A 55,873-nucleotide genomic window follows, 5' to 3' on the forward strand; every position below is an offset into this window, starting at 1 on the left:
ATCGTCAGAGCGAATTATATTTGTCGGTGCCGGAACATCGGGTTCGCTGGCAAAATATGGCGCACGCTTCTTTTCTAATATCGGGAAATTCAGTAACCATATTGATGACCCTTATTTCCCGGTCACCAATGATATGGCGAAAAATGCGCTGGCGATTGTGCTTTCCGTCTCGGGCGAGACCGAGGAGATCCTGCGCTTCGCCAGCCAGTTCAGCCTGCATCACTGCAAGGTGCTCTCGATAACCAGCCACGAGCACTCGCGTCTCGCAAAACTGGCGGACTTTAATCTCTCCTGGCATGTTCCTCAGACGCGTATTGCAGGCGTCTACGACATCACCACGCAAATTCCCGTCATTTATATTCTGGAGTCTCTCGGACGTAAACTGGCGAAGAAACTCACAGAATAAAACACCCTGTTTTTTTGGTGTAACAAATCACATTTACTGTAAATTGTTATATCGTGACATTCAATTTCGCTTTGCTAGACTCGATGCCAATAAGCCATTTATTGAGAAGAGCAGCGATGAAAAAATTAACCTTACCAAAAGATTTTTTATGGGGCGGCGCGGTTGCCGCTCACCAGGTTGAAGGCGGCTGGAACAAAGGCGGAAAAGGGCCAAGCATTTGTGACGTATTGACCGGCGGTGCGCACGGCGTCCCGCGCGAAATCACCCAGGAAGTCGTGCCGGGTAAATACTACCCAAACCACGAGGCCATCGACTTCCACGGCCACTATAAAGAAGACATCAAGCTGTTTTCCGAGATGGGTTTCAAGTGCTTCCGCACCTCTATCGCCTGGACGCGCATCTTCCCGAAAGGTGACGAAACGCAGCCAAACGAAGAGGGGCTGAAGTTCTACGACGATATGTTCGACGAGCTGCTGAAATACAACATCGAACCGGTGATCACCCTCTCCCACTTCGAAATGCCGCTGCACCTGGTGCAGGAGTACGGTAGCTGGACCAACCGTAAAGTGGTCGATTTCTTTGTGCGCTTCGCGGAAGTGGTCTTTGAGCGCTACAAAAACAAGGTCAAATACTGGATGACCTTCAACGAAATCAATAACCAGCGTAACTGGCGCGCGCCGCTGTTCGGTTACTGCTGCTCGGGCGTGGTCTATACCGAACATGACAATCCGGAAGAGACCATGTACCAGGTCCTGCACCACCAGTTTGTGGCCAGCGCCCTGGCGGTGAAAGCCGCGCGCCGCATCAACCCTGAGATGAAAGTCGGCTGCATGCTGGCCATGGTGGCGCTCTATCCGTTCTCCTGCAAACCGGAAGACGCGATGTTCGCCCAGGAATCCATGCGCGAGCGCTATGTCTTTACCGACGTCCAGCTGCGTGGTTACTACCCGTCCTACGTGCTGAACGAGTGGGAGCGCCGCGGCTTCTCCATCAAAATGGAGGCAGGCGATGAGCAGATCCTGCGTGAAGGTACCTGCGACTACTTAGGTTTCAGCTACTACATGACCAACGCGGTGAAAGCGGAAGGCGGGACCGGCGATGCGATTTCCGGCTTCGAAGGCAGCGTGCCGAATCCGCACGTGAAGGCGTCCGACTGGGGCTGGCAGATCGATCCGGTAGGCCTGCGCTATTCCCTGTGCGAACTGTACGAACGTTATCAGAAACCGCTGTTTATCGTGGAAAACGGGTTCGGCGCCTACGATAAGGTGGAAGAGGACGGCAGCATCAACGACGACTATCGCATCGACTACCTGCGTGCCCACGTGGAAGAGATGATCAAAGCCGTGACGCACGACGGCGTGGATCTGATGGGCTATACGCCATGGGGCTGCATCGACTGCGTGTCGTTCACCACCGGTCAGTACAGCAAGCGCTACGGCTTTATCTACGTGAACAAGCACGACGACGGTACGGGCGACATGTCGCGTTCACGCAAGAAAAGCTTCGAGTGGTATAAGGGCGTGATTGCCAGCAACGGCGAGAAACTTTAATGCCGTAACGCCGGGCGGCGCTACGCTTGCACCGGCCTACGATTGAACCCCTCTCCCTTTGGGAGAGGGTTAGGGTGAGGGGCTTATTTCCCGCCAGCCAACTCAATAAAACTGCCCGTTACGTACGACGCCTTCTCGCTCAGCAGCCAGACAATCGCCTGCGCCACCTCTTCCGGCTGGCCGCCGCGCTGCATCGGCAGCAACGATTTCACGCGATCCACTCGCCCCGGCTCTCCGCCGGACGCATGAATATCGGTATAAATTAGACCCGGACGTACGCAGTTGACGCGAATACCCTGCGCCGCCACCTCCAGCGATAGCCCGGTTGTCAGCGAATCCACCGCCCCCTTGGACGCGGCATAATCCACATATTCACCCGGCGCGCCCAGACGCGACGCGGCGGAAGAGACGTTCACTATCGCCCCGCCCTTGCCGCCATGCCTGAAGGACATGCGTTTTACCGCTTCCCGGCAGCAGAGAAAGTAGCCCGTGACGTTGGTCGCCAGGACGCGGTTAATGCGCTCAGCGGAGAGGTTCTCGATAGTGGATTGCTCAAACAGAATGCCCGCATTATTGACCAGCGCACGAAGCGGCTCGCCTTCACGATCGAGGCTGTCAAACATCGCCAGCACCTGGGCTTCATCACTGATATCCGCGCGGACGGCAAACGCTTTACCGCCCGCTTCAACGATCTGGTTGATCACGTCCGTCGCGGCTTTAATGTTGTGGTGATAGTTCACCGCCACGGTGTAGCCTTCGCGCGCCAGCTGCAGCGCGGTGGCTTTTCCAATGCCCCGGCTGGCGCCGGTGACCAGTGCTATTGCCATTTTCTTCTCCCAATAAAAAAGCCGGGTGGCGGCTTCGCCTTACCCGGCCTTTATGACTACACCAATAATATTACTGGTATTCGCTCATCGGCACGCAGGAGCAGAACAGATTACGGTCGCCGTAGACGTCATCAAGACGCTTCACGGTCGGCCAGTATTTGTTTGCCACGCCTGCCGGGAAGACGGCCAGCTCGCGGGAATAACCGTGGTTCCACTCGGAGACCATCTCATGCTGGGTATGCGGAGCGTTGACCAGCGGGTTATCTTCCAGCGTCCATTCGCCGTCCTGCACGCGGTCGATCTCCATGCGGATCGCCAGCATCGCGTCGATAAAGCGGTCCAGCTCGGCCTTGCTTTCAGACTCGGTCGGCTCAACCATCAGCGTACCCGCAACCGGGAACGACATGGTTGGCGCGTGGAAGCCGTAGTCAATCAGGCGCTTGGCGATATCCAGCTCGCTAATGCCGGTCTGCTCTTTCAGCGGACGAATATCGAGGATACACTCGTGCGCCACGCGACCGTCGCGGCCGGTATAGAGCACCGGGAAGGCGGACTTCAGGCGAGTCGCAATATAGTTGGCGTTGAGGATCGCCACCTGGCTCGCCTGCTTCAGCCCTTCCGCGCCCATCATGCGGATGTACATCCAGCTGATTGGCAGGATAGAGGCGCTACCGAACGGTGCCGCAGAGACCGCGCCCTGACGGGTCAGCATGCCTTCAATCTGCACAACGCTGTGGCCTGGGACAAACGGCGCCAGGTGCGCTTTCACGCCGATAGGACCCATGCCCGGGCCGCCACCGCCGTGCGGGATGCAGAAGGTTTTGTGCAGGTTCAGGTGCGACACGTCCGCGCCGATAAAGCCCGGAGAGGTAATGCCCACCTGAGCGTTCATGTTCGCGCCGTCGAGGTAAACCTGACCGCCGTACTGGTGCACCACTTCGCACACTTCACGGATAGTCTCTTCGTACACGCCGTGGGTAGACGGGTAGGTCACCATGATGCAGGAGAGCTTGTCGCCCGCCTGCTCGGCTTTCGCGCGCAGGTCGGCCAGATCGATGTTTCCGTTCTTATCGCAAGCAACCACCACCACTTCCATGCCCGCCATCTGGGCAGAGGCCGGGTTGGTACCGTGGGCGGAGCTTGGGATCAGGCAGATATCGCGGTGACCTTCGTTGCGGCTTTCGTGATAGTGGCGGATCGCCAGCAGGCCCGCGTACTCGCCCTGCGCGCCGGAGTTCGGCTGCATGCAGAGCGCGTCATAACCGGTCAATTTCACCAGCCAGTCGGAAAGCTGGTTGATCATCATGTGATAACCTTCTGCCTGCTCTGGCGGGCAGAACGGGTGCAGCTCGGAAAATTCAGGCCAGGTGATCGGGATCATCTCTGCCGCGGCGTTCAGCTTCATGGTGCACGAGCCCAGCGGGATCATCGCCTGGTTCAGCGCCAGATCCTTGCGCTCCAGAGAGTGCATATAGCGCATCATCTCGGTTTCGCTGTGGTAGCGGTTAAACACCGGATGCGTCAGGATCGCATCGTTACGCAGCATGCTTTCCTGAATGGAGCGGCTGTCGAGCGCGACCTCTTTGTCGAGCGCGACCTCTTTGTCGAGCGCATCAATGTCCAGACCGTGCGCGTCACCCAGCAACACGCTGAACAGGTTCAGGATATCGTCGCGGGTGGTGCTTTCATCCAGCGTAATGCCGACGGCGTTGTGGATGTCGCTGCGCAGGTTGATCTCTGCTGCATTCGCGCGCGCCAGCACGGCCGCTTTGTCCGCCACTTCCACACACAGGGTGTCGAAGTAGTGAGCGTGGCGCAGCTTAAGGCCTTTCTGCTGCAGACCGCAGGCCAGAATATCAGCCAGACGGTGAATGCGGCTGGCAATGCGTTTCAGACCAGCCGGGCCGTGGAACACGGCGTACAGGCTGGCGATGTTTGCCAGCAGCACCTGCGAGGTACAGATGTTGGAGTTCGCTTTCTCGCGGCGGATGTGCTGCTCGCGAGTCTGCATCGCCATGCGCAGCGCGGTGTTACCGGCAGCATCTTTTGAGACGCCGATAATACGGCCTGGCATAGAGCGTTTGAATTCATCTTTCGCACCGAAGAACGCCGCGTGCGGGCCGCCGTAGCCCATCGGCACGCCAAAGCGTTGTGCAGAACCGAATACGATATCCGCGCCCTGTTTGCCCGGCGCCGTCAGCAGCACCAGCGCCATAAAATCGGCGGCAACGCTGACAACCACTTTGCGGGTTTTCAGCTCGGCAATCAGCGCGCCGTAGTCGTGTACTTCGCCCGTTGTCCCCACCTGCTGCAGCAGCACGCCGAAGACGTCCTGGTGATCCAGCACTTTGTCAGCGTCGTCTACGATCACGTCAAAGCCGAAGGTCTCTGCGCGGGTACGCACCACGTCCAGCGTCTGGGGATGCACGTCCGCCGCCACGAAGAAGCGGTTGGCATTTTTCAGCTTGCTCACGCGTTTTGCCATCGCCATTGCTTCGGCGGCGGCGGTCGCTTCATCCAGCAGCGAGGCGGAGGCGATATCCATACCGGTCAGATCCAGCGTCACCTGCTGGAAGTTCAGCAGCGCTTCCAGACGGCCCTGAGAGACTTCCGGCTGATACGGGGTGTAAGCGGTGTACCAGCCCGGGTTTTCCAGCATGTTGCGCAGGATAACCGGCGGTAACTGCACGTTGGTGTAGCCCATGCCAATGTAAGACTTATAGCGCTTGTTTAGGCCTGCGATAGCCTTCAGCTCCGCCAGCGCGGCGAATTCCGTGGTGGCTTCCCCCACCTGAGGCGGCGTGGCAAGCTGGATGTCTTTTGGCACAATCTGGCCGATCAGTGCGTTTAATGAATCCGCGCCAACTGTCTTCAGCATCTCCTGCTGTTGCTGAGCATCCGGCCCAATGTGACGTTCAATGAAGGCGCCACGGTTTTCAAGCTGGCTTAAAGTCTGTGTCATGAGCGATGGTTCCTGAAACGTGCAGTGAATTTAAGTTCCCTCTCCCTCTGGGAGAGGGTTAGGGTGAGGGGAAGATGGGCACCCTCGCCCCTGCCCTCTCCCGAGAGGAGAGGGGGATAAACGATTACTCGTCTTCTAACAGTGCTTCGTACGCGGTCGCATCCAGCAGCGCGGCAACCTGAGATTCGTCGCTGGCTTTGATCTTGAAGATCCAGCCGCCTTCATAAGGCTCGCTGTTCACCAGCTCTGGCGAATCGCTCAGCGCGTCGTTGACGGCAACGATTTCGCCGCTTACTGGAGCGTAGATATCAGAAGCCGCTTTTACGGACTCCGCCACGGCGCAGTCGTCACCCGCGCTAACGGTCGTGCCCACGTCAGGCAGGTCAACAAACACCATGTCGCCCAGCAGCTCTTGCGCGTGCTCGGTGATCCCTACGGTGTAAGTGCCGTCCGCCTCTTTGCGCAGCCACTCGTGTTCTTTGCTGTATTTCAGTTCTGCTGGCACATTGCTCATTGAAGTTCTCCTGATAAAAATGATTAGGCGACCGGCTTACCGGCGCGAACAAAAATCGGTTTGGTCACGTTGACCGGCATTTCGCGGTTGCGGATTTGCACCACCGCCGTTTCGCCAATGCCCGCCGGCACGCGTGCCAGTGCAATACTGTAGCCCAGCGTCGGGGAGAAGGTACCGCTGGTGATCACGCCTTCGCGAGGATTGCCGTCGGCATCGGTAAAGCGCACCGGCAGTTCACCGCGCAGCACGCCCTTCTCGGTCATCACCAGACCCACCAGCTGTTCAGTGCCCTTCTCGCGCTGCATCTCCAGCGCTTCACGGCCAATAAAGTCACGGTCAGCCGGTTCCCATGCGATGGTCCAGCCCATGTTGGCGGCCAGCGGAGAGACGCCTTCATCCATCTCCTGACCGTAGAGGTTCATCCCCGCTTCCAGACGCAGCGTATCGCGCGCGCCCAGACCCGCAGGCTTCACGCCCGCTTCCACCAGCGCACGCCAGAAATCAGCGGCCTTCTCGTTCGGCATCGCAATTTCGTAGCCCGCTTCACCGGTGTAGCCGGTGGTGGCGATAAACAGATCGCCCGCCTGCACGCCGAAGAACGGCTTCATGCCTTCGGTTGCTTTGCGCTGCTCGTCGTTAAACAGAGACGCGGCTTTCGCCTGCGCGTTCGGCCCCTGCACGGCGATCAGCGACAGATCGTCACGGACGGTGATGTCGATGGCATAAGGTTCGGCGTGTTGGGTGATCCAGGAGAGGTCTTTTTCGCGGGTGGCGGAGTTGACAACGAGGCGGAAGAAATCTTCAGTGAAGTAATAGACGATAAGGTCATCAATCACGCCGCCCGAGGCGTTCAGCATGCCGGTATAGAGCGCTTTACCCGGCGTCTTCAGTTTGGCGACGTCGTTTGCCAGCAGATAACGCAAAAACTCCCGGGTGCGGCTACCGCGCAGATCGACAATCGTCATGTGGGACACGTCGAACATACCGGCATCGGTGCGCACCGCGTGGTGCTCATCAATCTGCGAGCCGTAGTGCAGCGGCATCATCCAGCCATGGAAGTCCACCATGCGGGCGCCGCATAACACGTGTTGTTCGTACAAAGGAGTCTGTTGAGCCATCTTGTCCTCGTTGAAAAATTCATCGTGAAACCCGGTATCGGCCCCGTCACCTGGCGCCGACGCAAACATTCTCTTTTACCCGAACTTACCACCGAAACCGGCGGTTAACCATAAGGTAAAACGGGTCATCACATTAGCTTATGACCAAAAAACGCTAAAAAGCCTACAGAGTTATTCACTGGAAAAATGCGATTAACCCCGCACAAAATTAACAATGATCTAACAGGATTTAGCACATGGTGATATTTCATGCGGAAAAACGGGCCGAATTTCCGTAACATAAAATCCCGTAGATTAGATTTTCTAATGCGAAAAATGACGTGAAATTAGAATATTTCAAACGAGGGAATTTCCCCGGCGCAGAGGCCGGGAAAATAAAGTGTGACAGGGATCGAGATTAGCGTAACCAGTCGGGAAGATCGTTAAGACCCATCGCCTGGCGAAGAAGTTGAGGTTTGACGCCAGGAAGCGTATCGGCCAGTTTAAGACCAATATCGCGCAGCAGTTTTTTCGCCGGATTTGCGCCGGCAAACAGCTCGCGGAAGCCCTGCATGCCCGCCAACATCATCGCCGCACTGTGCTTGCGGCTGCGCTCGTAGCGACGCAGGTAAAGATGCTGACCGATATCTTTGCCTTCGCGATGCAGGCGACGCAGTTCCTCAACCAGCTCAGCCGCGTCCATAAAGCCAAGGTTAACGCCCTGCCCGGCCAGCGGATGAATGGTATGCGCCGCATCCCCCACCAGCGCCAGACGGTGCGCCGCAAACTGACGCGCGTAGCGGCCGGTTAACGGGAACACCTGCCGCTCGCTTTCAAGGGCGCACAAGCCAAGGCGGTTATCAAACGCCATGCACAGCGCCTGGTTAAAGGCGTCCGGCGTCGCCTCCTGCATCAGCTGGGCTTTTTCAGGCACCAGGGACCAGACAATCGAGCACAGGTGCGGATCGCTCAGCGGCAGGAACGCCAGAATGCCGTCGTTGTGGAAAATCTGCCGCGCCACGCCGCCGTGCGGCTCCTCTGTTCGGATCGTTGCCACCAGAGCATGATGACGATAGTCCCAGAAGGTCAGCGGGATATCGGCTTTATTACGCAGCCAGGAGTTCGCACCGTCAGCACCGACCACCAGACGCGCAGTCAGCATGTCGCCACTCTGTAAGGTGATAAACGCCTCGTTTTCACCCCACGCCACCTGCTGGACCTGCGCAGGCGCAATCAGCGTCACGTCACTGCACTGCTGTGCTTTCTGCCACAGCGCGTGGTGGATCACCGCGTTTTCGATGATATGACCCAGATGGCTGTAGCCCATGCTTTCATCATCAAAAGCAATATGGCCAAAGCTGTCTTTATCCCACACTTCCATGCCGTGATAGCAGCTGGCGCGCTGCGCCACAATATCTGCCCAGACGCCAAGGTGCGTCAGCAATTTCTCGCTGGCGGCATTGATCGCCGAGACGCGGAGTTCCGGCGGGGCATCTGGCGCAACGGGCTGAGGCTGCTTTTGCTCCAGCACCGCCACGCGCAGGCCGCTGCCCTGTAAACCGCAGGCCAGCGCCAGTCCGACCATACCGCCGCCAACGATGGCGACATCAACATTTTGCACGGTGATAACTCCTTAACGCGCGACCCAACCAAGAGTCCGCTGCGCCAGCACGTCACGTGCCGGAATGAATAATTCCATCGCCATCAGCCCGAGGTTGCGACCCGCAACCAGCGGCGCCCAGCGATTGGCAAAGAGATGGACTAAGCCGTCGGTAACGCCGATTGTCGCCTCTTTATCGGCCTGACGTCGCTTCTGGTAATGGCTTAGCACCGGGTATGCGCCACAGTCTTTTTGTTCGCCCCACGCCTGAGAAAGGGTTTCCGCCAGGCTCATGACATCACGCAGGCCAAGGTTGAACCCCTGCCCCGCGATGGGGTGCAGCGTCTGAGCGGCATTACCGACAAGCGCCAGACGATGGGAGATGGACTGAGAGGCAGTAGTCAGCGAAAGCGGGTAAACCGCCCGCTGTCCAGCATGGGTAATACGCCCCAGTCGCCAGCCAAAGGCTTTCTGCAGCTCGGTACAAAAACGTTCGTCTGACCAGGCTTTAACCTCTTCGGCCTTATCCTGCGGATGACACCAGACAAGCGAACAGCGTCCGTCCGACATCGGCAGCATCGCCAGCGGGCCATGCTGCGTAAAGCGTTCAAACGCCCTGCCGTGGTGTTCAGCTGCGGTCGCGACATTCGCAATGACCGCAACCTGCCCGTAAGGCTGCTGACGCCACTCCACGCCGCACTGGGCGCCGAGCGATGAGCGCGAGCCGTCCGCGGCGACCAGAAGCTGGCCTTCAAGCACGGTGCCGTTTTCCAGCGTTACGCTGACCGACTCCTCACTGCGGCTCACGCTGGCCACGCGCGCCGGGCAATGCAGCGTGACGCCCGGCGCATCCTGGAGCAGACGAAACAGACGCAATCCGACGTCGTGCAGCTCGACAACCTGACCCAGCGCGTCAATGCGGTAATCCTGCGCGTCCAGCGTGACAAAGCCAGCATGGCCGCGATCGCTTACGTGAACGGTTTTAATTGCCGTCGCGCAATCAGCGATGGCCTGCCAGATGCCAATGCGGGACAGCTGCTGGCAGGTGCCCTGCGCCAGGGCAATCGCGCGCGAATCAAAACCGGGATGATTCTTCGCCTGCGGTGCGATAGCTTCAACCAGGTGCACCGGAAGCTGCCCCTTCGTCAAATGCGAAATGGCCAGCGCCAGCGTGGCCCCGGTCATGCCGCCGCCAACGATAATCACGCTCATGCGCGTGCCGCTGCCATCAGCGCCTCGATATCGTCAGCGTTTTTCACGACGCTCGCGGTCAGGTTTTCGTTACCGGTTTCGGTAATGACGATGTCATCTTCGATGCGAATGCCAATCCCGCGGTACTCTTCAGGCACGTCGGCATCCGGCGCGATATACAGGCCTGGCTCCACGGTTAACACCATGCCCGGCTCCAGCACGCGCGAACGGTCGGTGCCGTACGCGCCAACGTCATGCACATCCAGCCCTAGCCAGTGGCTCAGGCCGTGCATGAAATATGGTCGATGCGCATTTTCAGCGATCAGGGTGTCGACCTCCCCTTTCAGGATCCCGAGCCTGACCAGACCGGTAATCATGATGCGCACCACTTCGCCGGTCACTTCCTGCATGGAGGTACCGGGACGATACAGCCTGAGCGCCGTCTCAAGCGATTCCAGGACAATGTCATAAATGGCGCGCTGTGCCGGTGAGAATTTACCGTTCACCGGGAAAGTACGGGTGATGTCTCCCGCGTAGCCCTGGTATTCGCAACCGGCGTCAATCAGGACCAGATCGCCGTCGCGCAGCGCGCTTTCGTTTTCGGTGTAGTGCAGAATGCAGCCGTTTTCTCCGCCGCCAACAATGGTGTTGTAGGAGGGATAACGCGCGCCGTGGCGGTTAAATTCGTGATGAATTTCGCCTTCCAGCTGGTATTCGAACATCCCGGGACGGCACTTTTCCATGGCGCGGGTGTGTGCCAGGGCGCTGATTTCGCCCGCACGACGCATCAAATTCAGTTCTTCTTCTGACTTGAACAGGCGCATCTCATGCACCACCGGACGCCAGTCCGTCAGCGTGGCCGGCGCGGACAGGTTCTGCCGCGAGCCTTTGCGCAGCTTATCGAGCGCGGTGAAAACAATCTCATCGGCGTACGCATATTCGCCCTGCGCGTGATAGAGCACGTCGAGGCCGTTAAGCAGCTGATAGAGCTGCTGGTTGATTTCGCTAAACGCCAGCGCGCGGTCAACGCCCAGCTTCGCCGGTGCGGCCTCCTGGCCCAGGCGGCGGCCAAACCAGATTTCGGCCGTTAGATCGCGCACGCGGTTGAAAATCACGCTGTGGTTGTGGGTGTCATTGCTCTTAATCAGCACCAGCACCGCTTCCGGCTCGTTAAAGCCGGTGAAGTACCAGAAATCGCTGCTCTGGCGATAGGGGTATTCGCTGTCGGCGCTGCGCGTGACTTCGGGCGCAGCAAAAATCAGCGCGGCGCTGCCCGGCTGCATTGTTGCCAGAAGCGCCTGACGGCGGCGCGAATACTCTTGACTCGAGATAACCATGACACCCTCCTGTGCGTTATTTTTCTTAATGTAAGGTTGGCTTGCGGACTTCCGGCGCGGTCGGCTGAGAGCGCGTGAAGTTATCGTGGCACAGCAGTGCCGCCACGCGCACGTACTCGATAATCTCTTCAAGAGACATTTCCAGCTCTTCCTGGTCTTCGTCTTCATCGTAGCCGAGCTGGGCGATGTTACGCAGGTCGTCGATCGCCTCACCCGCTTCGCCGGTCACTTTATCCAGTTTAGGCTGCGTCACGCCCAGCCCCAGCAGATAGTGGTTTACCCAGCCGGCCAGCGCATCGGCGCGATCGAACACGCTGACGTCGTCGCCTTCAGGCAGATAAAGCTGAAAAAGGAAGCCATCGTCTTCCAGCGAATCGCTGGTTGCGGCGTGCATTTTACGCAGCGCTTCCGCCAGCTCGTGACCAAACGCCAGCCCTTCATTCGTGAGGTCGTGGATCAGCGGCTGCCATGAGCTGTCGCTGTTTCCGCCGCACAGCATGCCACTGATCAGACCGTGCATTTCGGCAGGGGTTAAACCGATTCCCTGCTGGTTCAGTAACTGGTTTAAATCCTTGTAACCAGGCATTTCGTTCTGTATAGACATGAGCATTCGTCATCAAAGGGGGGAAGTTTCATGATATGCTACCACTTTGGACCCTGGTGATACCAGAAAAGGGCTTGTATCTTCACATCAGGGTAGCTATAGTGTCGCCCCTTCGCAGCCCCCGGGGCAGTAAGCGAAGGCAGCGCAGTCAATCAGCAGGAAGGTGGCATGTCTGCACAACCCGTCGATCTCCAGATTTTTGGCCGTTCACTGCGAGTGAATTGTCCGCCTGAACAAAGGGATGCTTTGAATCAGGCAGCGGACGATTTGAATCAGCGGTTGCAAGATCTAAAAGAACGCACTAGAGTCACAAATACTGAGCAGCTGGTTTTCATCGCCGCGTTGAACATCAGCTATGAACTGGCTCAGGAAAAAGCAAAGACCCGCGACTACGCGGCAAGCATGGAGCAGCGCATTAAAATGCTCCAGCAGACCATAGAACAGGCATTGCTTGATCAAGGTCGCAATCCCGAAAGACCGGGACCAAAGTTTGAATAACACTTCTCAGTTGACTATGGTAGAGTAACTGTGAAGACAAAATTTCTCTGAGATGTTCGCAAGCGGGCCAGTCCCCTGAGCCGATATTTCATACCACAAGAATGTGGCGCTCCATGGTTGGTGAGCATGCTCGGTCCGTCCGAGAAGCCTTAAAACTATGACGACACATTCACCTTGAACCAAGGGTTCAAGGGTTCAAGGGTTACAGCCTGCGGCGGCATCTCGGAGATTCCCTCTCTTTTCTTCTACCGACTACCATGACCCAATTCCCTGAAGTTTCTGCTTCACGCCAGGACATCCGTCAGTTAATTCGTCAGCGCCGCCGTGCGTTAACCGCCGATCAGCAAGCGCATTTTGCCCAGCAGGCCGCCGCCCGTATGATGGCGTATCCCCCTGTAGTGATGGCGCACACCGTTGCGCTGTTTCTGTCATTTGATGGAGAGCTGGATACCCAACCGCTGATAGAGCAGCTCTGGCGCGCCGGGAAGAAGGTCTATCTGCCGGTGCTGCACCCGTTCAGCGAAGGTAATTTGCTGTTTCTGCACTATCACCCCCACAGCGAGCTGGTGGTGAATCGCCTGAAAATCACCGAGCCGAAACTCGACGTGCGCGACGTGCTCCCGCTGTCACAGCTGGATGTGCTGATTACGCCGCTGGTGGCGTTTGATGAACAGGGCCAGCGTTTAGGGATGGGCGGCGGTTTTTACGACCGGACGCTGCAAAACTGGCAGCAGTACGGGTTGCAGCCGGTGGGTTATGCGCATGATTGTCAGGGCGTAGAGGCGTTGCCGGTGGAGAAATGGGATGTGCCGTTGCCGGCGGTAGTGACGCCATCGAAGTTGTGGGAGTGGTGAAACAGGCGTGCGGCCTGATGCCCTCACCCCAGCCCTTTCCCACAGGGAGAGGGTGAAAACATAAAAAACGGTAACTATCGTTACCGTTTTGCATTTATCTCGCACCATCAGTACAGCAGACGCGCGCGAATCGTCCCTTGAATCGCCTTCATGCTCTGCAGCGCTTTCTCAGCAACATCGTCATCCGCTTCGATATCAATGACCACGTAGCCCATCTGCGAGTTCGTTTGCAGATACTGTGCGGCAATGTTGACGCCCTGCTCGGCAAAGATCTGGTTGATCGCGGTCAGCACGCCCGGACGGTTTTCGTGGATGTGCAGCAGACGACGACCACCGTGCAGCGGCAGAGACACTTCCGGGAAGTTCACGGCAGAGAGCGTAGAACCGTTGTCGGAATATTTGCTCAGCTTACCCGCCACTTCCAGACCGATATTCTCCTGCGCTTCCTGGGTAGAGCCGCCGATGTGCGGCGTCAGGATCACGTTGTCGAACTCGCACAGCGGAGAGGTAAACGGATCGCTGTTGGTCGCAGGCTCCGTCGGGAAGACGTCGATGGCCGCGCCCGCCAGATGCTTACGCTTCAGCGCATCCGCCAGGGCCGGGATATCGACAACCGTGCCGCGCGCGGCGTTGATCAGCAGTGAGCCCGGCTTCATCAGCGCCAGCTCTTCCGCGCCCATCATGTTTTTGGTGGACGCATTTTCCGGCACGTGCAGGCTCACCACGTCGCTCATGTTCAGCAGGTCAGAAAGGTGTTGAACCTGGGTAGCGTTACCCAGCGGCAGCTTGCTTTCGATATCGTAGAAAAACACGTGCATACCCAGGGATTCCGCCAGAATACCGAGCTGCGTACCGATGTGGCCGTAACCGATAATCCCCAGTTTTTTACCACGCGCTTCGAAAGAACCGGACGCCAGCTTGTTCCACACGCCGCGGTGCGCCTTGGCGTTCGCTTCAGGAATGCCGCGCAGCAGCAGAAGCAGTTCGCCAATCACCAGCTCCGCCACGGAACGGGTGTTGGAGAACGGGGCGTTGAAGACGGGAATACCGCGTTTGGCGGCAGCATTCAGGTCAACCTGGTTGGTACCGATACAGAAGCAGCCGATAGCCACCAGCTTTTCCGCCGCGGCAATAACCTCTTCAGTCAGGTGAGTACGGGATCGCAGGCCAATGAAGTGGGCATCACGGATGGACGCTTTCAGCTCTTCGGTATCGAGCGCGCCTTTGTGAAATTCGATGTTGGTGTAACCTGCCGCACGAAGGCTATCGATTGCTTTTTGATGCACGCCCTCGACAAGCAGGAATTTAATCTTGTCTTTCTCCAGTGATACCTTTGCCATTTACCCGACCCTGTTTTTGTCTGAACTGATGTTGTGCTGGATATGAATCCGCTGTAGCCAACATATCAAAAAAAACTATTGCAGCAATATGAACGTTTGCGTCGGCACTCTGAAGAAAAGTCATACAGAGCAAAATGTCAGAGGAAAATGCTATGGAAATTTACAAACGCGGCAGGATCGGCAAATGAGGCGTAAAAACGTGACACAAGTCACCGAATTTAGCTTTTCAAAAATTTTTTAGCGGGGGGAGGACTCCCCCCGTCAGATCATTTTACGATGGTTTTCACGCCGTCAGCGGTGCCGATCAGCGCCACATCCGCGCCACGGTTGGCGAATAGCCCTACGGTCACTACGCCTGGGATAGCGTTGATGGCATTTTCCAGCGCAATCGCGTCAAGAATTTCCAGACCGTGAACGTCGAGGATCACGTTACCGTTGTCGGTGACGACGCCCTGACGGTATTCCGGACGACCGCCCAGCTTCACCAGCTGACGTGCAACCGCGCTACGCGCCATTGGGATCACTTCGACCGGCAGTGGGAAATTACCCAGAATGTCGACCTGCTTGGAAGCGTCCGCGATGCAGATAAACTTGTCCGCAACGGAGGCGATGATCTTCTCGCGCGTCAGCGCCGCGCCGCCGCCTTTGATCATCTGCATGTGGCCGTTGATTTCATCCGCGCCATCAACGTAAATCCCCAGACGATCCACTTCGTTGAGATCGAAAACGGTAATGCCGAGGCTTTTCAGCTTTTCCGTGGAAGCATCAGAGCTGGAAACCGCGCCCTCGATTTGCCCCTTCATCGTGCCCAGCGCATCGATAAAGTGTGCCGCGGTTGATCCCGTACCGACACCGACAATGGTACCCGGCTGCACGTACTGGAGAGCGGCCCATCCTACTGCTTTTTTCAGTTCATCCTGCGTCATGATCGTTTTGCCTGTGGTGTGAAAACTCAGGGCGCATTATAGAACACGTCGAATGGAATTCGTCTGCCACGAAGGGAAAATTGTGTCATAGTGCAGAATAAGCAAAATTAAGGAGCCAGCCAGAGCAATGAAACGTCCGGACTACAGAACACTACAGGCACTTGATGCAGTTATTCGTGAACGCGGTTTTGAGCGCGCGGCGCAAAAGCTTTGCATCACCCAGTCCGCCGTATCACAGCGTATCAAACAGCTTGAAAACATGTTCGGCCAGCCGCTGCTGGTGCGTACCGTGCCGCCACGTCCAACCGAGCAAGGGCAAAAGCTTCTCGCCCTGCTGCGCCAGGTTGAACTGCTGGAAGACGAGTGGCTGGGTGACGAACAAACGGGCTCTACGCCGCTGCTGCTCTCTCTGGCGGTCAACGCCGACAGCCTGGCAACCTGGCTGCTGCCGGCCCTTGCGCCGGTATTAGCGGACTCCCCTATCCGCCTGAATCTCCAGGTGGAAGATGAAACCCGTACCCAGGAACGCCTGCGTCGCGGTGAAGTGGTTGGGGCGGTCAGTATCCAGCCTCAGGCGCTGCCAAGCTGTCTTGTCGATCAGCTGGGCGCGCTGGACTACCTGTTTGTGGGTTCAAAAGCCTTTGCCGAGCGCTACTTCCCGAACGGCGTCACCCGCGCCGCGCTGCTGAAAGCCCCTGCCGTGGCGTTCGACCATCTGGACGATATGCATCAGGCGTTCCTGCAGCAAAACTTCGATCTGCCGCCGGGCAGCGTGCCGTGCCATATCGTCAACTCGTCTGAAGCCTTTGTGCAGCTTGCGCGTCAGGGCACCACCTGCTGCATGATCCCGCATCTGCAGATTGAGAAAGAGTTGAAAAGCGGTGAGCTGATTGACCTGACGCCGGGGCTGTATCAGCGCCGGATGCTCTACTGGCACCGGTTTGCGCCTGAAAGCCGCATGATGCGCAACGTCACCGACGCGCTGCTGGCGTACGGGCACAAGGTGTTGAGACAGGATTAATCGCTTGAATTCCCTCTCCCTGCGGGAGAGGGTTAGGGTGAGGGCAAATTACTGCGCCTTAGCCGCCTCAGTTTGCTGAGTTTGGGTTGGCTCCAGCTGGAACACCACATCCACCTGATCGTCAAACTGAATGGTTGGCTGCTCGTATGTTTCCTGAGCAGACACCGGAGCTGCATCAGCCTTCATCATGCGTACCATCGGGCTTGGCTGGTAGTTAGAGACGTGGTAACGCACGCTGTAAACCGGGCCGAGCTTGCTCTTAAAGCCAGAAGCCAGCTGTTCCGCCTGGTGAATGGCATCATCAATCGCCGCTTTACGCGCTTCGTCTTTGTATTTCTCCGGTTGCGCAACGCCCAGCGACACGGAACGAATTTCGTTCAGACCCGCCTTCAGCGCGCCATCCAGTAGCGAGTTAAGCTTATCCAGCTGACGCACGGTCACTTCGACGGTACGCACGGCACGGTAGCCTTTCAGGATGCTTTTACCATTCTGGTAGTCGTAATCGGGTTGAGTACGCAGGTTCGCGGAGTTGATATCTTTTTTACCGACACCGTTCTGCTCGAGGAAAGAGAGGTATTGCGCAACACGATCGTCAGCCTGCTTCTTGGCAGATGCCGCATCTTTCGCAGATACATTGACTTCAATTGCCAGCGTTGCGACATCGGGTACCGCGTCCACGCTTGCGGTGCCTGAAGTGACGATGTGCGGGCCATCCGGCAGTTCACTTGCCTGCACCGACACCGCACCAAAACTTACTAATGCCGCCAGGGCCATCACCTTAAACTTCACTGTTATTCCTCCATGTTGCGAAGAGTGCCCATTAACAGGGCGCATGCCAGCAAGCTTAGCGGGTCTTGTTCAGTTGTCCATAAGACAAGGATTAGTTGAACAATTCCTGTACGTGGTGAATCCCCTCTTTTGCCAGCTGAAAAGCAATAAACCACATCACCAGCCCCACCAGCGTATTAATGATGCGCTGGGCTTTGGCCGTACGCAGACGAGGAGCCAGCCATGCAGCCAGAATGGCGAGACCAAAGAACCAGAGGAAAGAGGCGCTAACCGTACCCAGCGCAAACCAGCGTTTCGGCTCAACGTCCAGCTGCCCGCCCAGGCTGCCCAGCACCACGAAGGTGTCCAGATAAACATGCGGATTAAGCCAGGTGACCGCCAGCATGGTGACGATAATCTTCCAGCGGCCCTGCTTCATGACTTCCGCACTCGCCAGTTCGAGGTTGCTGCTCATCGCGGTTTTCAGTGCACCAAAACCGTACCAGAGCAGAAACGCCACGCCGCCCCAGGTGACCAGCGCCAGCAGCCAGGGAGACTGCATGAGCAATGCGCTGCCGCCAAAAATCCCGGCACAGATCAGCAGTAAATCGCTTACCGCGCACAGCAGGGCAATCATCAGATGATACTGGCGGCGAATGCCCTGGTTCATCACAAACGCATTTTGCGGGCCAAGGGGAAGGATCATGGCCGCACCTAAGGCAAGCCCTTGAAAGTAATAAGATAACATGACGAAATTCTCACAGTATTGTCCAGGAAGGAGACTATACTGCGCGAATCACATTAGAGGAAATTGATAATATTAATTGGGGATTAGCAGCACTTATAAAAATAAAGCCCGGTGGCGCTAACGCTTACCGGGCCTGCAAGAAGTTATTCGGCTTCTTTGACTTTTTTGACGTTTACGTCCATCTGCGGGTACGGGAAGCTGATGCCGTTGGCGTCGAAGTCGCGCTTAATGCGTTCCAGAACGTCCCAGTACACGTTTTGCAGATCGCTGCTTTTGCTCCAGATACGCACCACGAAGTTAATGGAGGAAGCGCCCAGCTCGTTCAGGCGAACCGTCTGCTCTTTATCTTTCAGAATGCGATCGTCTGAGGCGATGATGTTGCTAATCAGCGACTTCACCTGATCGATGTCGGAGTCGTACGCCACGCTGATAATCAGCTCGTTACGACGCACCGGTTCACGGGAGAAGTTAATGATGTTGCCCGCGATGATTTTCCCGTTAGGCACGACCACAATGCGACCATCGACGGTACGCATGGTCGTTGAGAAAATCTGCACCTGCAGCACGGTTCCGGCAATGCCGCCAAGGTCAACATATTCGCCGGAGCGAAACGGACGGAAGGTGACCAGCAGAACGCCAGCCGCCAGGTTTGACAGCGAGCCCTGCAGCGCCAGACCAATGGCCAGACCGGCGGCACCGAGAACGGCAATGACGGAAGCGGTCTGCACGCCCACACGGCCCAGCGCCGCAATCAGCGTAAAGGCGATAATGCCGTAGCGCACCAGCGCGGAGAGGAAGTCAGCCACCGTGGCGTCAATATTACGTGCCAGCATTACGCGGTTAACCGTGTTCGATACAATGCGCGCCACGATCATCCCGACGATGATGATGGCAATCGCCGCGACGATGTTCACGGCATAGCTCAGCAGCAGCGCCTGGTTGCGCACCAGCCAGTTACCGGCGTTATTGATGCTGTCTACAACATCGAGTTGTTCCATTTATTCTTCCTTTTGTTAAACCAAAACACAAAATCCATCCCCCATGGAGACAGGCAGGTCCGTAAAGGGTAAACAAAAAGCGCCGGGTTTGCCAAACAGATCACAAAAACTGGCCTGGCAGGGTATTGAAAAAGCATAAAAAAAGGCCCGCATTTGCGGGCCTTCTGATGCTGTTAGCAGCTCAAATTACAGAACGTCTACCGCGTTCAGTTCTTTGAATGCCTGCTCCAGACGAGTAATCATTGAAGTCTGGGCAGCGCGCAGCCATACGCGTGGATCGTAGTATTTCTTGTTCGGCTGGTCTTCGCCTTTCGGGTTGCCCAGCTGACCCTGCAGGTAAGCTTCGTTGGTTTTGTAGTACTGCAGGATACCGTCCCATGTTGCCCACTGGGTGTCGGTATCGATGTTCATTTTCACTACGCCGTAGCTTACGGAGTCTTTGATTTCCTGAGCAGAAGAACCGGAACCGCCGTGGAAGACGAAGTTCAGGCTGTTGTGCGGCAGGTTGTGTTTCTTAGAAACGTATTCCTGAGAATCACGCAGGATAGTCGGGGTCAGAACCACGTTACCTGGTTTGTAAACGCCGTGTACGTTACCGAAGGACGCTGCGATGGTGAAGCGTGGGCTGATTTTGCTCAGCTCGGTGTAAGCGTAATCAACGTCTTCTGGCTGGGTGTACAGTGCAGAAGCGTCCATGTGGCTGTTGTCCACACCGTCTTCTTCACCACCGGTGCAACCCAGTTCGATTTCCAGAGTCATGTCCATTTTGGCCATGCGCGCCAGGTATTTGGAGCAGATTTCGATGTTTTCGTGCAGTGACTCTTCAGACAGGTCGATCATGTGAGAAGAGAACAGTGGCTTACCGGTAGCCGCGAAGTGTTTTTCACCCGCGTCCAGCAGACCGTCGATCCACGGCAGCAGTTTCTTCGCGCAGTGGTCAGTGTGCAGGATAACTGGAACACCGTAGTGCTCAGCCATCTGGTGTACGTGGTGCGCACCAGAGATAGCGCCCAGGATTGCAGCACCCTGAGGAATGTCAGTTTTCACGCCTTTACCTGCGATGAACGCAGCGCCGCCGTTAGAGAACTGAACGATAACTGGCGCTTTAACTTTAGCAGCAGTTTCCAGTACGGCGTTGATGGAGTCGGTACCCACGCAGTTAACTGCTGGCAGAGCGAAGTTGTTTTCTTTAGCTACCTGGAACACTTTCTGTACGTCATCACCAGTGATAACGCCAGGTTTTACGAAATCAAAAATTTTAGACATGTTGCTTAGTCCTGTATCTTCGGCCGTTAGAAAAGGTGCGAGCTCTTAAAAGCGCGCTGAAAATTGGGCAGGTTTCCCTGCCCTTGAATGGCTTACTTCTTAGCGCGCTCTTCGAGCATTGCTACTGCTGGCAGTACTTTGCCTTCCACGAATTCGAGGAATGCGCCGCCACCAGTGGAGATGTAGGAGATCTTGTCAGCGATACCGAACAGGTCGATTGCCGCCAGGGTGTCACCACCGCCTGCGATAGAGAACGCTTCGCTGTCTGCGATAGCGTTAGCAACGATTTCAGTACCTTTGCGGAAGTTCGGGAATTCGAACACGCCAACAGGACCGTTCCACAGGATAGTTTTTGCGTTTTTGAGGATTTCAGCCAGTTTCTGTGCAGAAACGTCGCCCAGGTCCAGAATCTGCTCTTCATCTTTGATGTCGTTAACAGATTTCAGGGTCGCGGTTGCGGTTTCGGAGAACTCGGTCGCTACGCGAACGTCAGTTGGAACCGGGATATCGCAGGTGCTCAGCAGGCGTTTGGCTTCGTCAACCAGGTCTGCTTCGTACAGGGATTTACCCACGTTGTGGCCCTGAGCGGCAACGAAGGTGTTCGCGATACCACCGCCAACGATCAGCTGGTCAGCGATTTTAGACAGGGAATCCAGAACGGTCAGTTTGGTAGAAACTTTAGAACCACCAACGATAGCCACCATTGGACGAGCAGGTTCTTTCAGTGCTTTACCCAGCGCTTCCAGTTCGTCAGCCAGCAGAGGACCGGCACACGCTACGTCTGCGAATTTACCGATACCGTGGGTTGACGCCTGAGCACGGTGAGCCGTACCGAATGCATCCATCACGAATACGTCGCACAGTGCAGCGTATTTTTTGGACAGAGTTTCGTCGTCTTTCTTTTCGCCTTTGTTGAAGCGAACGTTTTCCAGAACAACCAGTTCACCGGCTGCAACTTCAACGCCGTCCAGGTAATCTTTCACCAGGCGAACCGGGTTGGACAGTTTGTCTTTCAGGTAATTAACCACTGGCAGCAGAGAGAACTCTTCGTTGTACTCGCCTTCAGTTGGACGACCCAGGTGGGAGGTGACCATCACTTTCGCGCCCTGCTTCAGAGCCAGTTCGATGGTTGGCAGAGATGCACGGATACGCGCGTCGCTGGTCACTTTGCCATCTTTAACCGGTACGTTCAGATCGGCACGGATGAAAACGCGTTTACCAGCCAGATCCAGATCGGTCATCTTAATTACAGACATGGTGAATCCTCTCGTTGATTCTTAAAGTTTTGCAGACGCACAATGCGTCTTACCTGAAACCTTGAGCGGCCATTGCTAACGTGGTGTCGAGCATTCGGTTAGCAAAGCCCCATTCGTTATCACACCAGACCAGCGTCTTGATAAGGTGTGCGCCACTGACTCTCGTTTGCGTGCCATCGACGATGGCGCTGTGCGGGTCGTGGTTAAAATCTACTGAGACCAACGGTAATTCCGTATAGTCAACTATACCATGAAATGCCCCCTGTGCCGCTTTTTGCAGCAACAGGTTGACTTCACAGGCTTTTACCGGTTTTTTCACCGTCACGCTAAGATCGATTGCGGTGACGTTAATCGTCGGGACACGCACGGCAATCGCTTCAAACCGGTCATTAAACTGCGGAAAAATTCGGGTGATCCCTGCCGCCAGTTTCGTGTCCACCGGAATAATTGACTGGCTCGCTGCGCGAGTGCGTCGTAAATCCGGATGGTAGGCGTCGATAACCTGCTGATCGTGCATGGCGGAGTGAATCGTGGTCACGGTGCCGGATTCAATGCCATACGCATCGTCTAACAGTTTGATGACCGGAATAATGCAGTTAGTGGTACAGGAGGCGTTGGAAACAATGCGGTGTTCTGCCTGCAGCTCATGCTGGTTGACGCCAAACACGACGGTCGCGTCGAGGTCGTTACTGCCGGGATGAGAAAACAGGACTTTTTTCGCGCCTGCTGCCAGATGCGCTTCGCCATGTTCGCGGTTGCCGTACACGCCGGTACAGTCAAGCACCACATCCACACCCAGTTCACGCCAGGGTAGCCCGGAGATGCTGTTCTCATGCAGCACACGAATAGCGTCGTCACCAACAAAAAGTCGATCTCTTTCCTGGCGTACGTCCCAGGCAAAGCGTCCGTGGCTGGTGTCATATTTCAACAAATGCGCCATGCCCGTAGCATCCGCCAGTTCATTGATTGCCACCACGGTTATTTCCGCCCGACGTCCTGATTCATATAAAGCACGAACCACGTTACGTCCGATGCGACCGAAGCCATTAATCGCTACGCGTACGGTCATAGATCTCCTGCAAAGCAATCCCTGAGTTTGAGGTGGCTGAAAGAGTAATCCAGCTACGCCCGAAGGGGAATCCTTGCTGTCACAAACTGCGATTGATTGGTCAATTGTCGAACATTTAATCGACTGAAACGCTTCAGCAAGAATAAGCGAATCGGGGAATAAAAGGAATGTCTGTCCAGATGAATAAGCGCGCTATATGACTTGCGTCACATTTTAGGTGGAATAATGGCGGCAAGGTAAAAGCAAAACGGTAACCGAGAGGTTACCGTTTTTTAGTGTTTGCACCCTCTCCCGTGGGAGAGGGCTCGGGTGAGGGCATCAGCCCGCACCGTACAAACGATTACAGCAGTTCTTTCGCTTTCGCGACAACGTTCTCAACGGTGAAGCCGAACTCTTCGAACAGCTGTTCTGCAGGAGCAGATTCACCGAAGGTGGTCATACCGACGATAGCGCCGTTCAGGCCCACGTATTTGAACCAGTAGTCAGCGATACCCGCTTCCACTGCTACACGAGCGTGAACCGCTTTAGGCAGGACGGATTCACGGTAAGCAGCATCCTGCTTGTCGAACGCATCGGTAGACGGCATGGAGACCACGCGCGCCTTCACGCCTTCGGCAGTCAGTTTTTCCCACGCTGCAACCGCCAGTTCAACTTCCGAACCGGTGGCGATGAAGATCAGCTCTGGCTGGCCCGCGCAATCTTTCAGCACGTAACCACCGCGAGCGATGTTCGCCAGCTGCTCAGGCGTACGTTCCTGCTGTGCCAGGTTCTGACGGGAGAGGATCAGCGCGGTTGGACCGTCCTGACGCTCAACGCCGTATTTCCACGCCACCGCGGATTCCACCTGGTCACATGGACGCCATGTGCTCATGTTCGGGGTCACGCGCAGGGAAGCCACCTGCTCTACCGGCTGGTGAGTTGGACCATCTTCGCCCAGACCGATGGAGTCGTGGGTGTAGACCATCACCTGACGCTGTTTCATCAGCGCGGCCATACGCACGGCGTTACGTGCATATTCGACAAACATCAGGAAGGTAGAGGTGTACGGCAGGAAACCACCGTGCAGGGAGATACCGTTGGCAATCGCGGTCATACCGAATTCACGTACACCGTAATGGATGTAGTTACCGGCAGTATCTTCGTTGATTGGCTTAGAACCAGACCACAGGGTCAGGTTAGATGGCGCCAGGTCAGCGGAGCCGCCCAGGAATTCTGGAAGCCATGGGCCGAACGCTTCAATCGCATTCTGAGACGCTTTACGGCTCGCGATTTTAGACGGGTTCGCCTGCAGCTTAGCGATGAATTCGTTCGCTTTCGCGTCGAAGTCAGACGGCATATCACCTTTCATACGACGGGTGAATTCAGCCGCTTCCTGCGGGAACGCTTTCGCATAGGCAGCGAATTTCTCGTTCCAGGCCGCTTCTTTCGCCTGGCCTACTTCTTTTGCATCCCACTGAGCGTAGATCTCAGACGGGATTTCGAATGCAGGGTGTTTCCAGCCCAGCGCTTCGCGGGTCAGTGCGATTTCCGCGTCGCCCAGCGGCGCACCGTGGGAGTCGTGAGTACCCGCTTTGTTCGGCGAACCGAAGCCAATGATGGTTTTGCACATCAGCAGGGACGGTTTGTCCGTCACAGCGCGCGCTTCTTCCACTGCACGTTTAATCGAGTCAGCATCGTGACCATCAACGCCACGCACTACGTGCCAGCCGTAGGCTTCGAAACGTGCTGCGGTGTCGTCGGTGAACCAGCCTTCAACGTGACCGTCGATGGAGATACCGTTGTCGTCATAGAACGCAACCAGTTTGCCCAGCTTCAGGGTACCTGCCAGGGAGCACACTTCGTGAGAAATGCCTTCCATCATGCAGCCGTCGCCCATGAACGCGTAGGTGAAGTGGTCCACGATGTCGTGACCAGGACGGTTGAACTGCGCCGCCAGCGTCTTCTCGGCAATCGCCATACCCACAGCGTTAGCAATACCCTGCCCCAGCGGGCCGGTGGTGGTTTCTACGCCAGCGGTGTAACCCACTTCCGGGTGACCTGGAGTTTTAGAGTGCAGCTGACGGAAGTTTTTCAGCTCTTCGATAGGCAGATCGTAGCCGGTGAGGTGCAGCAGGCTATAGATCAGCATAGAGCCGTGGCCGTTGGACAGCACGAAGCGGTCGCGGTCAGCCCATGACGGGTTCTGCGGGTTGTGGTTCAGGAAATCACGCCACAGGACTTCGGCGATATCAGCCATACCCATAGGAGCCCCTGGGTGGCCGGATTTGGCTTTCTGTACTGCGTCCATGCTCAGCGCACGAATAGCATTAGCAAGCTCTTTACGTGAGGACATTTTAACTCCAGATCGGACTGTTAAAGGCCATGCCCTTGACGACAGCGCGTTTTGGGCTACGCCGGAAAAAAGTGCCAACAATGTAACCCAAGCCGCAAGTCATGTACATGGAGCATTCTTTTGCTTGTTAAGAAATCTCTGGATCATGCTCGCATGTTGCGCAATCTGCTCGCCCGGCCCTGTAGATATTCCTTATACTTAGCCCGACACCGGCTTCGCTGACGGTGCCCTTTTCGGATTTTATTCAGTTTAACGAGTACGGAAGCAACCTCATGAAAATGCGTGCAATAGTGCTGGCCCTGGGTACAACGCTCCTGCTGAGCGGCTGTCAGAATATGGATTCTAACGGTCTGATGACGTCAGGCGCAGAGGCCTTTCAGGCCTATTCCCTGAGCGATGCGCAGGTGAAAGCGCTGAGCGACCAGGCCTGTAAAGATATGGACGGAAAAGCCACGCTTGCGCCGGCTAACAGTACCTACACGCAGCGTCTGAATAAGATTGCTTCCGCGCTGGGCGACAACATCAACGGCCAGCCGGTGAACTACAAGGTGTACATGGCGAAAGACGTGAACGCCTTCGCGATGGCGAACGGCTGTATCCGTGTCTACAGCGGGCTGATGGACATGATGACCGACAACGAAGTGGAAGCGGTGATCGGCCACGAAATGGGCCACGTTGCCCTGGGCCACGTGAAGAAAGGGATGCAGGTTGCGTTAGGCACCAATGCCATCCGCGCAGCGGCGGCCTCTGCGGGCGGTATCGTTGGCAGCCTGTCGCAGTCACAGCTTGGGGACGTGGGTGAAAAACTGGTTAACTCTCAGTTCTCACAGCGTCAGGAGTCCGAGGCGGATGACTACTCCTACGATCTGTTGCGCAAACGCGGCATTAATCCATCAGGCTTAGCTACCAGCTTCGAAAAACTGGCCAAGCTGGAAGCCGGACGCCAAAGCTCCATGTTTGACGATCACCCGGCCTCAGAAGAACGCGCACAGCATATTCGCGACCGTATGGCCGCAGACGGAATTAAATAATTTCAGAAGGAGGCAATTTTGCCTCCTTTTTATTTCGCATGAATTGTTAACTTAACAGCACGTATCGGTAACCCCCTGAAAGCCCCGCCAAATCTGCCTTATCACCTTGAAATGTCTGGTCACATAATTATTGCAAAGGTCACTTTTTCCGGTAATTATCACCCCCGCAGTTATTCAAATTACTATATCCAGACAGAGACGTTCCCTCCGTGAAAAAAGAATTATCATTAATTGCTTTAAGCTTATTTGCCGCATTACCTGCCGCTGCTAGCCAGCAATCCGACAGCCAGGGTTTTATTGACGACAGCCATCTGGATCTGTTTTTACGCAATGCGTATATCAGCCGCGACTACCATCAGGGCCAGCAGGACAAAGCCGAGTGGGGTCAGGGGATCATCGCCACGTTTGCATCCGGCTATACCGAAGGGCTGGTGGGCTTTGGCGTGGACGGTATTGCTCAATACGGCGTGCGCCTGGACGGCGGCCGTGGCAAAAGCGGCGCAGGCGGCATCGACTTCTTTAAACAGGAAGATGATGGCCGGGCAAAATCCGATCTGGCAAAGTTTGGCGCAACCGCCAAAATGCGCATCTCGAATACCGTACTGAGCTACGGAAATCAGCACCCTGAGCTGCCCATCGTGAATGCCGACAGCTCCCGCCTGCTGTTTGAAAGCTACACCGGCACCATGCTGACCTCAAAAGAGATCGACGGTCTGGAAATCAACGCCGGTTACTTCACCGACGAGCAGCGTAAAAGCGATGACCGCCACGACAGCGGACTGAAGAGCCTCTCCTTCGGCGGTGCGAGCTATCAGTTTAACGACCAGTTCAGCGGCGCGCTGTACGCCTCTCATAATGAAGAGGTGATGAACAAGCAGTACCTGGGCATGAACTTCAAACAGCCGTTCAGCTCCGGGCAGCAGCTGGTGCTCGACTTTAACGGCTATAACTCCCGTCTGGATCAGGGTTACGCGGACAGCCTCGACACGGGCCGCAGCAACACCATCTGGAGCCTGGCGGCGAGCTACATCTGGGACATTCACACGTTCAAAGTGGCGTACCAGCAGAGCAGCGGCAGCACCGGCTACAACTACGGCGGCTATCGCGACAAGGGCGGCGTGGGTGACGGCGGAAACACCATCTGGCTGGCGAACTCCTACTGGTCTGATTTTAACGGCGAAGACGAACGTTCCTGGCAGGCATCCTACGGTCTGGACTTTGGCGGCCTTGGCTTACCGGGCCTGAGCTGGACCACTGCCTACGTGCGTGGGGATAATATTAAAACCTCTGAAACCAGCAACGGCAAAGAACACGAGTGGTTTAACCAGATCCAGTACCAGGTGCAGGATGGTCCGGCGAAGGATCTGAAGCTTAAACTGCGCTACTCCGTACTGCGCGTCTCCGGCAACGCCAGCGAGTACAACGTGGGCGGGGACGAAATCCGCGCTTACGTGGAATACCCGTTTAACGTGTTCTGAAGGCAATAAAAAACCTCTCAATAGAGAGGTTTTTTTTCACGCAAGGTGAGGCTCACTCGCCTTTTTTGGCTGCCTGAATGTAGAGCATTTCCAGTGCCAGGGTCGCTGCGGCCAGCGCGGTGATCTCGGACTGGTCATACGCAGGCGCCACTTCCACCACGTCCATCCCGACAATGTTCAGATCCTTCAGGCCGCGCACCAGCTTGATGGCACGATCTGAGGTCAAACCGCCGATGACCGGCGTACCGGTGCCCGGTGCAAATGCCGGATCCAGGCAGTCGATGTCGAAGGTCAGATACACGGGCATATCACCCACGATCTGCTTCACCTGCGCGATGATGTCGTCCACGCCGCGATCGTTAACCTGGCCCGCATCCAGCACGGTGAAACCGTTGTCTTTGTCGAACTCGGTGCGAATACCGATCTGCACGGAGTGGTTCGGGTCGATCAGACCTTCGTTCGGCGCGGTGAAGAACATGGTGCCATGGTCAAACTCGCAGCCGTTCGCGTAGGTGTCGGTATGTGCATCGAAGTGCACCAGCGCCATTTTACCGAAGTGCTTCGCATGGGCGCGCAGCAGCGGCAGGGTCACGAAGTGGTCGCCGCCGAAGGAGAGCATGCGCTTACCGGCAGCCAGCAGCTTCTCGGCGTGCGCCTGCAGCTTTTCGCTCATCTCACGCGCGTCGCCGAAGGCGTACACCAGGTCACCGCAGTCCACCACGTTCAGGCGCTCGCGCATGTCGAAGTTCCACGGGAAGCGGTTATGCTCCCAGGCAAGATTAGTGGAAACCTGACGGATCGCTGCAGGGCCGTGACGACCACCCGCGCGGCCAGATGTTGCCATATCGAACGGCACGCCGGTGATCACCCAGTCAGCGTCGCTGTCGTACGGCTGGAAGTTCATCGGAAGGCGTAAAAAACCAAACGCGTTAGATACCAGAGAGTTATCGTACTGATGACCTAAAGTGCTCATGTCCTGACCTCTTTTAAAGTCGATACATTAAAAACAGATGAAAAAAAATCCCCTCCGCGTCGTTAAACCCGACGAGGAAGGGATTGATTCGTAAATCGCTTATTGGGGCGAATTATCGCCGGTAATGCATACGGGTTCAAGTGAGTATAGGGCATTGTGCGGTCTGATGCCCTCACCCCGCCCTCTCCCTGTGGGAGAGGGCGTTTTCCTACTCGTCTTCCAGGTAGGTGTACCCGTACAGGCCCGCTTCAAACTCTTCCAGGAACTGCTGCTGGAGCGCATCGTCCAGACCGGTGTTTTTCACCTGGTCGCGGAACTGAGTGAGCAGTTTTTTCGGATCCAGCTGAACGTATTCCAGCATGTCCGCCACGGTGTCCCCTTCATCGGACAGCTCAATTTCCACATTGCCGTCAGGGAACACGAACACGTCCACCGCTTCGGTATCACCGAACAGGTTGTGCATGTTGCCGAGGATCTCCTGATACGCGCCGACCATAAAGAAGCCCAGCATCGGCGGGTTCTCCGGGTCGTATTCCGGCATTGGCATCGTCGTTGCGATACCGTCGCCGTCGACGTAGTGGTCGATGGCACCGTCGGAATCACAGGTGATATCCAGCAGCACCGCACGACGTTCCGGCGCGTGGTTCAGCCCTTCCAGCGGCAGAACCGGGAACAGCTGGTCGATACCCCAGGCATCCGGCATCGACTGGAACAGCGAGAAGTTGACGTAAATCTTATCCGCCATACGCTCCTGCAGCTCGTCGATAATCGGACGGTGCGCGCGGTTGCTCGGGTCGAGCTGTTTCTGCACTTCATGGCACATGTTCAGGTAGAGCTGCTCCGCCCACGCGCGCTCCTGCAGGCTGAAGGTGCCTGAAGAATAACCCACGTGAATATCATGCAGATCCATCTGGCTGTCGTGCAGCCATTCGCGCAGGGAACGACGCGTGCCCGGCTCGTGCATTTCCTGCCAGGTTTCCCACATGCTTTGCAGGGAACGCGGAGCATCGTCTGCCGGAGGCGTCGCTTCGCTGATTTCGCTACGCTCAACGCCGATGATGTTAGAGACCAGCACCGTATGGTGCGCGGTCACCGCGCGACCGGATTCGGTGATCACCGTCGGGTGCGGCAGGCCGTTCTCTTCACAGGCATCACCGATCGCCCAGATGATGTTGTTCGCGTATTCGTTCAGGCCGTAGTTCACCGAGCAGTCAGACTGCGAGCGGGTCCCTTCGTAGTCCACGCCGAGGCCACCGCCCACGTCGAAGCACTGAATATTCACGCCAAGCTTGTGCAGCTCCACGTAGAAACGCGCGGATTCACGCACGCCGGTGGCGATGTCGCGAATATTGGCCATCTGCGAGCCGAGGTGGAAGTGCAGCAGCTGAATGCTGTCCAGACGACCGCGCTCGCGCAGGATTTCCACCAGCTGCAGCACCTGGTTTGCCGCCAGGCCGAACTTGGATTTCTCGCCGCCTGAGGACTGCCATTTACCGGAACCTTGTGACGCCAGACGCGCACGCACGCCAAGGCGCGGCACCACGTTCAGACGTTCGGCCTCTTCCAGCACGATGGCGATTTCGGTCATCTTTTCGATAACCAGATAGACCTTGTGGCCCATCTTCTCGCCAATCAGCGCCAGACGAATGTATTCTCGGTCTTTATAGCCGTTACAGACGATCACTGAACGGGTCATGCCCGCATGCGCCAGAACCGCCATCAGCTCCGCTTTGGAGCCAGCTTCCAGGCCCAGCGGCTCGCCGGAGTGGATCAGGGATTCAATCACGCGGCGGTGCTGGTTCACCTTGATCGGGTAAACCAGGAAATAGTCGCCTTTATAGCCGTAGGACTCACGCGCGCGCTTGAACGCGGCGTTAATAGAACGCAGGCGATGTTGCAGGATCTGCGGGAAGCAGAACAGTGCAGGCAAACGCTGGCCCTGAGCCTCACGGGCTTTCACCAGTTTCGCGAGATCCACGCGCGCTTCAGGGACGTCCGGATCCGGGCAGACGCTGATGTGGCCCAGTTCGTTGACGTCGTAGTAGTTATTGCCCCACCAGGCAATATTGTAAGTGCGCAGCATCTTGCTGGCTTCCTCGGAGCTCATCGCAACCTCCTGCATAGAACGTAGTACACCCTGTTCGCCCGCTGACGAAGGCGAAAAAGAAGACATGTCGTCAGACATAGCGAACCTCAACTCTTTGTAATAAGTGTAAAACAGTTGACTACTATCGCAGCGTTATACGGCGATAACAACCCATAAACGGCTCCGTTTCCCAGCAGAGTATGCTGAAAACCAGACCGTGCGACCGGTTTCTTATTCATATCATTGTAAAACACGTATCCGAACTCTGTATGACAAGGTTCGGCGAAACCACGAGAAAACTCTTGTATTAACAAGAGCGCCCTTGTTCAGTTTTCACAAAGCGTGACCGGCCCTGGAATCCTGAGAAGCGCCGAGATGGGTATAACATCGGCAGGTTTGCAGACTAGAAATGCGGGTTGCGGGAATCAAATACGCGCCAGAACGGCTGCGCTGAATGTGCGGAAAACGATGGTTCATTATCTCGTATCACCTCCACGGCCGCCTCTGCTGAAACGGACCACAAGCCAAAGCTAAAAGTTCACTGCTTAACCCGGCTGGAAGTGGCGACACGATGAGTTCATCGAGCGCTTATTTTATATGAGCCGCGCGCCGCGTTTTATACCGAGAACAGGGGTAAAAAGCAAAAGATAAATGTGCGTGTTGCCGGGGCCGTCAGGAATTATTGCCAGCAGCAATTTCAACTGAGTGAGAGGTTAGTCAAAAAAAACTGGAAATCGGGCGAAGAAGTGACCTAAAATAGCCGTCCAGATGTTAATCCATCTATACTGATTAACACTCATACTGCCAGTGTCAAAAACCTGCAGGCCTTGGTAGAATTATCTCCTTTGGCTATTCCGCACAGCAGCTTGAGCTAACCAAATTCCTCTTAGGTGAAATAAAACATGGCAAAACACCTGTTTACGTCCGAGTCCGTATCAGAAGGACATCCTGATAAAATTGCTGACCAAATCTCCGATGCGGTGCTGGATGCGATCCTGGCGCAGGATCCTAAAGCGCGCGTAGCGTGCGAAACCTATGTCAAAACCGGCATGGTTCTGGTTGGCGGTGAGATCACCACCAGCGCATGGGTTGATATCGAAGAGATCACCCGTAACACGGTGCGTGAGATCGGCTATGTGCATTCTGATATGGGCTTTGATGCCAACTCCTGCGCGGTTCTGAGCGCGATTGGCAAACAGTCTCCAGACATCAACCAGGGCGTTGACCGTGCCGATCCGCTGGAACAGGGCGCGGGCGACCAGGGCCTGATGTTCGGCTATGCAACCAACGAAACCGACGTGCTGATGCCAGCACCGGTCACCTACGCACACCGTCTGGTGCAGCGTCAGGCTGAAGTGCGTAAAAACGGCACCCTGCCGTGGCTGCGCCCGGATGCGAAAAGCCAGGTCACCTTCCAGTATGACGACGGCAAAATCGTTGGGATTGACGCGGTAGTGCTTTCTACCCAGCATTCCGAAGATATCGATCAGAAATCCCTGCAGGAAGCAGTGATGGAAGAGATCATCAAGCCGGTTCTGCCGACCGAATGGCTGAGCTCTGCGACCAAATTCTTCATCAACCCAACCGGACGCTTCGTTATCGGCGGCCCAATGGGTGACTGCGGTCTGACCGGTCGTAAAATCATCGTTGATACCTACGGCGGCATGGCGCGTCACGGTGGCGGTGCGTTCTCTGGTAAAGATCCGTCTAAAGTTGACCGTTCTGCGGCGTACGCGGCGCGTTATGTGGCGAAAAACATCGTTGCAGCCGGCCTGGCTGACCGCTGTGAGATCCAGGTTTCCTACGCGATCGGCGTAGCTGAGCCAACCTCCATCATGGTTGAAACCTTCGGTACCGAGAAAGTGCCTTCAGAACAGCTGACGCTGCTGGTGCGCGAGTTCTTCGACCTGCGTCCATACGGCCTGATTCAGATGCTGGATCTGCTGCACCCGATCTACAAAGAAACCGCGGCATACGGTCACTTTGGTCGTGAACATTTCCCATGGGAAAAAACCGATAAAGCCGCCCTGCTGCGTGAAGCTGCCGGTCTGAAGTAATCGACTGACAGCTGCGTGATAAAAGGCCAGCCTTCGGGCTGGCCTTTTTTTGTTGGTGGCGCCGCAAAGGTGCACATATGGTACCGATTACACCGCACCGGACGAGTCTCGCTTTCAGAATATTCTCTTTGCATGATCACCTTTCTTCTGCTGTTACATCGCCTTTCAGTTAAGTCTGAAATGTGTTCTTTCGCGATGCATATCACCTCGTTTACCTCTATATTTTCAAAGCTTTAATTATTTTTACGGTTGCGCGTTAGTGTAACCGATTACACCAATGTGATTAATCTCACATATTTTTACGGGTCACTCACCTACCCTTTACATCAATAAAACTGATAACCCAACTGGAGGGCATAATGCCTGACAATAAAAAACAGGGGCGTACGTCCAACAAGGCGATGACATTCTTCGTCTGTTTCCTCGCCGCCCTGGCAGGATTACTTTTTGGCCTGGATATCGGCGTGATTGCCGGTGCATTACCTTTCATCACTGACGAGTTCCAGATCAGCGCTCACACCCAGGAGTGGGTGGTCAGCTCCATGATGTTTGGCGCCGCCGTCGGTGCCGTCGGCAGCGGCTGGCTCTCCTTCAAGCTCGGGCGTAAAAAGAGCCTGATGATCGGCGCGATCCTGTTCGTTGCCGGTTCACTCTTCTCTGCCGCTGCGCCTAACGTTGAGGTCCTGCTGGTTTCCCGCGTGCTGCTCGGCCTGGCCGTGGGCGTGGCGTCCTATACCGCCCCGCTTTACCTGTCTGAAATCGCGCCGGAGAAAATCCGCGGCAGTATGATTTCGATGTACCAGCTCATGATCACCATCGGTATTTTGGGCGCGTACCTTTCCGATACCGCGTTTAGCTACAGCGGCGCATGGCGCTGGATGCTCGGCGTGATCATCATCCCGGCCATTCTGCTGCTGATTGGCGTCTTTTTCCTGCCGGACAGCCCGCGCTGGTTCGCCGCGAAACGCCGATTCCACGATGCCGAACGCGTGCTGATGCGCCTGCGCGACACCAGCGCAGAAGCGAAAAACGAGCTGGAAGAGATCCGCGAAAGCCTGAAGGTCAAACAGTCCGGCTGGGCGCTGTTTAAAGAGAACAGCAACTTCCGCCGCGCGGTGTTCCTCGGCGTGCTGCTTCAGGTGATGCAGCAGTTCACCGGGATGAACGTCATCATGTATTACGCGCCAAAAATCTTTGAGCTGGCGGGCTATACCAACACCACCGAACAAATGTGGGGGACCGTCATCGTGGGTCTGACCAACGTGCTGGCGACCTTTATCGCCATCGGTCTGGTGGACCGCTGGGGACGTAAGCCAACCCTGACGCTGGGCTTCCTGGTGATGGCTGCCGGTATGGGTGTCCTCGGTACCATGATGCATGTGGGCATTCACTCACCAACTGCTCAATACTTTGCCGTCGGCATGCTGCTGATGTTTATCGTCGGGTTTGCGATGAGCGCCGGCCCGCTGATTTGGGTGCTGTGCTCTGAGATCCAGCCGCTGAAAGGGCGTGATTTTGGTATCACCTGCTCTACCGCAACCAACTGGATTGCCAACATGATCGTCGGCGCAACGTTCCTGACCATGCTCAATACCCTGGGCAACGCGAACACTTTCTGGGTCTACGCTGGTCTGAACATCTTCTTTATTGTGCTGACTATCTGGCTGGTTCCAGAAACCAAACACGTTTCTCTGGAACATATTGAACGTAACCTGATGAAAGGTCGTCCGCTGCGCGAAATCGGCGCCCACGACTGATCCTCATGCGGGAGGCGCCTCTTGCGCCTCCCCGCTTCGCGCTTTATGCTCTGCCCCTATGAAAGCACCCCGTCTCCCCATTGCCGTTCAGCAAGCCGTTATGCGCAGCCTGCGGGAAAAACTCGCCCAGGCGAACCTGAAGCTCGGCCGTAATTACCCTGAACCTAAGATCGTATATCAGCAGCGCGGAACCGCAGCGGGCACCGCCTGGCTCGAGCCCTATGAGATCCGCCTTAACCCGGTGCTGATGATGGAAAACCAGCAGGCGTTTATCGAGGAAGTGGTACCGCACGAGCTGGCGCATCTGCTGGTGTGGAAACACTTCGGACGCGTCGCGCCCCACGGCAAGGAGTGGAAGTGGATGATGGAAGCGGTGCTCGGCGTTCCGGCACGCCGTACCCATCAGTTCGAGCTGGAATCGGTGCGCCGCAATACCTTCCCCTACCGCTGCCAGTGTCAGCAGCACCAGCTTACCGTCCGCCGCCATAATCGCGTGGTGCGCGGCGAGGCGACCTACCGCTGCGTCAAATGCGGCGAGCCGCTGGTTGCGGAATAATCATCTGAACTTTCAGGAACTTTCCTGATCTGACTGATTGCATACGGGAACAACATTCGTTACGTTGCGGGCTCGTTTTGACACGGAGTGTAAGATGTCCCGTAATTTTTCTCTCGCGGTCGCCTTTCTGACGACGGCGCTCTCAGGCCATGCTCTGGCCGACGGTATCAACAGTTTTTCCCAGGCCAAGGCAGCAGGCGTGAAGGTGAACGCCGATGTGCCGGGCGATTTCTACTGCGGCTGTAAAATTAACTGGCAGGGTAAAAAAGGGGTCGTTGACCTTGAGTCCTGCGGCTATAAGGTGCGTAAAAACGAAAACCGCGCCAGCCGCATTGAATGGGAACATGTCGTTCCGGCCTGGCAGTTTGGCCACCAGCGCCAGTGCTGGCAGGATGGCGGACGTAAAAACTGCGCCAAAGATCCGGTTTATCGCCAGATAGAAAGCGATATGCATAACCTGCAGCCTGCCGTTGGTGAAGTGAACGGCGACCGGGGTAATTTCATGTACAGCCAGTGGAACGGTGGTGAAGGCCAGTACGGCCAGTGCGGTATGAAGGTTGATTTTAAAGAGAAAGTCGCCGAGCCCCCTGCGCGCGCGCGCGGCAGCATTGCCCGCACCTACTTCTATATGCGCGACCGTTACGACCTCAACCTCTCCCGCCAGCAGACGCAACTGTTCAACGCCTGGGACAAGCAGTACCCGGTGACGGAGTGGGAATGCCAGCGCGACGAACGTATCGCCAGAGTCCAGGGGAATCACAACCCTTACGTCCAGCGGGCTTGCCAGGCGCAAAAGAGCTAACCTACACTACGGCAATTCGCTTATATCGCATGACACATGGAATTTCTGACTATGCGCATTCCCCGCATTTACCATCCTGAACTGATTACCGCAGGCCGCGAAATCGCCCTGTCTGATGACGCCGCCAACCACGTTGGCCGCGTGCTGCGCATGGGCGCAGGTCAGGCAATACAGCTGTTCGACGGCTCGAACCAGGTTTTCGACGCGGAAATCACGCGGTCCGATAAAAAAAGCGTACACGTTAACGTCCTGCGTGGCGAAGTGGATGACCGGGAATCACCGCTGCACATCCATCTGGGCCAGGTGATGTCGCGCGGCGAGAAAATGGAGTTCACCATACAGAAATCCATTGAACTGGGTGTAAGCCTCATTACGCCACTTTTTTCTGAACGCTGTGGCGTTAAACTGGATGCGGAACGTCTGAACAAAAAGATCCAGCAGTGGCAGAAAATTGCCATTGCGGCTTGCGAACAGAGTGGCCGCAACCGTATTCCGGAGATCCGCCCGGCGATGGATCTGGAGGACTGGTGTGCAGAAGAGGAGAGCGGGCTGAAGCTCAATCTTCATCCGCGCGCCAGCGCCAGCATCAATACGCTGCCTCTGCCCGTTGAGCGCGTACGCCTGCTGATTGGCCCCGAAGGCGGCCTGTCGGCGGATGAAATTGCGATGACGGCACGTTACCAGTTTACTGATATTCTGTTGGGACCTCGCGTTCTGCGCACTGAGACAACGGCACTCACGGCCATTACCGCGCTACAGGTACGGTTTGGCGATCTGGGTTGAAGCATTAACGGAGAAGAACATGATCAAGCTCGGCATCGTGATGGACCCCATCGCAAACATTAACATCAAGAAAGATTCCAGCTTCGCCATGCTGCTGGAAGCGCAGCGTCGCGGCTATGAACTCCACTATATGGAGATGAACGATCTTTACCTGATCAACGGTGAAGCCCGCGCGCGCACCCGCATCGTTAACGTCGAGCAGAACTACGACAAATGGTACGAGTTCGGCACCGAGCAGGATATTGCCCTGGCCGATCTCAACGTCATCCTGATGCGTAAAGATCCGCCGTTCGACACCGAATATATCTACAGCACCTACATCCTTGAGCGTGCAGAAGAGAAAGGCACGCTGATCGTCAACAAGCCGCAGAGCCTGCGCGACTGCAACGAGAAGCTCTACACCGCCTGGTTCTCTGACCTGACGCCGGAAACCCTGGTGACCCGCAGCAAAGCGCAGCTCAAAGAATTCTGGCAGAAGCACGGCGATATCATCATGAAGCCGCTGGACGGCATGGGCGGCGCGTCGATTTTCCGCGTGAAAGAGAGCGACCCGAACATTGGCGTGATTGCCGAAACGCTGACCGAACTGGGTACGCGCTACTGCATGGCGCAAAACTATATTCCGGCGATCAAAGACGGCGATAAGCGCGTTCTGGTTGTGGATGGCGAACCGGTTCCTTACTGCCTGGCGCGTATCCCGCAGGGTGGCGAAACTCGTGGGAACCTGGCAGCCGGTGGCCGCGGTGAGCCGCGCCCGCTGACCGAAAGCGACTGGGAAATTGCCCGCCGCGTTGGCCCGACGCTGAAAGCCAAAGGCCTGATCTTCGTTGGCCTGGATATCATCGGCGATCGTCTGACCGAAGTGAACGTCACCAGCCCGACCTGCATTCGTGAAATTGAAGCGGAATTCCCGATTTCGATCACCGGAATGCTGATGGACGCTATCGAAAAACGTTTACAGAAATAACCTAACAATACTATTAGTGACAGCGCCTGTGTTTGTCCCCATACTGGGCGCTGTCGCTTTTTAAACCAGGAAACAGTACCTCTGACAATGAATTTACAGCATCACTTTCTTATTGCCATGCCTGCTCTCCAGGACCCGATTTTTCGCCGCGCCGTGGTTTATATTTGTGAATACAATGAAGACGGCGCGATGGGTATTATCATCAATAAACCACTGGAAAATCTTCAGGTTGAAGGAATTCTGGACAAGCTGAAAATACCGGCTGAAGCGCGACTGCCGGAAATCCGGCTTGATAAACCGGTGATGCTGGGTGGACCTCTTGCAGAAGATCGCGGCTTTATCCTGCATACGCCGCCGGTATTCTCTTCCAGTATTCGAATTTCGGATAACACCGTCATCACGACCTCGCGCGACGTGCTTGAAACGCTGGGCACCGCTGAGCAGCCTTCTGAAGTGCTGGTGGCGTTGGGCTATTCGTCGTGGGAGAAAGGCCAGCTTGAGCAAGAGATCCTCGATAACGCCTGGCTTACGGCGCCTGCGGACATGAATATCCTGTTTAAAACTCCGATCGCCGATCGCTGGCGTGACGCGGCGAAGCTGATTGGCATTGATATCCTGACCATGCCCGGCGTAGCGGGGCACGCCTGATGAGCGGAACGCTTCTGGCCTTCGATTTTGGTACTAAAAGCATTGGCGTCGCCGTGGGTCAGCGCATCACCGGTACCGCGCGTCCGCTTACGGCCCTGAAGGCCAACGACGGCACGCCAGACTGGAATCTTATCGAGCGTCTGCTCAAAGAGTGGCAGCCGGATGACGTGATTGTTGGGCTCCCGCTGAACATGGACGGCACAGAACAGCCGCTTACCGCCCGGGCGCGTAAGTTCGCCAATAAAATCCATGGCCGCTTTGGCGTCTCCGTGAAGCTTCACGACGAGCGTCTCAGCACCGTCGAAGCGCGTGCGGGCCTGTTTGAGCTCGGCGGCTTCCGGGCGCTCAACAAAGGCAGCGTGGACTCCGCTTCAGCAGTAATCATCCTCGAAAGCTATTTCGAACAGGGCTTTTAAACCCAGGGGCCTACAGCCGCCCCTGCGCCCGTCTCTCCGCCAGGCTCTGGTCAAAGTTCTGCATTCCTGCCTGCTGACCGGTTTGAATGATGCCGGGCAGTTGCCACGTTTTCCCTTCACGAATCAGATTCGCCGCCGCCGCTGTGTTCACCAGCAGTTCATACAACGCGACGCGCCCGCCCTGTAGATCGGGAAGCAGCCTCTGCGCCAGCACCGCCCGCAGGCTGCCGGCCAGCTGGCTACGCACCGGATCTTTCTCCTGCGCCGGAAACGTATCGACCAGCCGCTCAATCGCCTGCGATGCCCCGCGCGTATGCAGCGTCGCCAGCACCAGATGGCCGGTTTCCGCCGCCGTCAGCGCCAGGCGGATCGTTTCGCTGTCGCGCAGCTCCCCCAGCAAAATAACGTCCGGATCCTGGCGTAAGGCGCTGCGCAGCGCTTCGGCAAATGACGGGCTGTGCTGACCTATCTCCCGCTGCTGGATCAGGCAACGTTCGCTCTGGTAGATAAACTCCACCGGATCTTCAAGCGTGAGGATATGGCCATCAGCATGGTGGTTTAGAAAATCGACCATCGCCGCCAGCGTAGTGGATTTGCCGCTGCCGGTCGCCCCCGTGACCAGAATCAGCCCGGCGTCATTGGATAACAGTTCCGGGATTGCCCGCGGCGCGCCCAGCGAAGAGAGTTGCGGACAGCTACGCGGCAACAGCCGCAGCGTCACAGAAACACCTCTCATCTGCTTAAAGGCACTGCCGCGCAGGCGCTGGCCTCCCGTTACCGTTGCGGCAAAATCCACCTGCCCCTTTGCCCACCATGTTCCCTGCTGCTCATCGTTAAGCCACGCTTTTAATAACGCCCCAACGTCGGGAGGCTGAAAGGGAGCGGGTTCAAGCCGGCCTAATCTGCGCCAGCGCGGTGGCGAATCACTGCACAGGTGTAGATCGGAGACGTTATGCTTTACACTAAGGGCCACAATTTCTTCCACATCCATAGACTACTCCTCGGAAAATGAACGACATTGCGCATAACCTGGCACAGGTCCGGGACAAAATCTCAGCCGCCGCAGCGCGTTGCGGCCGTGCTTCAGAAGAAATTACGCTGCTTGCAGTCAGCAAAACCAAGCCTGCGAGCGCCATCGCAGAAGCTATTGATGCAGGCCAGCGGGCGTTTGGTGAAAACTACGTGCAGGAAGGCGTGGATAAAATTCGCTACTTCCAGGAACAGGGAAATACGGATCTGCAGTGGCACTTTATTGGCCCCCTGCAGTCGAACAAAAGCCGTCTGGTGGCAGAGCACTTCGACTGGTGCCACACCATCGACCGCCTGCGTATTGCTACCCGTCTGAATGACCAGCGTCCGGCAGAAATGCCGGCACTCAACGTGCTTATTCAGGTCAACATCAGCGACGAAAACAGCAAGTCCGGCATTGCGCTGAGCGAGCTGGAGGCGCTGGCCACCGAGGTGGCCGAACTGCCGCGCTTGACCCTGCGCGGGCTGATGGCCATTCCTGCGCCTGAGTCAAGTTATGAAAGGCAGTTTGCCGTGGCACAGCAAATGGCTGTAGCATTTGAGGCGCTTAAAGCGCGCTATAACACGGTAGACACGCTTTCACTGGGCATGTCGGATGATATGGAAGCCGCCATCGCGGCAGGCAGCACTATGGTGCGCATCGGCACGGCAATTTTCGGTGCGCGCGACTACTCAAAATAATAAGGAAACCTGAGGAACGCCATGAAGACGTTGACTTTCCTGCTCTCAACAGTGCTTGAGCTGTATACGATGGCGCTTTTGCTGCGCGTCTGGATGCAGTGGGCCCGCTGTGATTTTTACAATCCGTTCTCGCAGTTTGTCGTGAAAATCACGCAACCTGTTGTCGGACCGCTGCGCCGCATTATCCCGGCAATGGGTCCCATCGACAGTTCGTCTCTGCTGGTGGCGTTTATTCTGAGCGTTATCAAAGCGATCGTGCTGTTTATGGTCATCACCTTCCAGCCGATTATCTGGATTGCTGCGGTCCTGATTTTAATCAAAACCATCGGCCTGCTGATTTTCTGGGTGCTGCTGGTCATGGCCATCATGAGCTGGGTAAGCCAGGGCCGTAGCCCGGTAGAATATGCGCTGATCCAACTGGCCGAGCCGCTGCTGCGCCCGATTCGCAACCTGCTGCCTTCGATGGGCGGTATTGATTTCTCGCCGATGATCCTGGTTCTGCTGCTGTACGTGGTTAATATGGGGATCGCTGAGCTGTTACAGTCCACGGGCGATATGCTGCTGCCGGGGCTGTGGATGGCGCTATGAGTGCCGTAAGCACCTGCGCTGACGGGCTGGTTTTGCGGCTGTATATTCAGCCAAAAGCCAGCCGTGACGGTATTGTTGGGCTGCATGGCGACGAGTTAAAGGTCGCCATCACCGCCCCGCCGGTTGACGGCCAGGCGAACGCGCATCTGACCAAATATCTGGCAAAACAGTTTCGCGTCGCCAAAAGCCAGGTCATCATTGAAAAAGGTGAACTTGGGCGACATAAACAGGTAAAAATCCTTAATCCGCAATCTATCCCGACGGAAGTCGCGGCTCTGAAAGAACAGGACTAAACCATGCAGAAAGTTGTTCTCGCGACCGGCAACGCCGGTAAAGTGCGCGAGCTGGCCTCGCTATTAAATGATTTTGGGCTGGACGTGGTCGCCCAGACCGATCTTGGCGTGGAGTCCGCCGAAGAGACGGGGCTGACGTTTATCGAAAACGCGATCCTGAAAGCGCGCCACGCCGCGCAGATTACCGGCCTGCCCGCGATTGCCGACGACTCCGGCCTGGCCGTGGATTTTCTCGGCGGTGCGCCGGGGATTTACTCTGCGCGCTATTCCGGCGTTGACGCCACCGACCAGCAGAATCTGGAAAAGCTGCTTGTCGCCCTGAAAGACGTACCGGACGAACAGCGCACCGCGCAGTTCCACTGCGTGCTGGTCTATATGCGCCACGCGGAAGACCCGACGCCGATTGTCTGCCACGGCAGCTGGCCGGGCGTGATTACCCATGAAGCAGCTGGCAACGGCGGCTTTGGCTACGACCCGATTTTCTTTGTCCCGACCGAGGGCAAAACCGCTGCGGAACTGACCCGCGAAGAGAAAAGCGCGATTTCCCACCGTGGACGCGCGCTGAAACTGTTACTGGAAGCACTGCGTAATGGCTAATTTGCCGCCTCTGAGTCTGTATATTCACATCCCGTGGTGCGTGCAGAAATGCCCGTACTGCGATTTCAACTCGCACGCGCTGAAGGGCGAAGTGCCGCACGATGACTACGTTGCGCATCTGCTGGCCGACCTGGACGCCGATGTCGCTTACGCACAGGGACGTGAAGTTAAGACCATTTTTATTGGTGGCGGTACGCCGAGCCTGCTGTCCGGCCCGGCAATGCAGACGCTGCTGGACGGCGTGCGTGCGCGCCTGAACCTGGCGGCAGATGCTGAAATTACGATGGAAGCCAACCCCGGCACCGTTGAGGCCGACCGTTTTGTCGACTATCAGCGCGCGGGCGTGAACCGCATCTCCATCGGCGTGCAGAGCTTTAGCGAGCCGAAGCTGAAACGTCTGGGGCGCATTCACGGCCCGGAAGAGGCAAAGCGCGCGGCACACCTGGCAACGGGGCTTAACCTTCGCAGCTTTAACCTGGATTTGATGCACGGCCTGCCGGATCAGTCGCTGGAAGAGGCGCTGAACGACCTGCGCCAGGCGATCGAACTGAACCCGCCGCACCTGTCGTGGTATCAGCTCACCATCGAGCCAAACACGCTGTTCGGTTCCCGCCCGCCGGTGCTGCCGGACGACGACGCGCTGTGGGATATCTTCGAGCAGGGTCACAGGCTGCTAACCGCTGCGGGCTATCAGCAGTATGAAACGTCCGCGTACGCGAAGCCGGGCTACCAGTGCCAGCACAACCTGAACTACTGGCGCTTTGGCGACTATCTGGGGATTGGCTGCGGCGCGCACGGCAAGGTGACCTTCCCGGACGGGCGCATTCTGCGCACCGCCAAAACCCGCCATCCGCGCGGATACATGGAAGGCCGCTACCTGGAACGCCAGCACGACGTTGAGGCGGCGGATAAACCGTTTGAGTTCTTCATGAACCGCTTCCGTCTGCTGGAAGCCGCGCCGCGCGCGGAATTTACGCGTTACACCGGGCTGCCGGAGTCGGTGATTCGCCCGCAGATCGACGAGGCGCTGGCGCAGGGGTATCTCACCGAGAGTGAGGAATACTGGCAGATCACCGAGCACGGCAAGCTGTTCTTAAACTCTCTTCTTGAGCTGTTCCTCGCCGAAGAATCCTGAAGGCTTGTTCAGGATTTTGCATCCCGTTCTGCCAGCTGAGGGAAAGGCTGGCAGAGTGTGGGGATGGAAATTACTCGTTCTTATGCAAAACAGCTCAGACGTGAGCTGACAAAAGAAGAAAGGCGGCTTTGGTATCTACTGCGCAGCCGCCGTTTCGAAAATTATAAATTTCGTCGACAACATCCTGTAGATCACTACATTCTGGATTTCGCCTGCTGCGCGGCTCATCTGGCTGTTGAGCTGGATGGTGGGCAACATGATGAAAAGCAGGAATACGATCTTCAAAGAACGTGCTGGCTTAACGAGAAAGGCTGGCATGTCATTCGATTCTGGAACAACGAACTCTGGAATAACGAAGAGGCGGTGTTAGAAAAGATCCTTGAAATACTGCAAATGCTGCAACCCTCACCCCGGCCCTCTCCCTGAAAGGGAGAGGGAGCAAACCATCCCCTCGCCCCTTTGGGGAGAGGGTTAGGGTGAGGGGAAATTACTTAAGCGTCCCCACCAGCGCCTTCCGGCTATCTTCCAGCGACACCACGCGTTTACACACGTCTTTGCCGAACTGCTGGAAATCATCTTCCTGGTTCTTCCACTCGTTCTGAATGGAGGTCTGCAAGCCGCCCAGGCTGCCCAGCACGCCCTGCAGCGGATTACCGCCGCCCTTCAGCACGGCTTTGGCGCCCATCTCGTTGATGCTGTCCTGCAGGATGCCGCCCATCGCCTGGTTCACCAGCTGCTGCCCGTCAGCACGGACCTGATCGATCGCCTTGTAATGGAACGTCAGGCCGTCGGAGCGCGTCTCGATAATGCGGTTCATCTGCTCTTTAAGCTGCTTGTCCAGCTTCGTCAGGCGGGTGCGCATGTTGCTGCTCTCACCCACTTCTTTAGTAATGATCTTATCCAGCGCGACGCGGCTTTTCTCAACGCGGGTCAGCGCGCCGTCGTTAATCCACGGCAGTGCGGTACGCAGCTCAGCCTGGTAATCCTTCGCCTGCTCGCGCTGCGCGGCAGTCAGGTTTTGCGGCTTGCCGTTAAACGTCACGTTACCATCCGGCGTAATCACCAGATTGCCGTTCTCGCCTTTGACCTGCACGGTTTGCGGGCTTAACACCACGTCATCACGCGGGGTGACGCTACATTGATAATCCGCATGGGCGGTGAATCCGGTTGCCATCAAAGCAACAGCCAGCAACGTTTTGCGCATCTTAAACACTCCCTCAGACAAAATGGGCCAGCTAATGCTGGCCCCTTACTGCTTTATTAGTCCCACCAAACGTCGAAAAGTTCGCTGACGCGGACATCTTCGAGCTTATGGTCTTCAAGCCATTTACGTACCAGGGCCTGATGTTCTTCGGTGCATTTACCCACTTCCTGGGTGCAGATCAGACCTTCCCAGGCCAGGTAGCCGCTACCGTCGAAGGCCAGCTTGTTTGGCTCAATCACGTCATTGATGAACGCATCCACGTCCTGATCGATCTGTTCTACACTGGTGCCTTCCGGGAAACGCCAAGCAACGGAGAAGCCCACTTCCTGGAATTCTTCGATGTGCATCTTTTTACGCAGACGACGGCTACGATTCTTTGCCATTATTTCACCCTCTCGAACATTAAGTCCCATACACCGTGACCAAGACGATGGCCACGCTGTTCAAATTTCGTTACCGGACGCGATTCCGGACGCGGTACATAATCGTTACTCTCAGACTGGTTTTTATACCCGTCCAGCGACGACATCACTTCCAGCATATGTTCCGCATACGGTTCCCAGTCGGTCGCCATATGGAAGACACCGCCCAGCTTCAGCTTACTTTTCACCAGCTCGGCAAACGGCGCCTGAACGATACGGCGTTTATTATGACGTGCTTTGTGCCACGGGTCAGGGAAAAAGAGCTGAACCATGGTTAAAGAATTGTCAGGAATCATTTTATGCAGCACCTCCACCGCGTCGTGACACATCACGCGCAGGTTCTCAACGCCCTCTTCATGGGCCGTTGCCAGGCATGCACCCACGCCCGGGGAGTGGACTTCGATACCGAGGAAGTTCTGCTCCGGTCGCGCTTTCGCCATGGTCACCAGCGAGGTGCCCATACCAAACCCGATCTCCAGCGTGACGGGTGCTTCGCGGCCGAACAGTTCGGTAAAGTCCAGAGGCTGCTCGCTGAACTCAACGCCCATCACCGGCCAGTAGTTGTCCAGCGCATGTTGCTGCCCTTTTGTCAGGCGGCCCTGACGGCGGACAAAGCTGCGAATACGGCGCAGCGGGCGACCGTTTTCATCAAATTCCGGTGAAATGACGTCGTTTTTCATAAAAGAGTTGTCTGCTTGTGAGAATGTTCGGGAAACGGGCATTATCCAAAGTTAAGGCTTCTATGCAAGCATGGGAAAGATCCGGTTTACAGCAGATTGACGCTGTGCTGCAATCTGCGTCCCTGATTATGCGAATCGATGACCATGCAAGCCTCTCAATTTTCAGCCCAGGTGCTGGACTGGTACGACAAATACGGGCGTAAAACCCTGCCCTGGCAAATTGAAAAAACGCCTTACAAAGTATGGCTCTCCGAGGTGATGTTGCAACAAACGCAGGTCGCCACGGTGATCCCTTACTTCGAGCGTTTTATGGCGCGCTTCCCGACGGTGACCGATCTGGCCAACGCGCCGCTGGACGAGGTTCTTCATCTGTGGACCGGTCTTGGCTATTACGCCCGGGCGCGTAACCTTCACAAGGCCGCACAGCAGGTTGCGACGCGCCATAACGGGACATTCCCGGAAACCTTCGACGAGGTGGCCGATCTCCCCGGCGTCGGACGTTCAACCGCAGGCGCCATTCTCTCCCTGTCTTTAGGCAAGCATTTCCCGATCCTCGACGGCAACGTGAAGCGCGTGCTGGCACGCTGCTATGCCGTCGACGGCTGGCCGGGGAAGAAGGACGTCGAAAAACGCCTTTGGGAAATAAGTGAAGCGGTCACCCCGGCCAACGGCGTCGAGCGTTTCAACCAGGCGATGATGGATCTCGGCGCGCTGGTCTGCACGCGCTCAAAACCAAAATGCGAACTCTGCCCGGTGAATAATCTCTGCGTGGCGTATGCCAACCATTCGTGGGCGCAATATCCGGGTAAGAAACCCAAACAGACGCTGCCGGAGCGCACCGGCTATATGCTGCTGATGCAGCACGGCGACGAGGTCTTCCTCGCCCAGCGTCCACCGAGCGGTCTGTGGGGTGGTCTATACTGCTTCCCACAGTTTGAAGATGAAGATTTGCTGCGTGAATGGCTTAAACAGCGCGGGATTGCTGCCGATAACCTGACGCAGCTGACCGCGTTTCGCCATACGTTCAGCCATTTCCACCTGGATATTGTACCCATGTGGCTTCCCGTGTCGTCATTTGCCTCGTGCATGGATGAAGGCACCGCTCTCTGGTATAACTTAGCGCAACCGCCATCAGTCGGACTGGCGGCTCCCGTGGAGCGCCTGTTACAGCAATTACGTGCCGGTGCAATGGTTTAGCATCGACAAGAAAAAGAGGAATGAGTATGGCCAGAACGATTTTTTGTACTTTCCTGCAGCGTGACGCTGAAGGCCAGGATTTCCAGCTTTATCCGGGCGACCTGGGTAAACGCATCTACAATGAAATCTCCAAAGAAGCCTGGGGACAGTGGCAGAAAAAGCAGACCATGCTGATTAACGAGAAAAAACTCAGCATGATGAACCCGGAACACCGCAAGCTGCTGGAGCAGGAGATGGTGAGCTTCCTGTTCGAAGGTAAAGACGTGCACATCGAAGGCTATACGCCACCGGAAAAATAACGGCGTGCGGGGGAAACCCCGCCGTTAAAGCAAACACAACACGCACTCCCGGAATGATGAAAAAACTTTTAGCGCTAGCCCTTGTTGCGCCGTTGCTTGTCTCGTGTTCGTCAAAAAAAGGCGAAGATTACAACGAAGCCTGGATCAAGGACACCAACGGTTTTGACATTTTGATGGGGCAGTTTGCCCACAACATCGAGAACATATGGGGATTTAACGAAGTTCTTATTGCCGGACCTAAGGACTACGTTAAGTACACCGACGCCTATCAGACCCGTAGCCACATCAACTTTGATGAGGGTACGATCACGATTGAGACCATTGCAGGCACCGACCCTGCGGCACGACTGCGTCAGGCGATCGTCAAAACCCTGCTGATGGGTGACGATCCTGGCTCTATCGATCTCTACTCCGATGCCGACGATATCACTATCTCGAAAGAGCCGTTCCTGTACGGTCAGGTCGTCGATCAGACCGGTCAGCCGATCCGCTGGGAAGGTCGCGCCACGAAATTTGCCGACTACCTGCTGCAGACGCGCCTGAAAAGCCGCTCTAACGGCCTGAAGATTATCTACAGCGTCACCATCAACCTCGTCCCGAACCACCTCGACAAGCGTGCGCATAAGTACATTGGGATGGTGCGTCAGGCCTCGCGCAAGTACGGCGTGGATGAGTCGCTGATTCTGGCGATTATGCAGACCGAATCCTCGTTTAACCCATACGCGGTGAGCCGTTCCGACGCCCTGGGGCTGATGCAGGTAGTGCAGCACAGCGCCGGTAAAGACGTCTTCCGCGCGCAGGGGAAATCCGGCACGCCGAGCCGCAGCTATCTGTTCGATCCGCAGAGCAACATTGATACCGGCACCGCCTACCTGGCGATGCTGAACAATGTGTACCTGGGCGGAATTGATAACCCAACGTCGCGCCGCTATGCGGTGATCACCGCCTATAACGGCGGCGCGGGCAGCGTGCTGCGCGTCTTCTCGAATGACAAAGTGCAGGCCGCGAACATCATCAACAGCATGGCGCCGGGGGATGTCTACTCTACCCTCACCACTCGTCACCCGTCTGCGGAATCCCGTCGCTATCTGTATAAGGTGAATACGGCGCAGAAGAACTATCGTCGCCGGTGATCGGCACACCTTCTCCCCTGTGGGAGAAGGTGTTCTGTTTCCCCTCTCCCTGTGGGAGAGGGTCAGGGTGAGGGCATCAGGCCGCACCTATCCAACCCTACCCATACGAAAATGTTATTTGCATCACAATCCAAACTGCAAATTAATGTGGATTGCATTTTTTTGCGGGAGGTAACAAAACATATTGTTGCCAACTGATAGAATTGCATCAAATAACAACCCTGAATGTTCCCAAAACAACATATCTCCCGCTCACTTGTGAGGAAAGTAACATGAACCTTAAGCTGCAGCTTAAAATATTGTCGTTTCTGCAGTTCTGCCTGTGGGGTAGCTGGCTGACCACACTCGGCTCCTATATGTTTGTGACGCTCAAGTTCGATGGTGCGTCAATCGGTGCCGTATACAGCTCGCTCGGTATTGCGGCTGTCTTCATGCCAACGCTACTGGGCATCGTGGCGGATAAATGGTTGAGTGCGAAATGGCTGTACATGCTTTGCCATCTGGTGGGCGCGGGGACGCTGTTTATGGCAGCCCAGGTGACCACGCCGGGGGCGATGTTCATGGTGATCCTGCTTAACTCGCTGGCCTATATGCCAACGCTTGGCCTGATCAACACCATCTCCTACTACCGCCTGAAATCCGCGGATTTGGATATCGTGACCGATTTCCCGCCAATCCGTATCTGGGGTACCATCGGCTTTATCATGGCGATGTGGGGCGTGAGCTTCGCAGGCTTCGAACTGAGCCATATGCAGCTCTATATCGGTGCGGCGCTTTCCGTGGTGCTGGCGATCTTCACCCTGACGCTGCCAACCATTCCGGTTTCTAACCAGCAGAAAAACCAGAGCTGGAGCACCATGCTCGGCCTGGACGCGTTCGCGCTGTTTAAAAACAAACGCATGGCGATCTTCTTTATCTTCTCCATGCTGCTGGGCGCAGAGCTGCAGATCACCAACATGTTCGGCAACACCTTCCTGCACAGCTTCGATAACAACCCGCTGTTCTCCGGCAGCTTTATCGTTGAACATGCGTCGGTGATGATGTCCATCTCTCAGATCTCTGAGACGCTGTTCATCCTGACCATCCCGTTCTTCCTGAGCCGCTACGGCATCAAAAACGTCATGCTGATCAGTATCGCGGCATGGATGCTGCGCTTCGGCCTGTTCGCCTACGGTGACCCGAGCGCGTTTGGTACCGTGCTGCTTGTGCTGTCGATGATCGTTTACGGCTGCGCCTTCGACTTCTTCAACATCTCTGGTTCGGTGTTTGTGGAAAAAGAGGTGAAGCCTGAAATCCGCGCCAGCGCGCAGGGTATGTTCCTGATGATGACCAACGGCTTCGGCTGTATTTTGGGCGGAGTGGTAAGCGGTAAAGTGGTTGAGATGTACACCACCAACGGCATTACCAACTGGCAGCCTGTGTGGCTGATCTTCGCGGCATACTCTCTGGTGCTGTTCTTCGCGTTCATCGCGCTGTTCAAGTACAAGCACGTGCGCGAGCCGCACGGTGCGCAGCCGATAGCGCATTGATTGTTGTGCCCGGTGGCGCTGCGCTTACCGGGCCTACAAAACCAGACCGTAGGCCGGGTAAGGCGAAGCCGCCACCCGGCTATTTTATTGCAGAGAGCACCCACCCCACTGACAGTAAATCCGCGCTGCCGCCCGGGCTCAGATTGCGTTCAATCAATGCCTTATCCATCTTAAGCAGCGCCTCGCGATCCCAGCCACTCGCCAGTAATTCCCGCGCGTATCCCTGAACGTAGCGTAGCCCTTCAATGCCGCCGCGTGAGACGAGATTACTGTCCTGATTAACCGCCATCAGGCGCAACAGCAGACCGTGAAGCGACAGTCCGCTCCACTGCGCCAGCGCCTTACGCGCCGTCGCAAAGCCGCTTTCCGCCTCTCCGCGCGCGCCGGTTAAGCCGTACAGCTGAAACTGCCGCTCGCCCGCCGTCGCCTGTCCGCTGCGCGCGGCCAGTTCCCGCGACACCAGCCCGCTGCAGATGTTACTCACCTCACAACAGAGGCTATCTGCGGAGATATTTTTCACACGTCCGGCAGCGAAGCACAGTAAACCCAGGGCAAAAATCCCGCCCTTGTGGGTGTTCACTCCGTTCGTCGCGGCGTACATCGCCTGCTCGCAGGCCATCCCCATCGGGCGGATAATCCGAAGCTGTGCATCCGCGGATTTATCCGCATGTGCGTTACCGAGTTCGGCAAAGCGCGAAAACCACGGCGTTATCGCCGCAATGCTGCGGACGAACAGCGCGTGGTCCATATCGCGATGGGAACCGTTATTGAGCTTGTCCACCAGCCCCGGCTTGGGCGTCAGCTCCAGCTCCTGCCATAGCGCCGCCTCCGCAAGCGCGGGCACGTCAACCGGGCGCGGTTTAGTCGCGAGCAAACCAGTCATCGATCGTCTTCTCCACGCGGGAAACCACCTGCTCAACGGGGTGATTGCGCGAACGGGAACAGGCATGAGCGGGTTCGTCGCAGATCAGGCAGCGTCTGAGATTCGCCCCCAGCGACTGACGCCCGACGTGGCCGTGCTGAGGGCAGATCACGTCCAGATCCCACAGCCTGCCGAGCGGGTGCGTCTGCTCCAGCTCCGCGCAGTGCGCTTTGATTTCCACCGCCGGATGGGCCACGCACCACAGGGCTTCTGGCCCGGTCGGGAGCCACAGCACCTGACGGTCCAGCACCTGCCAGCGGTTTTCCCACAGCAGCTGGTCGCACATTTGCAGCGCCACGCCCATGGTATTGCGATAGCGCAGGCTGTCTTTGATTTCCCCTGGCGTGACCAGCGTGAGGGAAATCACCGGTTGTTGATAGTGCTCAAGCATGTCAGCCTGGCGCGCTGCGCGGCGCTCTTTCGCCGCCAGCAGTTCGTCCAGGCTGACACCCGCACGCACGGGTGTCGCTATTGTCATAACTACTCCTTTACCTGTCGCACGGTGTCGATCACGCTGCCGTCGCGGTAGCGGATCACCCCGACGATTTTGTCGGTAAATTCAATTGGTTTCGGTACGCCCGTCAGGGAAATCGCCCGCTCGTAAAGCGCGCTGATATCTACAACTTTGAGCCCAGCTTCCAGCAGGCGCTCGCGGATCTCCGGGCGCGCCGGGTTGACCGCAATGCCGTGGTCGGTGACCAGCACGTCGATGCTTTCGCCCGGCGTGAGGCGCGTGGTGACGCGCTTCACTACCGTCGGAATACGGCTACGCAGCAGCGGCGCGACGACGATGGTCAGGTTTGCCGCGGCGGCCACGTCGCAGTGTCCGCCGGACGCGCCGCGCATCACCCCGTCGGAGCCGGTGATAACGTTGACGTTAAAATCGACGTCGATCTCGAGAGCGCTGAGGATCACCACGTCGAGCTGGTCGCAGCTTGCCGCCTTGCTGCCGGGGTTGGCGTAAACGTTGGTGGAGATCTCCACGTGGTTCGGGTTGCGCGCCAGCGAGGCCGCCGCCTGGCCGTCAAAGCACTGGGTATCGAGCAGCTTTTCGATGAGCCCCTTCTCGTGTAAATCCACCAGGCTGCCGGTGATGCCGCCGAGCGCAAAGCGCGCCTTCACGCCGCTGCGCTCCATCTTCTCTTCCATAAAGCGCGTGCAGGCGGTCGCCGCCGCGCCGGAGCCCGTCTGCATCGAGAAGCCCGGTTTGAAGTAGCCGGAGTGTTCAATCACGTCCGCCGCATAGCGGGCGATCATGAGCTCGCGCGGGTTGCTGGTGACGCGCGCCGCGCCGACGCTGATTTTCGCCGGGTCGCCCACGCTTTCAACCTGCACGATGTAGTCCACCTGGTCCTGCACCAGGCTGGCGGGCATATTCGGAAACGGCACCAGTTCTTCAGTCAGCAGCACCACCTTACGGGCAAAGTGCGCGTCCACCATGGCGTAGCCGAGGGACCCGCAGCACGATTTACCGTGCGTGCCGTTGGCGTTGCCAAACTCATCGCTGCACGGCACGCCGAGAAACGCCACGTCAATATTCAGCTCGCCGTCCTGAAGCAGCTTCACGCGCCCGCCGTGGGAGTGGATTTGCACCGGCTCGTCCATCAGCCCGTGGGAGATGGCGTCCGCCAGCCTGCCGCGCATGCCCGAGGTATAAATCCGGGTGATGACGCCGCTTTCGATATGCTCGATCAGCGCGTCGTTGCAGGTCATCAGCGAGCTGGAGGCCAGCGTCAGGTTTTTGAAGCCCATTCGCGAAAGCAGCGCCACGACGGTGTTGATCACCCGGTCGCCTTCGCGAAACGCGTGGTGGAAGGAGATGGTCATCCCGTCCTGGAGGCCGCAACGCTTAACCGCCTCTTCAACAGAGGCGCAGAGCTTGCGGCTGTGCTTCGCGTCGCTGTCCGCCAGCCACGGCGTGGCGCTGTGGGCGGTATCAAAGGGTTTTAAGTCCCGCAGATGGGGAAAATTCACGTGAAGAAGTTCTGTCTGATTCATTATTTTATCCTTACCGACGCACGCCGGAGGCCGCCGCGCGCTCCAGCACCACCTGCGCGTGGTTAATAATCGGTGCATCCACCATTTTGCCGTTGAGCGACACCACGCCCAGGCCGTTACGCTCGCCCTCTTCTGCCGCCTCAATCACCCTTCTGGCGTGATCCACCTCTTCCTGAGTCGGGGCGTAGGCGTTGTGCAGCAGGTCAATCTGGCGCGGGTTAATCAGCGATTTTCCGTTAAAGCCCATCTTGCGGATCAGATCGACCTCGCGCAGGAACCCGGCCTCGTCGTTAACGTCTGACCACACCACGTCGAAGGCGTCGATGCCCGCTGCGCGGGCGGCGTGCAGCACGGCACAGCGGGCGTAGAACAGCTCGGTGCCGTCGCCGCGCTCGGTCTGCATGTCCATCACGTAGTCAAAGGCGGCCAGCGCAATCCCGATGAGGCGCACAGAGCTGCGGGCAATCGCCACGGCGTTGATGACGCCAATGGCCGATTCAATCGCCGCCATCACGCGGGTGGAGCCAACCTCGCGGCCGCACTCCTGTTCGATACGCTCGAGATGGCTTTCCAGCTCGTAGATATCGTCCGGCGTGTCGGTTTTCGGCAGGCGGATCACGTCCACGCCGGCCCGCACGGCGGCTTCCAGATCCAGCAGGCCAAATGGCGTGCTGAGCGGGTTAATACGCACTACGGTTTCGATATCCTGATACATCGGGTGCTGCAGGGCGTGGAACACCAGCATGCGCGCGGTATCCTTCTCGCGCAGGGCGACGGCGTCCTCAAGATCAAACATGATGGAGTCGGGACGGTAGATAAAGGCGGTTGAGAGCATGGCGGCATTGGCGCCCGGCAGGAACAGCATGCTGCGGCGGAGTTTGCTCATTTCAGCGCCCCCCAGTTGATGGCCTGTTCATCGGCGGCACGCATCAGCGCGCTTTGCAGGCGGGCGCGGATCACACAGTCCAGCGCCCCTTTGTCTTCAATAATAATTAATCCCTGGTGCACGTTCATGGCGCGCAATGTGTCGTTGACCACCTGGCGAATTTGCTCGCCAAACTGCTTAATCACTTCACTGTGGATGACTATCTCCAGCTCGTCGTGAGCGGGAGCGATTTTCACCATCAGGTCGCTGGACTCCTGCGTTCCGGCCAGCGCCTCCCTTACAATTTTCATGATAAATTCCTGGTAGTTAAGCGACTTCCGCACTCGCACGGTAATGCGTTTCGAGATGCGCGAAGGTGGAGTCCGGGACAATCTCCCGGATCCGGGAAAACTGCTGTGTCTTCAGTAAGCGGCGCACTTCGGACGCTGAAATAGCGTTGCCGGTGGCCTTGATGCGCGGCATTTCTACCACCTCGATATGCGAGGCCAGCAGGTCGTGCAGCGTCTGGTTGTACTGGCGGGTGATATCGCAGAACGGCTCCGAGCCGATGAAGCGGTGCGTGATGCCGAGCGCCGGGGCGATAAAGTCCCGGAAGATCAGCACATCGATCTCGCTCCACGCCTGCTGCACTTTGCCGGTCTCCTTCAGGAAGTAGGCCGGGAAGGTGGCGCGGGAGATGATGTACTGCGAGCCTTCATGCACTACCACGTTCGGCAGATGCGCCACGCCCGCGCGCACCATCTCGAGGCGCGCGCTGAACGGGAAGAACGAGGCGTCTTCACGCACCACGAACAGATGCAGGGCATCGCACCGCTGCGCCGCCTGCTCCACCAGATGGCGGTGGCCGAGGGTGAACGGATTGGCGTTCATCACTATCGCGCCAACGTTCTCCCCGCACTTGCGCTTCGCGCGCAGGGAACGGCAGTAGCGTTCGATCCCCTGCGGGGTGTTCTCCATCAGCACCGCGTTGTTTCCGCTCTGGGCAATCGGCCAGAAGCCGCTGCGGGCAAAGCGCTCCCGGTTGCACGGACGGGTGCAGAGGAAGAGATGAAAATGGCCGCACTCCAGCGCCGCATTTTCCACCTCTGCCAGCAGCCGCGCGCTGAGGTTCTCGCCGCGAAGCTGCTCGTTAACCGCCACGCATTTGATGACGTTGGCAGCAAGCCCAGCGCAACCCACCAGCTGCGAGCCGGACCAGGCTTCGACAAACAGCGTGATGTCGTTGTCCAGGCCAAGGCCGCTGTCTGCCAGCAGGTAGCGGATCTGGCTTAAGCGTTCCGGGTGTTTCGCCACGACGGTGTGGCGAAAATCGATGGGTTGACTGTTCATGCCGTCTTTCTTAATGTGCTGCCGCAAGCCCGACGGCTGGCGCTTCCACGATCACGTTGCTGAGATGACCGATATGCTCGATCTCCACCTCAATGCGATCCCCTTCTTTCATAAACAGCGGCGGATTGCGCTTTTTACCCACTCCGCCCGGGGATCCGGTGATGATCACATCGCCCGGGCTGAGGCGGGTGAAGGTGCTGATGTACTCGATCAGCTCCGCCACCTTGTGGATCATGCTGCTGGTGTTGTCTTCCTGCACCATGCGGCCGTTCAGCCAGGTGCGGATCGCAAGCTGGTGCGGATCCGGGATCTCATCCGCCGTCGCCATCCACGGCCCAAACGCGCCGGTTTTGCGCCAGTTTTTACCGGCGGTGAACCAGGTGTGCTGCCAGTCGCGGGCGGAGCCGTCCATGTAGCAGCTGTAGCCCGCCACGTGGCGCAGGGCGTCATCGCGGCTGATGTTCTCCCCGCCTTTACCGATGATCACCGCCAGCTCGCCTTCATAGTCGAATTCGCAGGAGTGGCGTGGCTTCAGCACCGGCTCGTTGTGGCCGGTCTGTGAATCCGGGAAGCGGACAAACAGCGTCGGGGCCGGGTTATGCTGGTCAAACTCCTTGCGCTTGTCGGCATAGTTCATGCCCACGCAGAGGATTTTTTCCGGCTGCTCGATCACCGGTAAGAAGGTGATGGCGCTCATCGGCACGTCCACGGCATCGTTCAGGTAACGGGTGGCCTGCGCCAGCCCGTTGCCCTGCAGCAGCGCCTTGAGGTCGCTGTAGCGGTCGCCGAGACGGCGGCCTAAATCAATCACGCCGTCGGCCTGGACGATGCCGTAGCTGCGTTTTCCCTGGTATAAAAAGCTTGCGAGTTTCATTGTTCTTTCCTGAAAACTTAAACGAGGAAGTTGCCCAGAATCAGCAGTGAGACAGAGACGTTAATCGCCCCGCCGATACGGGTAGCAATCTGGGCGAACGGCATCAGGCTCATACGGTTGCCTGCGGTCAGGATCGCCACGTCGCCGGTACCGCCCTGGCCGCTCTGGCAGCAGGAGACGATGGCGACATCAATCGGGTGCATACCAATCTTTTTGCCGACGAAGAAGCCGGTCGCCACCAGTGCGGAAACGGTGCTGACAATCACCAGCAGGTTGCTGACGGTGAACGCCGCCACCAGTTCATGCCACGGGGTGATAGCCACGCCGACGGCGAAGAGGATTGGATAGGTCACGGAGGT

At 56.9% G+C, this 55,873-nt stretch carries 57 protein-coding genes and 1 other RNA gene (2 of these 58 cut by a window edge); 26 read left to right on the forward strand and 32 right to left on the reverse strand.

The features are described from left to right. On the forward strand, positions 1-406 hold the 3' portion of the coding sequence (locus tag ACERY3_RS21555; RefSeq protein ID WP_032660101.1) for a MurR/RpiR family transcriptional regulator. It extends 326 nt beyond the left edge of the window; the window shows 406 of its 732 coding nt (coding positions 327-732); the start codon falls outside the window, past its left edge; it ends in the stop codon at positions 404-406. A 116-nt stretch (positions 407-522) separates the two neighbouring features. Next, on the forward strand, positions 523-1,956 hold the full coding sequence (gene bglA, locus ACERY3_RS21560) for a 6-phospho-beta-glucosidase BglA (protein WP_058840914.1): 1,434 nt from the start codon (positions 523-525) through the stop codon (positions 1,954-1,956). Positions 1,957-2,039: 83 nt separating this feature from the next. On the opposite strand, the gene ACERY3_RS21565 is transcribed toward bglA, so the two are convergent. The 8 genes from ACERY3_RS21565 to ACERY3_RS21600 all read right to left on the reverse strand — a co-directional run bounded on the left by ACERY3_RS21565 (position 2,040) and on the right by ACERY3_RS21600 (position 12,088). Continuing rightward, entirely contained in the window at positions 2,040-2,783 is a 744-nt protein-coding gene (locus tag ACERY3_RS21565) for an SDR family oxidoreductase (protein ID WP_032660097.1), read from the reverse strand. 70 nt (positions 2,784-2,853) lie between these two features. Beyond that, positions 2,854-5,745 carry an aminomethyl-transferring glycine dehydrogenase gene (gcvP, locus tag ACERY3_RS21570; RefSeq protein WP_373226474.1) on the reverse strand — a complete coding sequence of 964 codons (2,892 nt, stop codon included), beginning with the start codon at positions 5,743-5,745 and terminating at the stop codon, positions 2,854-2,856. Between the two features lie 124 nt (positions 5,746-5,869). Further along, positions 5,870-6,259: a glycine cleavage system protein GcvH gene (gene gcvH / locus ACERY3_RS21575; RefSeq protein WP_008499718.1), complete on the reverse strand. Its 390-nt coding sequence runs from the start codon at positions 6,257-6,259 to the stop codon at positions 5,870-5,872. Positions 6,260-6,282: 23 nt separating this feature from the next. Next, positions 6,283-7,377 carry a glycine cleavage system aminomethyltransferase GcvT gene (gcvT, locus tag ACERY3_RS21580; RefSeq protein WP_029739208.1) on the reverse strand — a complete coding sequence of 365 codons (1,095 nt, stop codon included), beginning with the start codon at positions 7,375-7,377 and terminating at the stop codon, positions 6,283-6,285. 397 nt (positions 7,378-7,774) lie between these two features. Then, positions 7,775-8,977: an FAD-dependent 2-octaprenylphenol hydroxylase gene (gene ubiI, locus ACERY3_RS21585; RefSeq protein WP_373226475.1), complete on the reverse strand. Its 1,203-nt coding sequence runs from the start codon at positions 8,975-8,977 to the stop codon at positions 7,775-7,777. A gap of 12 nt (positions 8,978-8,989) precedes the next feature. After that, positions 8,990-10,168, reverse strand: coding sequence for a 2-octaprenyl-6-methoxyphenyl hydroxylase (gene ubiH / locus ACERY3_RS21590; RefSeq protein ID WP_373226477.1), 1,179 nt, complete (start codon positions 10,166-10,168; stop codon positions 8,990-8,992). After that, a complete protein-coding gene (gene pepP / locus ACERY3_RS21595) occupies positions 10,165-11,478 on the reverse strand; it encodes a Xaa-Pro aminopeptidase (protein WP_029739211.1) in 1,314 nt (437 codons plus the stop codon). Before pepP ends, ubiH begins: the two co-directional genes overlap by 4 nt. A gap of 31 nt (positions 11,479-11,509) precedes the next feature. Continuing rightward, complete coding sequence (locus ACERY3_RS21600) at positions 11,510-12,088, reverse strand: YecA family protein (RefSeq protein ID WP_023333316.1); 579 nt, start codon at positions 12,086-12,088, stop codon at positions 11,510-11,512. Between the two features lie 168 nt (positions 12,089-12,256). Here ACERY3_RS21600 and zapA point away from each other — a divergent pair, with 168 nt between their 5' ends. The 3 genes from zapA (at position 12,257) to ACERY3_RS21615 (ending at position 13,440) form a co-directional block, all read left to right on the forward strand. Then, entirely contained in the window at positions 12,257-12,586 is a 330-nt protein-coding gene (gene zapA, locus ACERY3_RS21605) for a cell division protein ZapA (RefSeq protein ID WP_020883720.1), read from the forward strand. Between the two features lie 41 nt (positions 12,587-12,627). Continuing rightward, positions 12,628-12,819: non-coding RNA, 6S RNA (gene ssrS, locus ACERY3_RS21610), on the forward strand. A gap of 24 nt (positions 12,820-12,843) precedes the next feature. Beyond that, a complete protein-coding gene (locus ACERY3_RS21615) occupies positions 12,844-13,440 on the forward strand; it encodes a 5-formyltetrahydrofolate cyclo-ligase (protein WP_032660084.1) in 597 nt (198 codons plus the stop codon). A 107-nt stretch (positions 13,441-13,547) separates the two neighbouring features. Here the strand turns inward: ACERY3_RS21615 and serA are convergent, their stop codons facing one another. Further along, complete coding sequence (gene serA, locus ACERY3_RS21620) at positions 13,548-14,780, reverse strand: phosphoglycerate dehydrogenase (RefSeq protein WP_023333318.1); 1,233 nt, start codon at positions 14,778-14,780, stop codon at positions 13,548-13,550. Between the two features lie 266 nt (positions 14,781-15,046). Further along, entirely contained in the window at positions 15,047-15,706 is a 660-nt protein-coding gene (gene rpiA / locus ACERY3_RS21625) for a ribose-5-phosphate isomerase RpiA (protein WP_014885151.1), read from the reverse strand. A gap of 127 nt (positions 15,707-15,833) precedes the next feature. Here rpiA and argP point away from each other — a divergent pair, with 127 nt between their 5' ends. After that, positions 15,834-16,727, forward strand: coding sequence for a DNA-binding transcriptional regulator ArgP (argP, locus tag ACERY3_RS21630; protein WP_008499727.1), 894 nt, complete (start codon positions 15,834-15,836; stop codon positions 16,725-16,727). Between the two features lie 48 nt (positions 16,728-16,775). Here argP and ACERY3_RS21635 read toward each other — a convergent pair whose 3' ends face one another. The 7 genes from ACERY3_RS21635 to tkt all read right to left on the reverse strand — a co-directional run bounded on the left by ACERY3_RS21635 (position 16,776) and on the right by tkt (position 25,164). Then, complete coding sequence (locus tag ACERY3_RS21635) at positions 16,776-17,516, reverse strand: oxidative stress defense protein (protein WP_023309114.1); 741 nt, start codon at positions 17,514-17,516, stop codon at positions 16,776-16,778. Positions 17,517-17,607: 91 nt separating this feature from the next. After that, entirely contained in the window at positions 17,608-18,243 is a 636-nt protein-coding gene (gene argO / locus ACERY3_RS21640) for an arginine exporter ArgO (protein WP_021242063.1), read from the reverse strand. A 143-nt stretch (positions 18,244-18,386) separates the two neighbouring features. Beyond that, positions 18,387-19,241 carry a small-conductance mechanosensitive channel MscS gene (gene mscS, locus ACERY3_RS21645; RefSeq protein ID WP_033146600.1) on the reverse strand — a complete coding sequence of 285 codons (855 nt, stop codon included), beginning with the start codon at positions 19,239-19,241 and terminating at the stop codon, positions 18,387-18,389. Between the two features lie 186 nt (positions 19,242-19,427). After that, positions 19,428-20,507: a class II fructose-bisphosphate aldolase gene (gene fbaA, locus ACERY3_RS21650; protein ID WP_032660076.1), complete on the reverse strand. Its 1,080-nt coding sequence runs from the start codon at positions 20,505-20,507 to the stop codon at positions 19,428-19,430. A gap of 92 nt (positions 20,508-20,599) precedes the next feature. Next, complete coding sequence (pgk, locus tag ACERY3_RS21655) at positions 20,600-21,763, reverse strand: phosphoglycerate kinase (protein WP_023333323.1); 1,164 nt, start codon at positions 21,761-21,763, stop codon at positions 20,600-20,602. 49 nt (positions 21,764-21,812) lie between these two features. Further along, a complete protein-coding gene (gene epd, locus ACERY3_RS21660) occupies positions 21,813-22,832 on the reverse strand; it encodes an erythrose-4-phosphate dehydrogenase (protein ID WP_032660071.1) in 1,020 nt (339 codons plus the stop codon). A gap of 340 nt (positions 22,833-23,172) precedes the next feature. Further along, complete coding sequence (gene tkt / locus ACERY3_RS21665) at positions 23,173-25,164, reverse strand: transketolase (RefSeq protein WP_058841906.1); 1,992 nt, start codon at positions 25,162-25,164, stop codon at positions 23,173-23,175. 272 nt (positions 25,165-25,436) lie between these two features. Here tkt and ACERY3_RS21670 point away from each other — a divergent pair, with 272 nt between their 5' ends. Then, complete coding sequence (locus tag ACERY3_RS21670) at positions 25,437-26,195, forward strand: M48 family metallopeptidase (RefSeq protein WP_021242066.1); 759 nt, start codon at positions 25,437-25,439, stop codon at positions 26,193-26,195. 209 nt (positions 26,196-26,404) lie between these two features. Beyond that, complete coding sequence (locus ACERY3_RS21675; RefSeq protein ID WP_058841907.1) at positions 26,405-27,673, forward strand: OprD family outer membrane porin; 1,269 nt, start codon at positions 26,405-26,407, stop codon at positions 27,671-27,673. Positions 27,674-27,725: 52 nt separating this feature from the next. On the opposite strand, the gene speB is transcribed toward ACERY3_RS21675, so the two are convergent. The 3 genes from speB to yqgB form a co-directional block, all read right to left on the reverse strand. Continuing rightward, complete coding sequence (gene speB / locus ACERY3_RS21680; RefSeq protein ID WP_014071686.1) at positions 27,726-28,646, reverse strand: agmatinase; 921 nt, start codon at positions 28,644-28,646, stop codon at positions 27,726-27,728. Between the two features lie 208 nt (positions 28,647-28,854). After that, positions 28,855-30,831: a biosynthetic arginine decarboxylase gene (gene speA, locus ACERY3_RS21685; RefSeq protein ID WP_023309121.1), complete on the reverse strand. Its 1,977-nt coding sequence runs from the start codon at positions 30,829-30,831 to the stop codon at positions 28,855-28,857. A gap of 8 nt (positions 30,832-30,839) precedes the next feature. Beyond that, positions 30,840-30,971 carry an acid stress response protein YqgB gene (gene yqgB, locus ACERY3_RS21690; RefSeq protein ID WP_127341063.1) on the reverse strand — a complete coding sequence of 44 codons (132 nt, stop codon included), beginning with the start codon at positions 30,969-30,971 and terminating at the stop codon, positions 30,840-30,842. 663 nt (positions 30,972-31,634) lie between these two features. Between yqgB and metK the strand changes: the two genes are divergently transcribed. From metK to ruvX, 8 genes are all read left to right on the forward strand, one after another. After that, positions 31,635-32,789, forward strand: a complete 1,155-nt coding sequence (gene metK, locus ACERY3_RS21695) for a methionine adenosyltransferase (protein ID WP_010435443.1) — start codon at positions 31,635-31,637, stop codon at positions 32,787-32,789. A 359-nt stretch (positions 32,790-33,148) separates the two neighbouring features. Next, complete coding sequence (gene galP, locus ACERY3_RS21700) at positions 33,149-34,546, forward strand: galactose/proton symporter (RefSeq protein ID WP_023309123.1); 1,398 nt, start codon at positions 33,149-33,151, stop codon at positions 34,544-34,546. A 58-nt stretch (positions 34,547-34,604) separates the two neighbouring features. After that, complete coding sequence (locus tag ACERY3_RS21705) at positions 34,605-35,102, forward strand: SprT family zinc-dependent metalloprotease (protein WP_033146604.1); 498 nt, start codon at positions 34,605-34,607, stop codon at positions 35,100-35,102. Between the two features lie 94 nt (positions 35,103-35,196). After that, positions 35,197-35,904, forward strand: coding sequence for a deoxyribonuclease I (gene endA / locus ACERY3_RS21710; protein WP_182931176.1), 708 nt, complete (start codon positions 35,197-35,199; stop codon positions 35,902-35,904). A 51-nt stretch (positions 35,905-35,955) separates the two neighbouring features. Then, entirely contained in the window at positions 35,956-36,687 is a 732-nt protein-coding gene (gene rsmE, locus ACERY3_RS21715) for a 16S rRNA (uracil(1498)-N(3))-methyltransferase (RefSeq protein ID WP_023309126.1), read from the forward strand. Positions 36,688-36,706: 19 nt separating this feature from the next. Further along, positions 36,707-37,654, forward strand: coding sequence for a glutathione synthase (gene gshB, locus ACERY3_RS21720; RefSeq protein ID WP_029739222.1), 948 nt, complete (start codon positions 36,707-36,709; stop codon positions 37,652-37,654). A gap of 87 nt (positions 37,655-37,741) precedes the next feature. Beyond that, positions 37,742-38,302 (forward strand): YqgE/AlgH family protein, encoded by a 561-nt coding sequence (locus ACERY3_RS21725; protein WP_008499752.1) that lies wholly within the window; start codon positions 37,742-37,744, stop codon positions 38,300-38,302. Continuing rightward, on the forward strand, positions 38,302-38,718 hold the full coding sequence (gene ruvX / locus ACERY3_RS21730) for a Holliday junction resolvase RuvX (RefSeq protein ID WP_058841909.1): 417 nt from the start codon (positions 38,302-38,304) through the stop codon (positions 38,716-38,718). The genes ACERY3_RS21725 and ruvX overlap by 1 nt, the downstream gene beginning before the upstream one ends. 10 nt (positions 38,719-38,728) lie before the next feature. Here ruvX and ACERY3_RS21735 read toward each other — a convergent pair whose 3' ends face one another. Continuing rightward, complete coding sequence (locus ACERY3_RS21735; protein ID WP_058841910.1) at positions 38,729-39,709, reverse strand: type IV pilus twitching motility protein PilT; 981 nt, start codon at positions 39,707-39,709, stop codon at positions 38,729-38,731. Between the two features lie 17 nt (positions 39,710-39,726). On the opposite strand from ACERY3_RS21735, the gene ACERY3_RS21740 reads away from it, so the two are divergent. The 6 genes from ACERY3_RS21740 (at position 39,727) to ACERY3_RS21765 (ending at position 43,467) form a co-directional block, all read left to right on the forward strand. Further along, complete coding sequence (locus ACERY3_RS21740) at positions 39,727-40,428, forward strand: YggS family pyridoxal phosphate-dependent enzyme (RefSeq protein WP_058841911.1); 702 nt, start codon at positions 39,727-39,729, stop codon at positions 40,426-40,428. A gap of 21 nt (positions 40,429-40,449) precedes the next feature. Then, positions 40,450-41,016 carry a YggT family protein gene (locus tag ACERY3_RS21745; RefSeq protein WP_023309130.1) on the forward strand — a complete coding sequence of 189 codons (567 nt, stop codon included), beginning with the start codon at positions 40,450-40,452 and terminating at the stop codon, positions 41,014-41,016. Next, the gene (gene yggU, locus ACERY3_RS21750) at positions 41,013-41,309 is read left to right on the forward strand and encodes a DUF167 family protein YggU (RefSeq protein WP_023309131.1); all 297 of its coding nucleotides are present in this window, start codon (positions 41,013-41,015) and stop codon (positions 41,307-41,309) included. The genes ACERY3_RS21745 and yggU overlap by 4 nt, the downstream gene beginning before the upstream one ends. 3 nt (positions 41,310-41,312) lie before the next feature. After that, complete coding sequence (locus tag ACERY3_RS21755; RefSeq protein ID WP_045403921.1) at positions 41,313-41,906, forward strand: XTP/dITP diphosphatase; 594 nt, start codon at positions 41,313-41,315, stop codon at positions 41,904-41,906. Then, on the forward strand, positions 41,899-43,041 hold the full coding sequence (gene hemW / locus ACERY3_RS21760) for a radical SAM family heme chaperone HemW (protein ID WP_033146610.1): 1,143 nt from the start codon (positions 41,899-41,901) through the stop codon (positions 43,039-43,041). Before ACERY3_RS21755 ends, hemW begins: the two co-directional genes overlap by 8 nt. Before the next feature lie 63 nt (positions 43,042-43,104). After that, positions 43,105-43,467 carry an endonuclease domain-containing protein gene (locus tag ACERY3_RS21765; RefSeq protein ID WP_072210869.1) on the forward strand — a complete coding sequence of 121 codons (363 nt, stop codon included), beginning with the start codon at positions 43,105-43,107 and terminating at the stop codon, positions 43,465-43,467. A gap of 61 nt (positions 43,468-43,528) precedes the next feature. On the opposite strand, the gene ACERY3_RS21770 is transcribed toward ACERY3_RS21765, so the two are convergent. Genes ACERY3_RS21770 through trmB form a run of 3 tightly spaced genes read right to left on the reverse strand, consistent with a single transcriptional unit; the run spans position 43,529 to position 45,347 of the window. After that, positions 43,529-44,245, reverse strand: coding sequence for a DUF2884 domain-containing protein (locus ACERY3_RS21770; protein WP_058841913.1), 717 nt, complete (start codon positions 44,243-44,245; stop codon positions 43,529-43,531). A gap of 56 nt (positions 44,246-44,301) precedes the next feature. Then, positions 44,302-44,628 (reverse strand): YggL family protein, encoded by a 327-nt coding sequence (locus ACERY3_RS21775; RefSeq protein WP_014885198.1) that lies wholly within the window; start codon positions 44,626-44,628, stop codon positions 44,302-44,304. Further along, the gene (gene trmB, locus ACERY3_RS21780) at positions 44,628-45,347 is read right to left on the reverse strand and encodes a tRNA (guanosine(46)-N7)-methyltransferase TrmB (RefSeq protein WP_029739764.1); all 720 of its coding nucleotides are present in this window, start codon (positions 45,345-45,347) and stop codon (positions 44,628-44,630) included. Before trmB ends, ACERY3_RS21775 begins: the two co-directional genes overlap by 1 nt. Positions 45,348-45,491: 144 nt before the next feature. Here trmB and mutY point away from each other — a divergent pair, with 144 nt between their 5' ends. The 4 genes from mutY (at position 45,492) to ACERY3_RS21800 (ending at position 49,505) form a co-directional block, all read left to right on the forward strand. Next, entirely contained in the window at positions 45,492-46,544 is a 1,053-nt protein-coding gene (gene mutY / locus ACERY3_RS21785) for an A/G-specific adenine glycosylase (RefSeq protein WP_176662570.1), read from the forward strand. A gap of 26 nt (positions 46,545-46,570) precedes the next feature. Beyond that, positions 46,571-46,843, forward strand: coding sequence for an oxidative damage protection protein (locus tag ACERY3_RS21790; protein ID WP_023309138.1), 273 nt, complete (start codon positions 46,571-46,573; stop codon positions 46,841-46,843). Positions 46,844-46,899: 56 nt separating this feature from the next. Beyond that, positions 46,900-47,976 carry a membrane-bound lytic murein transglycosylase MltC gene (mltC, locus tag ACERY3_RS21795; protein WP_033146615.1) on the forward strand — a complete coding sequence of 359 codons (1,077 nt, stop codon included), beginning with the start codon at positions 46,900-46,902 and terminating at the stop codon, positions 47,974-47,976. A 272-nt stretch (positions 47,977-48,248) separates the two neighbouring features. Then, complete coding sequence (locus tag ACERY3_RS21800) at positions 48,249-49,505, forward strand: nucleoside permease (RefSeq protein WP_029740744.1); 1,257 nt, start codon at positions 48,249-48,251, stop codon at positions 49,503-49,505. Between the two features lie 79 nt (positions 49,506-49,584). Here the strand turns inward: ACERY3_RS21800 and citG are convergent, their stop codons facing one another. The 8 genes in view from citG to ACERY3_RS21840 are tightly spaced (at most 17 nt apart) and all read right to left on the reverse strand, a layout consistent with a single transcriptional unit that may run on beyond the window. Then, entirely contained in the window at positions 49,585-50,388 is an 804-nt protein-coding gene (gene citG / locus ACERY3_RS21805) for a triphosphoribosyl-dephospho-CoA synthase CitG (protein ID WP_048979378.1), read from the reverse strand. Continuing rightward, a complete protein-coding gene (gene citX, locus ACERY3_RS21810) occupies positions 50,366-50,905 on the reverse strand; it encodes a citrate lyase holo-[acyl-carrier protein] synthase (protein ID WP_047060414.1) in 540 nt (179 codons plus the stop codon). Before citX ends, citG begins: the two co-directional genes overlap by 23 nt. 2 nt (positions 50,906-50,907) lie before the next feature. After that, complete coding sequence (citF, locus tag ACERY3_RS21815) at positions 50,908-52,425, reverse strand: citrate lyase subunit alpha (protein ID WP_373226481.1); 1,518 nt, start codon at positions 52,423-52,425, stop codon at positions 50,908-50,910. A 10-nt stretch (positions 52,426-52,435) separates the two neighbouring features. Continuing rightward, complete coding sequence (citE, locus tag ACERY3_RS21820; RefSeq protein WP_232938713.1) at positions 52,436-53,311, reverse strand: citrate (pro-3S)-lyase subunit beta; 876 nt, start codon at positions 53,309-53,311, stop codon at positions 52,436-52,438. Next, the gene (gene citD, locus ACERY3_RS21825) at positions 53,308-53,601 is read right to left on the reverse strand and encodes a citrate lyase acyl carrier protein (RefSeq protein WP_096150635.1); all 294 of its coding nucleotides are present in this window, start codon (positions 53,599-53,601) and stop codon (positions 53,308-53,310) included. The genes citE and citD overlap by 4 nt, the downstream gene beginning before the upstream one ends. A gap of 16 nt (positions 53,602-53,617) precedes the next feature. Then, positions 53,618-54,640, reverse strand: a complete 1,023-nt coding sequence (citC, locus tag ACERY3_RS21830) for a [citrate (pro-3S)-lyase] ligase (RefSeq protein ID WP_047650161.1) — start codon at positions 54,638-54,640, stop codon at positions 53,618-53,620. 10 nt (positions 54,641-54,650) lie between these two features. Next, positions 54,651-55,514 carry a fumarylacetoacetate hydrolase family protein gene (locus tag ACERY3_RS21835; protein ID WP_047060409.1) on the reverse strand — a complete coding sequence of 288 codons (864 nt, stop codon included), beginning with the start codon at positions 55,512-55,514 and terminating at the stop codon, positions 54,651-54,653. Positions 55,515-55,531: 17 nt separating this feature from the next. Continuing rightward, positions 55,532-55,873: the final stretch of a 2-hydroxycarboxylate transporter family protein gene (locus ACERY3_RS21840; RefSeq protein ID WP_033146621.1), read on the reverse strand. It continues 1,020 nt past the right edge of the window; only the last 342 of its 1,362 coding nucleotides appear in the window; its start codon lies off the right edge, out of view; it ends in the stop codon at positions 55,532-55,534.

It is taken from the genome of Enterobacter cloacae complex sp. ESBL7, assembly GCF_041679625.1.
GTDB classification, from domain to species: Bacteria; Pseudomonadota; Gammaproteobacteria; order Enterobacterales; family Enterobacteriaceae; genus Enterobacter; species Enterobacter asburiae_B.

What these genes read in the sequence shown, in the direction of transcription:
- bglA (WP_058840914.1), top strand. Translation starts at nt 523, where the DNA reads ATGAAAAAATTAACCTTACCAAAAGATTTTTTATGGGGCGGCGCGGTT.
- ACERY3_RS21565 (WP_032660097.1), bottom strand. Translation starts at nt 2,783, where the DNA reads ATGGCAATAGCACTGGTCACCGGCGCCAGCCGGGGCATTGGAAAAGCC.
- gcvP (WP_373226474.1), bottom strand. Translation starts at nt 5,745, where the DNA reads ATGACACAGACTTTAAGCCAGCTTGAAAACCGTGGCGCCTTCATTGAA.
- gcvH (WP_008499718.1), bottom strand. Translation starts at nt 6,259, where the DNA reads ATGAGCAATGTGCCAGCAGAACTGAAATACAGCAAAGAACACGAGTGG.
- gcvT (WP_029739208.1), bottom strand. Translation starts at nt 7,377, where the DNA reads ATGGCTCAACAGACTCCTTTGTACGAACAACACGTGTTATGCGGCGCC.
- ubiH (WP_373226477.1), bottom strand. Translation starts at nt 10,168, where the DNA reads ATGAGCGTGATTATCGTTGGCGGCGGCATGACCGGGGCCACGCTGGCG.
- ACERY3_RS21600 (WP_023333316.1), bottom strand. Translation starts at nt 12,088, where the DNA reads ATGTCTATACAGAACGAAATGCCTGGTTACAAGGATTTAAACCAGTTA.
- zapA (WP_020883720.1), top strand. Translation starts at nt 12,257, where the DNA reads ATGTCTGCACAACCCGTCGATCTCCAGATTTTTGGCCGTTCACTGCGA.
- ACERY3_RS21615 (WP_032660084.1), top strand. Translation starts at nt 12,844, where the DNA reads ATGACCCAATTCCCTGAAGTTTCTGCTTCACGCCAGGACATCCGTCAG.
- serA (WP_023333318.1), bottom strand. Translation starts at nt 14,780, where the DNA reads ATGGCAAAGGTATCACTGGAGAAAGACAAGATTAAATTCCTGCTTGTC.
- rpiA (WP_014885151.1), bottom strand. Translation starts at nt 15,706, where the DNA reads ATGACGCAGGATGAACTGAAAAAAGCAGTAGGATGGGCCGCTCTCCAG.
- argP (WP_008499727.1), top strand. Translation starts at nt 15,834, where the DNA reads ATGAAACGTCCGGACTACAGAACACTACAGGCACTTGATGCAGTTATT.
- argO (WP_021242063.1), bottom strand. Translation starts at nt 18,243, where the DNA reads ATGTTATCTTATTACTTTCAAGGGCTTGCCTTAGGTGCGGCCATGATC.
- mscS (WP_033146600.1), bottom strand. Translation starts at nt 19,241, where the DNA reads ATGGAACAACTCGATGTTGTAGACAGCATCAATAACGCCGGTAACTGG.
- fbaA (WP_032660076.1), bottom strand. Translation starts at nt 20,507, where the DNA reads ATGTCTAAAATTTTTGATTTCGTAAAACCTGGCGTTATCACTGGTGAT.
- pgk (WP_023333323.1), bottom strand. Translation starts at nt 21,763, where the DNA reads ATGTCTGTAATTAAGATGACCGATCTGGATCTGGCTGGTAAACGCGTT.
- epd (WP_032660071.1), bottom strand. Translation starts at nt 22,832, where the DNA reads ATGACCGTACGCGTAGCGATTAATGGCTTCGGTCGCATCGGACGTAAC.
- tkt (WP_058841906.1), bottom strand. Translation starts at nt 25,164, where the DNA reads ATGTCCTCACGTAAAGAGCTTGCTAATGCTATTCGTGCGCTGAGCATG.
- ACERY3_RS21670 (WP_021242066.1), top strand. Translation starts at nt 25,437, where the DNA reads ATGAAAATGCGTGCAATAGTGCTGGCCCTGGGTACAACGCTCCTGCTG.
- speB (WP_014071686.1), bottom strand. Translation starts at nt 28,646, where the DNA reads ATGAGCACTTTAGGTCATCAGTACGATAACTCTCTGGTATCTAACGCG.
- speA (WP_023309121.1), bottom strand. Translation starts at nt 30,831, where the DNA reads ATGTCTGACGACATGTCTTCTTTTTCGCCTTCGTCAGCGGGCGAACAG.
- yqgB (WP_127341063.1), bottom strand. Translation starts at nt 30,971, where the DNA reads ATGAATAAGAAACCGGTCGCACGGTCTGGTTTTCAGCATACTCTGCTG.
- metK (WP_010435443.1), top strand. Translation starts at nt 31,635, where the DNA reads ATGGCAAAACACCTGTTTACGTCCGAGTCCGTATCAGAAGGACATCCT.
- galP (WP_023309123.1), top strand. Translation starts at nt 33,149, where the DNA reads ATGCCTGACAATAAAAAACAGGGGCGTACGTCCAACAAGGCGATGACA.
- ACERY3_RS21705 (WP_033146604.1), top strand. Translation starts at nt 34,605, where the DNA reads ATGAAAGCACCCCGTCTCCCCATTGCCGTTCAGCAAGCCGTTATGCGC.
- endA (WP_182931176.1), top strand. Translation starts at nt 35,197, where the DNA reads ATGTCCCGTAATTTTTCTCTCGCGGTCGCCTTTCTGACGACGGCGCTC.
- rsmE (WP_023309126.1), top strand. Translation starts at nt 35,956, where the DNA reads ATGCGCATTCCCCGCATTTACCATCCTGAACTGATTACCGCAGGCCGC.
- gshB (WP_029739222.1), top strand. Translation starts at nt 36,707, where the DNA reads ATGATCAAGCTCGGCATCGTGATGGACCCCATCGCAAACATTAACATC.
- ACERY3_RS21725 (WP_008499752.1), top strand. Translation starts at nt 37,742, where the DNA reads ATGAATTTACAGCATCACTTTCTTATTGCCATGCCTGCTCTCCAGGAC.
- ruvX (WP_058841909.1), top strand. Translation starts at nt 38,302, where the DNA reads ATGAGCGGAACGCTTCTGGCCTTCGATTTTGGTACTAAAAGCATTGGC.
- ACERY3_RS21735 (WP_058841910.1), bottom strand. Translation starts at nt 39,709, where the DNA reads ATGGATGTGGAAGAAATTGTGGCCCTTAGTGTAAAGCATAACGTCTCC.
- ACERY3_RS21740 (WP_058841911.1), top strand. Translation starts at nt 39,727, where the DNA reads ATGAACGACATTGCGCATAACCTGGCACAGGTCCGGGACAAAATCTCA.
- ACERY3_RS21745 (WP_023309130.1), top strand. Translation starts at nt 40,450, where the DNA reads ATGAAGACGTTGACTTTCCTGCTCTCAACAGTGCTTGAGCTGTATACG.
- yggU (WP_023309131.1), top strand. Translation starts at nt 41,013, where the DNA reads ATGAGTGCCGTAAGCACCTGCGCTGACGGGCTGGTTTTGCGGCTGTAT.
- ACERY3_RS21755 (WP_045403921.1), top strand. Translation starts at nt 41,313, where the DNA reads ATGCAGAAAGTTGTTCTCGCGACCGGCAACGCCGGTAAAGTGCGCGAG.
- hemW (WP_033146610.1), top strand. Translation starts at nt 41,899, where the DNA reads ATGGCTAATTTGCCGCCTCTGAGTCTGTATATTCACATCCCGTGGTGC.
- ACERY3_RS21765 (WP_072210869.1), top strand. Translation starts at nt 43,105, where the DNA reads ATGGAAATTACTCGTTCTTATGCAAAACAGCTCAGACGTGAGCTGACA.
- ACERY3_RS21770 (WP_058841913.1), bottom strand. Translation starts at nt 44,245, where the DNA reads ATGCGCAAAACGTTGCTGGCTGTTGCTTTGATGGCAACCGGATTCACC.
- ACERY3_RS21775 (WP_014885198.1), bottom strand. Translation starts at nt 44,628, where the DNA reads ATGGCAAAGAATCGTAGCCGTCGTCTGCGTAAAAAGATGCACATCGAA.
- trmB (WP_029739764.1), bottom strand. Translation starts at nt 45,347, where the DNA reads ATGAAAAACGACGTCATTTCACCGGAATTTGATGAAAACGGTCGCCCG.
- mutY (WP_176662570.1), top strand. Translation starts at nt 45,492, where the DNA reads ATGCAAGCCTCTCAATTTTCAGCCCAGGTGCTGGACTGGTACGACAAA.
- ACERY3_RS21790 (WP_023309138.1), top strand. Translation starts at nt 46,571, where the DNA reads ATGGCCAGAACGATTTTTTGTACTTTCCTGCAGCGTGACGCTGAAGGC.
- mltC (WP_033146615.1), top strand. Translation starts at nt 46,900, where the DNA reads ATGAAAAAACTTTTAGCGCTAGCCCTTGTTGCGCCGTTGCTTGTCTCG.
- ACERY3_RS21800 (WP_029740744.1), top strand. Translation starts at nt 48,249, where the DNA reads ATGAACCTTAAGCTGCAGCTTAAAATATTGTCGTTTCTGCAGTTCTGC.
- citG (WP_048979378.1), bottom strand. Translation starts at nt 50,388, where the DNA reads ATGACTGGTTTGCTCGCGACTAAACCGCGCCCGGTTGACGTGCCCGCG.
- citX (WP_047060414.1), bottom strand. Translation starts at nt 50,905, where the DNA reads ATGACAATAGCGACACCCGTGCGTGCGGGTGTCAGCCTGGACGAACTG.
- citF (WP_373226481.1), bottom strand. Translation starts at nt 52,425, where the DNA reads ATGAATCAGACAGAACTTCTTCACGTGAATTTTCCCCATCTGCGGGAC.
- citE (WP_232938713.1), bottom strand. Translation starts at nt 53,311, where the DNA reads ATGAGCAAACTCCGCCGCAGCATGCTGTTCCTGCCGGGCGCCAATGCC.
- citD (WP_096150635.1), bottom strand. Translation starts at nt 53,601, where the DNA reads ATGAAAATTGTAAGGGAGGCGCTGGCCGGAACGCAGGAGTCCAGCGAC.
- citC (WP_047650161.1), bottom strand. Translation starts at nt 54,640, where the DNA reads ATGAACAGTCAACCCATCGATTTTCGCCACACCGTCGTGGCGAAACAC.
- ACERY3_RS21835 (WP_047060409.1), bottom strand. Translation starts at nt 55,514, where the DNA reads ATGAAACTCGCAAGCTTTTTATACCAGGGAAAACGCAGCTACGGCATC.